The organism is Streptomyces sp. RK62, from assembly GCF_018070255.1.
Classification (GTDB): domain Bacteria; phylum Actinomycetota; class Actinomycetes; order Streptomycetales; family Streptomycetaceae; genus Streptomyces; species Streptomyces nigra.
Window position 1 is genome coordinate 55,166 of the sequence record NZ_JAGPYD010000021.1, and the last position, 47,550, is coordinate 102,715.

Below are 47,550 nucleotides of genomic sequence, written 5' to 3' on the forward strand. Positions count from 1 at the left end.
CGCGGACATGGACGCCTGGATCGAGGACGACGACCTGTGGGTCGTCCGCACCGCCCTCCTGCACCAGCTGCGGTACGGGGAACGCACCGACGCCGGGCGGCTGTTCGGCTACTGCCTGGGTCAGTCCGGGCACCCCGACTTCTTCGTCCGCAAGGCCATCGGCTGGTGTCTGCGCGAGTACGCCAAGACCGACCCCGACGCCGTACGGGACTTCCTGGCGCGCGAGGGCGGGCGGTTCGCCCCGCTGTCCGTGCGTGAGGCGCTGAAGAACATCGGCGCCTGAAGATCCTGGTCGGGCACGGAAAATCATTCGACGCCGGGGGCGGGCTCGGCGATGATCGACGTCATGTTCCGGTACGCCTTCGTTCTCGCCGCATCCGCCGTCGCGGATACGCCGAAGGCTGCCGTCCTCGTCTTCCTGGCCGCCGTCGACGGCGCCCGAAGCTGACCCTCTCCGGAACGTCCGGCGGACCCCGCAGGGGGAGGGTCGGCGGCACCACGGGGTCCCCACTCTCCTCGCCGGGAGTTCCTGAGTTTTCCCACTTCGGAGTACACCCATGTCCAAGACGGCGTACGTGCGCACCAAGCCGCATCTGAACATCGGCACGATGGGCCACGTCGACCACGGCAAGACCACCCTGACCGCCGCGATCACCAAGGTCCTCGCCGCGCGGGGCTCCGGCACCTTCGTGCCGTTCGACCGGATCGACCGGGCGCCGGAGGAGGCCGCCCGCGGCATCACCATCAACATCGCGCACGTCGAGTACGAGACCGACACCCGGCACTACGCGCACGTCGACATGCCAGGCCACGCCGACTACGTGAAGAACATGGTGACCGGCGCGGCGCAGCTCGACGGGGCGATCCTCGTCGTCTCCGCGCTGGACGGCATCATGCCGCAGACCGCCGAACACGTGCTGCTCGCCCGGCAGGTGGGCGTCGACCACATCGTCGTCGCCCTCAACAAGGCCGACGCCGGCGACCCGGAGCTGCTCGACCTCGTCGAGCTGGAGGTCCGGGACCTGCTCAGCGAGCACGGCTACGGCGGCGACGCCGCGCCCGTCGTACGGGTCTCGGGGCTGAAGGCGCTGGAGGGCGACCCCCAGTGGACGGCGGCCGTCGAGGCGCTGCTCGACGCGGTGGACACGTACGTTCCGATGCCGGAGCGGTACGTGGACGCGCCGTTCCTGCTGCCCGTCGAGAACGTCCTGACCATCACCGGCCGGGGGACCGTGGTCACCGGCGCCGTGGAGCGGGGGACCGTCCGCGTCGGCGACCGGGTCGAAGTGCTCGGGGCCGAGGTGGAGACCGTCGTGACCGGCCTGGAGACCTTCGGCAAGCCGATGGACGAGGCGCAGGCCGGTGACAACGTGGCGCTGTTGCTGCGCGGTGTCCCCCGGGACGCCGTCCGGCGCGGGCACGTGGTCGCCGCGCCGGGCAGCGTGGAGCCCCGCAGCCGCTTCACCGCCCAGGTGTACGTGCTGTCGACCCGCGAGGGCGGCCGCTCGACGCCGCTGTCCACCGGCTACCGGCCGCAGTTCTACATCCGCACCGCGGACGTGGTGGGGGACGTCTACCTCGGCGAGGCGGCGGTCGCGCGCCCCGGCGAGACCGTCACCATGACCGTCGAGCTGGGGCGCGAGGTCCCGCTGGAGCCCGGCCTCGGATTCGCCATCCGTGAGGGCGGCCGGACCGTCGGGGCGGGCACGGTGACCGCCGTCGGGTGAACGGACGGGGGCCGTACGACCGGGACGACCGCTCGTACGGCCCCCGTGCCGGTGCCCGGCGGGCGCGGCCCACAATGGGGGAGTGAACGACTCCAGACCCGTCGCCGGTGCCACCGAGCACGGCTTCGCCAAGCTCATGCCCGACGTCGACCGGGACCGGGCCTGGCTGCTCACCGTCGACGGGGCGCCTCAGTCGTACGTCGACCTCGACGAGCCGACGCACCTGGAGTTCGAGTACGCGCGCAGGCTCGGGCACGCCCTGGACACCGTGGCGGAGCCGGGGCGCGCCCTGGACGTGGTGCATCTCGGGGGCGGCGCGCTCACCCTGCCCCGGTATGTGGCGGCGACCCGGCCGGGGTCCCGGCAGCAGGTCGTGGAATTCGACGGCGCGCTGCTGGAACTGGTCCTGGAACATCTGCCGACGCCCGCCGGAGCGGACATCACCGCGCACGCCGCCGACGCGCGCGCATGGCTCGATGCCGCCCCGGCGGAGTCGGCCGACGTCCTCGTCGCCGACGTCTTCGGCGGCTCCCGGGTGCCCGCGCACCTGACGTCCGTCGAGTACGCCCGCGCCGCCGCACGGGTGCTGCGTGGCGACGGCGTCTACCTGGCGAACCTCGCCGACGCCGCGCCGTTCGCCTTCCTGCGCTCCCAACTCGCGAACCTGGCCACCGTCTTCGGGGAGCTCGCCCTGATCGCCGAGCCGGCCGTGCTGCGCGGACGCCGCTTCGGCAACGCGGTCCTGGTCGCCGCGCACCGCCCCGTAGACGTGCCCGCCCTGGCCCGGCTGACCGCGGGCGACGCGTTCCCGGCCCGCGTGGAACACGGGGCGGGGATACGGACGTTCGTCGGCGCGGCCCGCCCGGTGCACGACGAGGAGGCCGTCCCGTCGCCCGAGCCACCGGAGGGGGCGTTCGGGATCGGCTGAAGGACAGCCGGTGCCGTCAGCCGACTTCCTCGGCCGGGGTCTGCGCCGGGGTGGCGGTGCCGCTCGTCGTCACCGGCTTGCTGCGGCGGCGCAGATTGCGGACGTCCGGGACGCACAGGACCGCCGCCGTGACCAGGACGATCATCGCCGCGCAGCCCCACAGCGCCGACGTGCGTCCGAACGCGGTCTCCGCCGGGCCGGCGAGGGCCGTCGCCAGCGGGACCATGGCGACCGAGCCGAACCAGTCGTAGGCGGAGACCCGGGACAGCTTGTCCTCCGGTATCTCCTGGTGGAGCGCGGTCATCCAGGAGACGCCGAACACCTCCAGGGTCACACCGGTCATGAACATCACCGCGCACAGCGTCCCCACCGGCACGGGCACGGCGAGCGCGGCGGAGGGCAGCGCCAGCGGGAAGACGCACAGCGTGCCGGCGAGCAGGAGCCGGCGCGGCTGCCAGCGCGTCATGAGCAGCGCGCCCGCCACCGTGCCCGCGCCGAAGAAGCCCAGGGCCACACCCCAGGGGCCGGCCCCGCCGAGATGGTCCCGGGCGACGAGCGGACCGTAGACGGCGTCGGCCGCCGCGACCACGGCGTTGGCGATCGAGAACTGGACCACCACGGCCCACAGCCACGGCCGTCCCGCGAACTCCCGCCAGCCCTCGCGCAGATCGGCGAGCATGCCGCCGCCGGGCACCCGCCGCGGGACCCGGCTCACATCCAGCAGGGCCCGCATCGCCCCGGCGACCGCGAAGGCCGCCGCGTCCGCCGCCAGCACCCAGCCGGGGCCCATCGCCGCCACCATGGCACCGCCGAGCGCGGCGCCCCCGACGGCGGCGCCCTGCATCGCCATCCGGAACACCGCGAACGCCCGGCCCGCCTGGTCCCCCCGCACGGACGACAGGAGCATGCCCTCGGCCGCCGGGCTGAAGAACGCCTGGCCGGTGCCGCCGAGCGCGGTCAGCAGCATCATCTGCCACAGCTCGGCCTCGCCGGTGAGGACGAGCACGGCGAAGACCGCCTGCGAGACGCAGTTCAGGGCGTTGGCCGCGACCATCACCCGGTGCCGGGGCAGCCGGTCCGCGACGGCGCCGCCGATCAGCAGGAAGAGCACGAGGGGCAGGGTCCGGGAGGCCGCGACCAGGCCCACGTCACCGCCGTCGCCGCCCGCCTCGAGGACGGCGAAGGCGGCGGCGATCAATGCGCCGTTGCTGCCGAGGTTGGTGACGAACGCCGAGGCGGTCAGCAGGCTGTAGTTGCGGCTCGCCCATATCGGGCGGCGGGAGCGGCGGGAGTCAGGGGCGGCGCGGGTCACCGGCCGACTATCGCCGCCCGGCCCCCGGTTTGCCAAGCCGATGCGCAGGTCACGGGCGGATGGCCATCTGTGCGCGGCCCCCGGTGAGGGGTGCGTCACGGCGGCCCGCAGACTCTGTCGCCGCTTGCTACTCGCTAGTAACGTGCCCGCCATGAGCGCAGACCAGATGTCCGTCGGCGAGATGCTCGCCGCCACCGTGCCCATGGCCCGGACCCTGAACCTCGAGTTCGTGGAGACCACTGCCGAGCGGGCCGTGGTGGTCCTGCCGGACCAGAGCGCGTTCCACAACCACGTGGGCGGGCCGCACGCCGGCGCCATGTTCACCCTCGGCGAGTCCGCGAGCGGGGCCATCGTGCTGTCCGCGTTCGGCGACCAGCTGGCGCGCGCCGTACCGCTCGCCGTCAGCGCCGAGATCGCCTACCGCAAGCTCGCCATGGGAGCCGTGACGGCCACCGCGACCCTGGGCCGCCCGGCCTCCGAGGTCGTCGCGCAACTCGACGCCGGTGAGCGGCCCGAGTTCCCGGTGACCATCGAGATCCGGCGCGGGGACGGCGCCGTCACCGGCGAGATGACCGTGGTCTGGACCCTGCGGCCGAACGGCTGAGCCCGACGGCGGTCGCCGGCACGGCACGCGCGCGTGGGACGCCCGATTCGTAGGCAACCCCGGGGGCGCCAGGGACGTCCCACAGAGCGGGTAGGCTTCCCCGACGCGCGCCCACCGCTGAGCGGGCGCCCGGGAACGAGGATCAGGCACACGAGAGGAAGCGGCGTTGCACGTCCAGGAATGGCTCGAAACGGTGCCCCCGCTGGCGATCTATCTGCTGGTCGGCCTGGTCATCGGACTGGAGAGCCTGGGCATCCCGCTGCCCGGCGAGATCATCCTGGTGTCGTCGGCGCTGCTCGCCTCGCAGCACGGCGACATCGACCCGTTCGTGCTCGGCGCCTGCGCGACCGCCGGCGCGATCATCGGTGACTCCATCGGCTACGCCATCGGCCGCAAGGGAGGCAGGCCCCTGCTGGCCTGGCTGGGGGCCAAGTTCCCCAAGCACTTCAGCGAGGGGCACATCGCGACGGCCGAGCGGTCCTTCCAGAGGTGGGGGATGTGGGCGGTCTTCTTCGGCAGGTTCGTCGCCCTCCTGCGCATCTTCGCCGGGCCCCTCGCGGGCGTCCTGCGCATGCCGTACTGGAAGTTCCTGACGGCGAACGTGCTCGGCGGCATCGTCTGGGCCGGCGGCACCACCGCCGTCATCTACTACGTCGGCGTGGTCGCCGAGTCCTGGCTGAAGCGCTTCTCCTGGCTGGGCCTGGTCGCGGCGGTCGTGATCGGCCTCGCGTCGTTCCTGATCGTCAAGCGCAAGGCCGCCAAGGCGCAGACCGCCCACCAGGAAGCGGAACCCGCGCCGGTCCCCGCGGGCGACTGAGCACCCCGAGGCCCGGCGCGGCGCTCTCAGCCGCGCTCTTCGTGCTCCTCGTGGTGCGCCTTCGCCAGCTCGGCGTACATCGTGCCGTTGAGCGTGACCCCCTGGCGTTCCTCCTCGGTGAGCGGCCGCTTCACCTTCGCCGGCACACCCGCCACCAGCGACCCCGGCGGCACGACCATGCCCTGCGGCACGAGCGCCTGCGCGGCGACCAGCGAGCCCGCGCCGATCACCGCGCCGTTCAGCACGGTCGCCCCCATGCCGACGAGACAGTCGTCCTCGACGGTCGCGCCGTGCACCACCGCGTTGTGCCCGACGGACACCCGCGCGCCCACGCGCACGGGGAAACCGGGGTCGGCGTGCAGCGTGCAGTTGTCCTGGATGTTGGCCTGCTCCCCGACGGAGATCGCCTCGACGTCGCCGCGCACCACCGCGCCGTACCAGACGCTGGCGCCCGCCTCCAGGGTCACGTCCCCGATCACGGACGCGGTCGGCGCGATGAACGCGGACCCGTCGATGCGGGGCTCCCGTCCCGCGATCCCCATGACCAGTGCCTTGTGCGTCATCGCCCTCTCCTCAACCGCGAACGTCGTCGACACAGCGCACCGTACGCCACCCGGTAGGGCGAAGATCACAGCCCCTCGGCCTCATCCCGACCGCGAACGCTCAGTACCGTGAGGCCGTGCCCAAGCGCAAGAACACGTTCTCATCCTGGCGACGCCGACTGGCGCAGCGCGCCGTCCACGCGGGCTGGGCGTGGGCGCAGCGCACGGGTTCGGTGACGGCGGAGCACCCCGGCCGCTTCCGGTTCGGCTCCCTCGGCGAGGCCACCCGGCTGGCCTTCCCGCTCGGCACGGTCTTCGGCGAACCGTGGATCCATCTGGGCTCGCACTGCATCGTCGGCGAGCAGGTCACCCTCACGGCCGGTCTGATGCCCGACCTCGACCTCGGCCCGGAGCCGATCCTGCGCATCGGCGACGGCGTCGTCCTCGGCCGCGGCAGCCATGTCATCGCCGACACGACGGTGACCATCGGCAGCGACTGCTACTTCGGCCCGTACGTCTACGTCACCTCCACCAACCACTCCTACGACGACCCGCACGAGCCCATCGGCCGGCAGTGGCCGCGGATGGAGCCGGTCGCGATAGGCCCCGGCTGCTGGATCGGCACCGGCGCGGTGATCCTGCCGGGCGCGACCATCGGGCGGAACGTCGTGGTCGCCGCCGGCGCGGTCGTCCGCGGCACGGTCCCCGACCACGCCGTGGTGGCGGGCGCGCCCGCCCGTGTCGTACGGCGCTGGACGCCCGAGGAGGGCTGGCAGCCGCCGTTGCGCACCCCGGCACCGGTGCCGATCCCGGACGGCGTCACCCCCGGTCAGCTCCAGGCGCTGGCCGACCTGGACGAGGAGACCGTGGCGCGGCTGGCGGAGCTGGACGAGCGCGCGACGGCCGAGCTGGCGGAACCGGCCACCGAGTCCTGACGCGGTCCCTCCCATTCGGCGCGGCCGCTCCCTCCCGGGCGCCGAGTCCTGACGTGACCCCTTCCACCCTGGCGCCGATCGGCTAACCCGCGGCCAGCAGCACCGTGCCCACCAGGGCGAGCCCGGCGCCCGCCGCCTGCACGACCGCCAGTCGCTCCCGCAGCACGCCCCGCGCCGCCAGAGCCGTCACCACCGGGTACAGCGAGGCCAGTACGGCGGCCACGGTCACCGGGCCATGGTGTGCGGCGACCACATAGGTGCCGTTCGCGGCGACGTCGGCGAGACCGACGAACGCGAGCGCGGGCAGCGACCGCCAGGGGAAACCGTCGTCCGGGAGGGCGGGCGCCCCGCGCCGCACCGAGACATACAGCGCCAGCCCGCCCGCCCCCACATTGACGACGCGCTGCACGAACAGCGCCAGGAACAGACCGGTGATGGTGGTCGACGCCTCCGCGACCAGTACGAAGACCGTGCCGAAGCCGAAGGCCGCGATCAGCGTCAGCAGGATGGCCTGCCGCTGGACGGGAGCGCCTCGCAGCTGCGGTCCGCCCGCCAGCACCACGCCGAGCACCGCCACCGCGATCCCCGCGATCTGCATCAGTCCGGGCCGCTCGCCCAGGAAGAGACCCGCCCCGACCGGGACGGCCACGCCCACCGTGCCGAGCGGGGAGACCACGCCCATGGGGCCGAGCGCGAGCGCCTTGTAGAAGCACAGCAGGGCGACCGGCCCCACCAGACCGGCCGCGACGGCCCACCACAGCCGTGGCCCCGCCTCGCTCCAGGCGCCCGTGGCCAGGACGATCACACCGAGGACGGCCGCCGCGATCGTCTGCGAGACGACGACCACCGTCAGAGCGGGGGTGCGCCGGGTCAGCACGCCTCCGCCGAAGTCCGCCAGGCCCCAGAGCAGGCTGGTGGCCAGAGCGAAGAGTGCTGTCACAGGGGCCTCGCAGTACAGTTCGGTGCACGATCGGGTGCACCACACGATAGTGCTTTCTGGTGAACTCTGTCATCCAGAATATTGGACTCCGCAAGGACGGAATGTGTCGGACCTCGACCTGCTGACCCAGTCCCTGGCGCGCAACGTCAAGCATTGGCGGACCATGCGCGGCTTCACGCTGGACGTGCTCGCGACACGGGCGGGCGTCAGCCGCGGCATGCTCATCCAGATCGAGCAGGCCCGCACCAACCCCAGCCTCGGCACCGTCGTCAAGATCGGTGACGCGCTGGGCGTCAGCATCACCACGCTCCTCGACTACGAGCAGGGGCCCAGGGTGCGGGTCGTCCCGCCGGACCAGGTCGTACGGCTGTGGCACACCGAGGCCGGCAGCCACAGCCGGCTCCTCGCCGGGGCCGAGGCGCCCGGCCCGCTGGAGATGTGGCAGTGGCGGATGATGCCCGGCGAGAGCACCAGCTCGGACCCGCACCCGGCCGGCACCGTCGAGATCCTGCACGTCACCTCCGGTGAACTGACCCTCACCGTCGACGGCGTGGAGCACCGCGTACCGGCCGGCGCGAGCGCCACCTTCGAGGCCGACGCCCCGCACGTGTACGGCAACAAGGGCGACGTCCCCGCCGAGTGGATGCTGGCGGTCTCCGTGCCGCCCGCACGCTGAGACGTCCCTCCCGGCGTCCGCCGAGCGCCTGTTAGCGTGCCGTCATGGACGCACCCATCGGTCACTTCGACACCGTCACACCCGCTCCCGAGTGCCTCGACGAGCTGATCAGCCCCGTCGCCGACGCCGTCCGGAACTGGCAGGGCAGCGTCCCCGCCGAGCAGATCCTCCACGTCGACACCGACCCGCGGTGGGCCGACACCGCCGTCTTCGTCGAGCACTACGGGCAGGACCTGCTCGAGGCGTCCGCGAACTGCGTGGTCGTCGCCGGCAAGCGCGGCGGGGAGACGACCCTGGCGGCCTGCCTCGTCCTGTCCACCACCCGCGCCGACGTGAACGGCGTCGTGCGCCGCCGGCTCGGCGCCCGCAAGGCGTCCTTCGCCTCCATGGACACCGCCACCGGCGAGACCGGCATGGAGTACGGCGGCATCACCCCGATCGGCCTGCCCGAGTCCTGGCCCCTGCTGGTCGACCCGGCCGTCGTCGACCTGCCGTATGTGCTGGTCGGCAGCGGACGCCGGCGCGGCAAGCTGCTGGTCCCGGGCAAGGCGTTCGCCGAACTGCCCGGAGCGGTCGTGCTGGAGGGGCTCGGCGTCGCCGCCGGCTGAGGCGCCGCTCTCACGCGGTCATGTGGTGCGCGAGCGCGTGGTGCGGGTCCGCCTCGCCCGCCACCGGCGCCGGATCGGCGTGCACCAGGGCCGCGGTGAGCCGGGGGACGGCGTGCAGCAGCGCGTGCTCGGCGTCGACCGCGATCGCGTGCGCCTGACGCACCGTCGCCTCGCCGTCCACGACCACCGCCACCTCGGCGCGCAGCCGGTGCCCGATCCAGCGCAGCCGCAGTTCGCCGACCTCCCGGACGCCCGGGACACCGCGGAGGGCCCGCTCGGCCCGGTCCACCAGGGCCGGGTCCACGGCGTCCAGCACACGCCGGAACACCTCGCGCGCCGCGTCGCGCAGCACCAGCACGATCGCAGCCGTGATCGCGAGCCCGACGACCGGGTCGGCCAGTTGCCACCCCAGGGCCGCGCCGGCCGCGCTCGCCAGCACCGCGAGTGAGGTGAACCCGTCGGTGCGGGCGTGCAGTCCGTCGGCGACCAACGCCGCCGAGCCGATGGCACGGCCGACCCGGATCCGGTACCGGGCCACCCACTCGTTCCCGGCGAAGCCGATCAGCGCCGCCACCGCCACCACCGGGATGTGCTCCATGGGGCGCGGGTCCAGCAGCCGGGCCACGGCCGTCCAGCCCGCGAAGGCCGCGGACGCGGCGATGGTGAGGACGATGACGAGGCCCGCCAGGTCCTCGGCGCGGCCGTACCCGTAGGTGAAGCGGCGGGTCGCCGCGCGCCGTCCCAGGACGAAGGCGATCCCGAGCGGCACGGCCGTCAGCGCGTCGGCGGCGTTGTGCACCGTGTCGCCCAGCAGCGCCACCGAACCGGAGACGGCCACGACGACTGCCTGGGCCAGCGCCGTCACGCCGAGGACCACGAGGGAGACCCACAGCGCCCGCATCCCACGGGCCGACGACTCCAGCGCGGCGTCGAGCTTGTCGGCCGTCTCGTGGGAGTGGGGGCGCAGGAGGTGGGCCAGGCCGTGGGGGCGGGAGGCCCGGGCGTGTGGGCTTTCGTGGGTGTGCGGATGCCCGTGGGTGTGAGGGCGCCCGTGGCCGTGGGGGGTGCCCGCCATGCCGTGCCGGCCCTCGTCGTGCTCGTGTCCGTGTCCGTCCTGTCCATGCGCGTGACCGTCGCTCACGGCGATCCCCTTCCGATGCGCGGAGGTGGACGGCCGGCCGCCCACGGGGCCATTATGTGCGTATGAGCGCACGCATGCACCTATCACCTGCGCACGGTGCGCATCCGCGCAGCCCCGGCGAGGAGCAGTTCGCGCTCGCCGCCGAGGTCCTGGCCCTGCTCGGCGACCGCACCCGGCTCACCCTGCTGCACGCCCTCACCGCAGGGGAGGCCGACGTCACGACGCTCACCGAGGCGTGCGGGGCCGCCCGGCCCGCCGTCAGCCAGCACCTGGCCCGGCTGCGGCTCGCCGGGCTGGTGGACACGCGCAAGGAGGGCCGGCGGGTGATCTACTCCCTGCGCGACGGGCATCTGCGCCGCCTCGTCGACGAGGCCCTGAACGTCGCGGACCACCGGCTCAGCGACCGGCCGCCGCACGACTGAGGCGCGCCGGGGCGACCGTCAGCGGGTGGCGGGCTGTCCGAGGTACTGCTCGGCGAACGCCCGCGCCGCAACCGGCGAGGCGAACACCCGGCGCAGCCGCGCCAGCGTGGTGCCCGCGCGGTACGGGTCGCCCGACGAGACGCCGTGGTACACCTCGGACAGCCAGTGCGAGAACTCCTGGTAGTCCCAGACCCGCTCGAGGCAGGCGGCGGAGTATCCGTCCAGGCCGGTGCTGTCGCCCTTCGTGAGGTGGGCGGCGAGTGCGTCGCCGAGCAGGAAGGCGTCGTGCAGCGCGAGGTTCATGCCCTTGGCGGCGATGGGCGCGGTCAGATGCGCCGCGTCGCCCGCCAGCAGAAGCCGCCCGGACACCATCGGCTCCACCACGTAGTTGTGCATCTCCAGCACGCGCTTCTCGATGAGCCGCCCCTCGGTCAGCGGCGGTGCGCCGTCCGCCCCGAGCCGCTCCCTGAGCTCCGCCCACACCCGGTCCTCCGGCCAGTTCTCCGGGTCGTCGTCCGGCGGGCACTGCAGGTAGTAGCGGGTCACGTCGGCACTGCGCGGCATATGGCCGGCGAACCCGCGCGGATGCATGCCGAACACCACGCTGTCCGCCGACGGCGGCGCCTCGGCGAGCAGGGCCAGCCATCCGATGCCGTAGTCGCCGCGGGACGTGCGGGTGCGGCCCTCCGGTATCGCGTCCCGCGTCACGCCGCGCGCGCCGTCGCACCCGGCGACGAAGTCGCACCGCACCACCTCGCGCCGCCCCGTCTCCGGGCAGACGTACGACACCGAGGGGTGGTCGCCGTCCACGTCGTGCAGTTCGACGTCCCGGACGCCGAAGCGGATCTCGCCGCCGCGTACGTCCGCGTACTCCCGCACCAGGTCCGTCACCAGGAACTGCTGCGGATACACCCAGTGATGAACGCCCGTCAGCTCCGTGTACGCGAACCGGTGGCGCCGCCCGTCGAACCGGAACTCGCACTCCGTGTGCCGCTGCGCCCGCCGCAGCAGGGTGTCCGCCAGCCCCCGCCGCTCCAGCCCGCGGACGGCCCCCTCCTCCAACACCCCCGCGCGTGGCCGCTGTTCGATGAAGGCGCGGCTCTCGGTCTCCAGGACCAGGCAGTCGACGGACGCGGCCCGCAGGATGTTGCCGACGGTCAGACCGGCCGGGCCGGCGCCCACGATCACCACCGGAAAGCGGCGCGGGGCAGGGGAGTTGGTGTGGGGGGAGGTCGAAGTCACCCGAGCATTATGGAGGGGCCGTCCGGGGGAGGGGAGACGGGTGGCGACCGGGCGTCCGGTCAGCCGAGGCGGGGTATCTCGATCGCCGGGCAGCGGTCCATGACCATCTCCAGGCCCGCCGCGCGCGTACGGTCGTAGGCCGCCTCGTCGATGACGCCGAGCTGGAACCAGACGGCCTTGGCGCCCTTGGCGACGGCCTCGTCGGCGACCGCGCCCGCGAGGTCGCTGTTCACGAAGACGTCGACCACGTCGACGTCGAAGGGGATGTCCGCGAGCGACGCGTAGCCCTGCTCGCCGTGGACCGTCTCGGCCTTCGGGTGGACCGGCACGATGCGCTTGCCGTAGCGCTGGAGCACCTCCGCGACGCCGTACGCCGCCCGTCCCCGGTTGGACGACAGGCCCACGACGGCCCACGTGTCGCCGAGTTCGCCGAGGATCCTGCGGACCGCCGCGTCGTCTCCGTACACCGCCGGCCTCCTTCTGTGTCGTCGTTCAGCCGGGGAAGGCGAGGCACTCGCCTTGTCCCACTGCCTTCGCCTTCCCCAACGGATGACGGGCCGTGACGATTCCCGCTGCCGGCGTGTCGATCAGCCGGCGTGTCGATCAGCCGACGCGTCGATCAGCGGGCGTGTCGATCCGGAAGCCCGCCCGCACGCCTGTGCGGGTGGGCCGGTGCGCAGTACCGTGCGGGCAGTCCGCACGGCAGGGGGTGGCGATGCCCGGGTACGACAGCACCCACAGCGCCTGCGCGCGCGTGGGCGGGCCGTGGCCCTATGGGTGACCGGCCCACGGACGACCGGCCCGCCGACGCGGCCCCGGGAGGCGACAGCTCGGAGGACCCCGGAGCGCGGCACGCCGCGCGGGAAGCGGGCCCGACGGCTGCGGACGGCCGCTCGGGCGCCTACGCTCGCTCCGTGTTGCGCATCATCGACGCCCGAACCGGCCAGCCCGTCGACGCCGCGCCCGCCCGGCGGGGCCTGACCCGTATCGAGGCGCATACCGAGGGCTTCGACGTCACCGCCCTGCGGGTCCTGCTCGTCGCGGACCTCCTCGTGCGCGCCCTGGAACTCGGGGGCACACCGGTGTGGGCGCTGCTGGACGAGGAGCGGCAGCAGGCGGAGCTGCGGGCCGGGGCCGCCGCGCTCGGCATCCGGCCCTTCGAGGACGGCCGGGACGCCGCCTCCGGGCTCGGCGAGACGCAGGTCCTGCACGTCGTGCGCGAGGGCGGCGCGGAACCGGACGGCGTCCGCGTGGCCGTCGCCGCCGTGCACGCGCCCGCGCCGCCCGAGGACGCCGACCCGGCCGTCCTGCGCCTCGCGCTGCTCGGCCGGCGCCGGGGCGTCCCTCTGTCGCTCGACGCGGAGACGCTGGAGGAGGCCCACGCCACCCTCGCGCGCTGGCGGCACGCCGTCGCCGACTGGGCGCGGCGGCCGTCGCGTCCCGTGCCCGACGAGGTGCGGACCGAGCTGCGCACCGCCTGGGAGGACGACCTGGACATCCCCGGGGTGCTCGGCGTCCTGCGCCGGGTGGAGAGCGCGCCGGACCTGCCGGACGGCGCCCGCTTCGAGACGTTCGCCCACGCCGACCGGCTCCTCGGCGTCGAGCTCACCCGGGACCTGGGGAGTCCGCGGTGAGCGCCCACATCGGGGCGGGCCCGCTGCGCCGGCTGGTCGTGCTGCGGCACGCGAAGTCGGCCTGGCCGGACGAGCTGCCCGACCACGAGCGGCCGCTCGCCGCGCGCGGCCGGCGTGACGCCCCGGTCGCCGGCCGGCTGCTCGCCGAGGCCGACTGCCTGCCGGACCTCGCCCTGTGCTCCACCGCCGTACGCGCGCGGCAGACCTGGGACCTGGCGTGCGCCCAATGGGGGACACCGCCGCCGGTCCGTCATGACCGGCGGCTGTACGCGGCGGGCGTCCCTGATCTGCTGGCCGTCGTGCACCAGGCGCCCCCAGAGGTCGGGACGCTGCTCCTGGTCGGCCACAACCCCGGTCTGGAGGAACTGGTCCTCGACCTCGCCGGGGACGGCCTCGACGACCTGCTGGACGAGGTCGGCACGAAGTTCCCGACGGCCGCCGCGGCCGTCCTGGCCTGGCACGGCCCCGCCTGGCGCGACCTCACGCCGGGCACGGCGCTGCTGACGGACGTCATGGTGGCGCGGGGACGGAAGGGCTGACCGGGCGGGCACGCACGCGCGTGCCTGGCCGGACGAGGGGCGGCTTAGGCTGGCCGGATGCAGGACGAGTACCGCACCGTCGCCCGCGCGGGTGTGCACGAGACCGAGATCAACCGCTCGCGCTTCATCTGCGCGCTCGCGCCGGCCGCCACCGAGCAGGAGGCGCAGGACTTCGTCGCGCGCGTGCGCAAGGAGCACGCGGACGCCACCCACAACTGCTGGGCCTACGTCATCGGCGCCGACGCCTCCGTGCAGAAGGCCAGCGACGACGGCGAGCCCGGCGGCACGGCCGGGCTCCCCATGCTCCAGATGCTGCTGCGCCGCGACATGCGGTACGTCGTCGCCGTCGTCACCCGCTACTACGGCGGCGTGAAGCTCGGCGCGGGCGGCCTGATCCGGGCATACGGCGGAGCGGTCGGCGAGGCGCTGGACGCCGTGGGCACCCTCACCCGGCGCCGCTTCCGGCTCGCCACCGTCACCGTCGACCACCAGCGCGCGGGCAAGGTGCAGAACGACCTGAGGTCCACCGGCCGCGACGTACGGGACGTCCGGTACGCGGAGGCCGTCACCCTCGAGATCGGGCTGCCCGACGCCGACGTGGAGGCGTTCCGGGCCTGGCTCGCGGACGCCACCGCGGGTACGGCCGTCCTCGAACTCGGCGGAGAGGCGTACGGCGACGCCTGACCCGGAGTGGCCCCACGCGCGCGTGAGGCCCGCCACACGCCGCGTCGATCGGGTCGTGGGCCGCATTCATCGCGCCGTATGTGGCACCTGCAGGGCATGGGGATGAGTGAGACGGCGGTACGCGCCCGGCGCGGTGCCCGCAGCCTGGGAGAGTCGGTCCGGCGGGCGTGGACCCGGCCGGGCCCCGAACGGGACGTGGCGATCCAGGCCGGCAAGGCTGCCCTGGCGGCCTGCGTGGCGTGGCTGGTGGCCGGCTGGTGGCTCAAGGCGCCGAACGCGTTCGTCGCGCCCTGGGTGGCCATCGTGCTGGTGGAGTCGACGGTGTTCCGGTCGATCGCGCGCGGGCTGCAGCAACTCGCGGCCATCGCCACGGGCACCGTCGTGGCCACCGGCGTGGCCATGCTGCTGAACTCCCCGACGCTGGCGATGGCCTTCGTACTGCCGGTCGTGGTGCTGCTCGGCAACTGGGGGCGGCTCGGCAGCCAGGGCATCTACGCCGCCACCGGCGCGCTGTTCGTGCTGACCAGCGGCCCCGTCACGCTGATGGCGTCGGCCACCCGGATCGCCGAGGCGTGCTTCGGCGCGTTCGTGGGCATCGCCGTGAACGCGCTGATCCGGCCGCCGGTGTATCTGCGCGGCACGCGCGTGGCGCTGGAGGAGGCCGCCGACGAGGCCCGGCGGATCCTGGAGGCGGTCGCGGACCGGCTGGCCGCCGGCGAGTGGGACGGCGAGCCCGCGCGGGAACTGCACGAACGCGCGCTGCGCCTGTTCCGGCTCGTCGAGCAGGCCCGCTCGGCGGTCGGCTGGAGCCGGGAGAGCCTGCGCGTCAACCCGCGCCGCCGCAAGCTCGCGGAGGCACCGCCCGGCCAGGAGTACGACGACGCGGTGACCGTCCTCGACTACGTCGCCGTCCACACCTCCGGCGTCACCCGGGCCGTGCTGGAGTCCAGCGGCGGCGGGCGGCCACAGCCCCGGCCGGGTCCGGCGGTCAGCGAGTCGTACGCCGACTTCCTGCGCGGCAGCGCCCGCGCGATCTGCCTGTACCCGCAGAGCCGGTTCGCCCCGGGCGGCTACGACGCGAAGGTGGACGAGGAGCTGCGCCAGGTCGTCGACGCCATGCGCCGCACCCTGGACGATCTGCACCGGCGGCTGCCCGACGGCGTGCTGGAGGACCCCGAGGCCCTGGCCACCTACGGCACCCTGCTGACCCAGGCCCGCCGGCTCGCGGACCAACTGGTCACCGAGGAGCGCGTTTCCTGACATGTCTGAAATGCCGTGCCTGGTATGGCGGATGAGCGGCCGACACGGGCGTGCCGGCGGGAACGGGCGAGACCGGGCGATACGGGAGTAACCGCCTGCGTTGTCAGACCCGGCCGATAGGGTCGGGGGATCATGAGACTGCTGCACACCTCCGACTGGCACCTCGGCCGCGCGTTCCACCGGGTCAACATGCTCGGCGCCCAGGCCGAGTTCATCGGGCACCTCGTCTCCACCGTGCGCGAGCACGACGTGGACGCGGTGCTCGTGTCGGGGGACGTGTACGACCGGGCGGTGCCGCCGCTCGCCGCCGTGGAGCTGTTCGACGACGCGCTGCACCGGCTGGCCGACCTGGGTGTGCCGACCGTGATGATCTCCGGCAACCACGACTCCGCGCGCCGGCTCGGCGTCGGCGCCGGCCTCATGGGCCGCGCCGGCATCCATCTGCGGACCGACCCGAAGACCTGCGGCACCCCCGTGGTCCTGGCCGACGACCACGGCGACGTCGCCTTCTACGGGCTGCCCTATCTGGAGCCGGCCCTCGTCAAGGACGGCCTCGGCGTCGACAAGGCCGGGCACGAGGCCGTGCTCGCCGCCGCCATGCAGCAGGTCCGCGCCGACCTCGCAAAGCGCGCCCCCGGCACCCGGTCGGTCGTCCTCGCCCACGCCTTCGTCACCGGCGGCGAGCCCAGCGACAGCGAGCGGGACATCACCGTCGGCGGGGTGGCCGCGGTGCCCGCCGGCGTCTTCGACGGCGTCGACTACGTCGCACTGGGGCATCTGCACGGCTGCCAGACCATCGCCGAACGCGTCCGCTACTCGGGCTCCCCGCTGCCGTACTCGTTCTCGGAGGCCGGGCACCGCAAGAGCATGTGGCTCGTCGACCTGGACGCGGGCGGCGCGGTCACGGCGGAGCGGATCGACTGCCCGGTGCCCCGGCCCCTGGCGCGGATCCGGGGGACCCTGGAGGGCCTGCTCGCCGATCCGGCCCTGCGCCCGCACGAGGAGTCCTGGATCGAGGCCACGCTCACCGACGCGGTGCGCCCCGCCGACCCCATGGCCCGGCTCGCCGAGCGCTTCCCGCACACCCTCAGCCTCGTCTTCGACCCCGAGCGCGTGCCCGGAGAGCCCGCCGTGTCCTATGCGCGCCGGCTGGCCGGACGCAGCGACCAGGAGATCGCGGAGGACTTCGTGACCCATGTGCGCGGCGCCGGACCCGACGCCCATGAACAGGCCGTGCTGCGGGACGCGTTCGACGCCGTGCGCGCCGACGAGGCCGTGCGGGAGGTGGCCCGGTGAGGCTCCACCGGCTGGACCTGACGGCCTTCGGGCCCTTCGGCGGCACCCAGTCCGTCGACTTCGACGCGCTGTCCCAGGCAGGCCTGTTCCTGCTGCACGGACCGACCGGCGCCGGCAAGACCTCCGTCCTGGACGCCGTCTGCTACGCGCTCTACGGCTCCGTGCCCGGCGCCCGGCAGAGCGGCCAGGGCCTCACCCTGCGCAGCGACCACGCGGCGGCCGGCACCCGCACCGAGGTCCGCCTCGAACTCACCGTCGCCGGACGCCGTCTGGAGATCACCCGCCAGCCCCCGTGGGAGCGCCCGAAGAAGCGCGGCACGGGCACCACGCTCGACAAGGCCCAGACCTGGCTGCGTGAATACGACCCGCGCGCCGGCGCATGGAAGGACCTCAGCCGCTCCCACCAGGAGATCGGCGAGGAGGTCACCCAGCTCCTCGGCATGAGCCGCGAGCAGTTCTGCCAGGTCGTCCTGCTGCCCCAGGGAGACTTCGCGCGCTTCCTGCGCGCCGACGCCGAGGCCCGGGGCAAGCTGCTGGGCCGTCTCTTCGACACCCACCGCTTCGCCGAGGTCGAGAAGCGCCTCGCCGAACGCCGCCGCACCACCGAGGCCCGCGTCCGCGACGGCGACGCCGCGCTGCTGGCTGACGCCCACCGTATGCAGCAGGCGGCCGGGCACGCCATGGAGCTGCCCGCACTCACCCCCGGGGAACCCGGCCTCGCCGAGGCCGTCCTCACCGCCGCCGCCGTCGCCCGCAGCACCGCCCGCGAGGAACTCACCGTCGCCCAGAGCCGCCTCGCGGCAGCCGAGGACGCCCAGGCCGACGCCGACCGCGCCCTGGCCGACGCACGCGAAGTGGCGCGGCTGCAAAGGCGGTTCGCCGAGGCGCAGGAGCGCGCCCGCGCGCTGGAGACCCGGGCCGACGCCCACCGTGCCGCACAGGCCCGTATGGAGCGGGGCCGCAAGGCCGAGGCGGTGGCACCGGCCCTGCAGCTGCGCGACGCCGCCGAGGCCGAGCACCGCAGGGCCGCCGCCGCCCAGGCACGCGCGCGTGACCTGCTACGGCACGCCCTCGGCGACGACACCCGCCTCAAGGCCGTCTTCGACGACGGCGGCGCGGCCGGTTTCGCGGGTGCCGCGCGCCGGGCCGCCGAGGAACTGGGCGGCCTGGAATCGGCGCGCCGAGGCGAGCTGCGCCTGAGCGAACTCGTCGGCGAACGCGCCGAACTGGACCGCCAGGAGCGGGCCGACGACGACGTCCGGGCCGAGGCGGAGACCTGGCTCGCCGGCTGGGAGGACACCCGGACCCGTCTGCAGACGGCGATCGAGTCCGCCCAGGAGGCCGCGCACCGCGCCGACCAGCTCGCCGCCCAGAGGGAACCGGCCCGGCAGCGGCTCGCCGCCGCCCGGCTGCGCGACCAGCTCGCCGGCGACACGGAGACCGCCGCCGCCCGCGTCGCACAGGCCCAGGAGCGGGCGCTCGCCGCCAAGGCGCACTGGCTCGACGTCAGGGAACGCCGCCTCAGCGGCATCGCCGCCGAACTGGCCGCACAGCTCCAGGACGGCGAGGCATGCGCCGTCTGCGGCGCCACCGAGCACCCCGCGCCCGCCCGCAAGGACGCCGGCCATGTCGACCGCGAGGCCGAGGAACGCGCGCTCGCCGCCACCCGGCAGGCGGAGGAGCGGCTCGCCGAGGCCGAGCAGCACCTCGGCGTCGTCCGTGAGGCGCTGGCCGCCGCCACCGCCGAGGCCGGCGACCTGCCGACCGACCGCCTCGCCGAAGCCGCCGAGGACGTGGAGCGGCAGTACGCGGTGGCCCGCCGGGACGCCTCCGCGCTGCACGCCGCCCACGAGGAGCTGCGCCGCGCCGAGGCGGAACACGAGCGGCGCACCGCCGCCCGGCAGCAGGCGGACGTACGGGCCGCGGCACGGGTCGGTCACCGCGAGCGGCTGGACCGCGAGCAGGCCGGCCTGGAGGCCGAGCTGACGCAGGCGCGCGGCACCGCCGCCAGCGTGACCGCGCGCGCCACCCAGCTGGAGCGGCAGGTGGCCCTGCTCACCGACGCCGCCGACACCGCGCGCGCCGCCGAGGACACCGCCCGACGCCTCAAGGACGCCGACGCCCGGCTGGCCGACGCCGCCTTCCGCGCCGGCTTCGACACCCCGCGGGACGCGGCCGACGCCCTCCTCGACGACGCCACCCACCGCGAGCTCCAACGCCGCCTGGACGCCTGGCAGTCCGAGGAGTCCGCCGTCCGCGCGGTCCTCGCCGAGGCCGACACCGCGTCCGCCGCCCGGCGTCCCCCCGCGGACCTCGCGGCGGCGGAGCGCGCCGCCGAGGCCGCGGCCCGACGGACCCGCGACGCCGCCTCCGCCCGGGACGCGGCCGCCCGCCGCTGCACCGAACTCGACCGCCTCTCCACACGCGCGGCGCGCGCGGTACGCGACCTCGCCCCGCTGCGCACGGAGTACGAGCGGGTGGCCCGCCTCGCCGCCCTCGCCGCCGGCACCTCGGCGGACAACGAACGCAGGATGCGGCTGGAGTCGTACGTGCTCGCCGCCCGGCTGGAGCAGGTCGCGGCCGCCGCGACCGTCCGGCTGCAGCGCATGTCGTCCGGCCGCTACACCCTCGTCCACTCCGACGACCGCACCGGCCGCGGCCGCAGCGGCCTCGGCCTGCACGTCGTCGACGCCTGGACCGGACGCGAGCGCGACACGGCGACCCTGTCGGGCGGCGAGACCTTCTTCGCCTCCCTCGCCCTCGCCCTGGGCCTCGCCGACGTCGTCACCGACGAGGCGGGCGGGGTGCGCCTCGACACCCTCTTCATCGACGAGGGCTTCGGCAGCCTCGACGACCAGACCCTCGACGAGGTCCTCGACGTCCTCGACTCACTCCGCGAACGCGACCGGAGCGTCGGCATCGTCAGCCACGTCCCCGACCTGCGCCGCCGCATCCACGCCCAACTGGAGGTCGTCAAGGACCGGACGGGATCGGTGCTCCGCCGGCGCGGTCACTGACCCACCGCCCGCCGGGGCAGCGGTGAGGAGTACACCACGCTCGTCGTCACCGAACCCAGGGCGCCGATGCGGCCGGAGACCTCCTCCAGGTGCCGCATCGAGCGGGCCATGACCTTGATGACGAAGCAGTCGTCGCCCGTGACGTGATGGGCCTCCAGGACCTCCGGGGTGGCGGCGACCAGGTCGTGGAAGGGCTTGTAGTTGCCGTGGGGGTAGCGCAGGCGGACGAAGGCCAGGATGGGCAGGCCCAGCCGCTCGGGGTCGACGACCGCGGCGTACCCCTGGATGACGCCCGCCTCCTCCAGGCGGCGCACCCGCTCGGTGACCGCGCTCGCGGACATGGAGACGGCGCGGGCGAGTTCGGCGTAGCTGGCGCGGCCGTCCCGCTGGAGGACGTCGAGGATGCGCCAGTCGGTGGCGTCCGGGGAATACGCGGTCATGAGTGAGAGATAGCAGGGGATTCACCGGCGGATCAAGGTCAGCGCCGGGGAACGCTCCTTCAGGGCGGCGGCCGGCGACCGTAGATTTTGGATCATCAGACGGGCGGGATTCCGGCCCGCCGATCGATCCGAAGGGCACGACCATGACCGCCGCCGTCCCCGCCGTGAACCCCGTCCTGCGGGTCGCCCCCGCCGCGCCCGCCGAAGCCGCCGCCCACTTCCGGGCGAGCCTCGCCTTCCACGCGGACGTGTCCGACGTCGCCGCCGGGCTCGCGGCCGGCACCGACCCCGGATTCGTCGTCCTCGACTCCCGGTCCACCGCGGCCTGGGACCAGGGGCACATCCCCGGCGCCGTGCATCTGCCCACCGCGCTCATCCCGGAGCAGGCCGGGGACCTCCTCGACCGGTCCGTGCCCGTGGTGACGTACTGCTGGGGCCCCGGCTGCAACGGGGCGACCCGCGCCGCACTCGCCCTCGCCGAACTCGGTTACCAGGTCAAGGAGATGCTCGGCGGCTTCGAGTACTGGGTGCGCGAGGGCTTCGCGTACGAGACCTGGGAGGGCCGTGAGAACCGGCCCGCCGACCCGCTCACCGCCCCCGCGACCGACGCGGACTGCGGCTGCTGAGACGCCTGTTGGACACCCTGACCCGGGCCGGGGCCCTGCGTGTAGGTTCTGCTGCCATGGTGACTTACGCGGAACCAGGGACGCTGGAGTGGATCGAGTCGGGGGGCGGCCCGCTGATAGCCGTGCCGGAGACGGTCCTTCCGTTCTGGGCCGGCGCCGACGGCGACGAGACCGCCTCGGACTACGACCGGGCCTGCGAGGTCGACGCCGCCGTCGGTCTCCTCCCGGTCGGGGACGGCGCCGCCCTGGTCCTCGGCGACGAACCCGCGTCCACCGCCTACCTCCCGGCCCACGGCGTCTTCGTGCGGTGGTGCGCCGCCGACTCCGAGGCGGACCTGCTCGCCGGGGTGCCGTCCGCCCTCGCCACGGCGGACTGGGGGCACGAGGTCCACTGGAAGGTGCCCGGCCCGGTGGTGCTGTTCGACTCGGCGTGGCCGGGCGGCGAGACCGAACGCACCGAGCATCTGCGGGTGCCCCTCACCCCGGGGACGTACGCCGTCCGCGCCGCGCACGCCCGGCCGGGCCCCGAGACCTGGCTGATCCTGGTCCAGCTGCGGAGACTCGCGCACTGAACCGAAGCGCGCCCCGATAACCAGGTGCGCGGCCGGGGAGCGGCCCGCATGATGATCTGTCATGCCGCGACTCCCACACCCCAGCACCGACGAACTACGCCGCGACCCGCTGCCGTTGCGCGGCCGTACCGCCCTGGTGACCGGCGCCAGCCGGCGCGGCGGCATCGGACACGCCGTCGCCCGCCGGCTCGCCGCCTACGGCGCCGGCGTCTATCTGCACCACCACGTCCCGCACGACGCCGCCACGCCCTGGGGTGCCGACCGTCCCGAGGACGTCGTGGCCTCCGTGCGTGAGGCGCTCGGCGACCCCGGCGCACGCGTCGTGGCCGGCCCCGGCGACCTCTCCGACCCGGCCGCACCCGCCGAACTCATCGCCACGGCCGCCTCGGCGCTCGGCGGCCGCCTCGACATCCTCGTCGCCAACCACGCCCTGAGCGGCGGCGACGGCACACTCGACGAGATCGACGCGGCGATGCTCGACGCCCACTGGGCGGTCGACACCCGCTCCGTGCTCCTGCTCGTCCAGGCCCACGCACGGCTCCGGCCGGCCGGTCCCGGCGGACGCGTCGTCATGATGACGTCCGGGCAGGACATCGCGGGCGGCATGCCCGGCGAGATCGCCTACGCCCTCCAGAAGGGCGCCCTCGCCTCGATCACCCGCTCCCTGGCCACCACGCTCGCCGAGCGCGGCATCACCGTGAACACCGTCAACCCCGGCCCCGTCGACACCGACTACCTGACCGGTGACGCCTACGACGCCGTCGCGGAGCGCTTCCCCGGCGGGCGCTGGGGAATGCCCGACGACCCGGCCCGCCTCATCGCGTGGCTGGCCACGGACGAGGCGGGCTGGATCACCGGCGAGGTCGTCAACTCCGAGGGCGGGTTCCGGCGTTGACTCTCTCTGTCAGAGCGCGGCCAGTTCGTCGACCAGGTCGTCCAGGCCCAGCGACCCCTGGGACAGGGCCGCCATGTGCCACGCCTTGAGGTCGAAGGCGTCGCCGCGCCGCTGCCGCGCCTTCTCCCGGCCCAGCAGCCAGGCCCGTTCGCCCAGCTTGTAGCCGATGGCCTGACCCGGGATGGTCAGATAGCGGGTCAGCTCGCTCTCCACGAAGTCCGCCGGGCGGCTGCTGTGCGCGCCGAAGAACTCCTGCGCCAGCTCCGGCGTCCAGCGCTCGCCCGGGTGGAACGGCGAGTCCGCCGGGATCTCCAGCTCCAGGTGCATACCGATGTCGACGATGACGCGCGCGGCCCGCATCATCTGCGCGTCCAGATAGCCGAGCCGGTGCTCCGGGTCCGTGAGGAAGCCCAGCTCGTCCATCAGCCGCTCCGCGTACAGCGCCCAGCCCTCGGCGTTGGCGCTGACCATGCCGATGGAGGCCTGGTAGCGGGAGAGGTTCCCGGCCACGTACACCCACTGCGCGAGCTGGAGGTGGTGCCCCGGCACACCCTCGTGGTACCAGGTGGAGACGAGGTCGTAGACCGGGAAGCGGGTCTGGCCCATCGTCGGCAGCCAGGTACGGCCCGGCCGCGAGAAGTCCTCCGACGGAGGCGTGTAGTAGGGGGCCGCCGCGCCGCCGGGCGGGGCGATACGGGACTCCACCTTCCGTACCGGCTCGGCGAGTTCGAAGTGCGTGCCGTCCAGCTTCTCGATGGCCTCGTCCATCAGGCCCTGCAGCCAGTCGCGGACCTCGTCCACGCCCTCGATGTGCTTGCCGTGCTCGTCGAGGTGCGCCAGCGCCACCCACGGGGTCGCCGCGCCCGGCAGGACGCGCTCGGCCTCCTTCCTCATCTCGCCGAGCAGCCGGTGGTACTCGGACCACCCGTAGGCGTACGCCTCGTCCAGATCCAGGTCGATGCCGTTGAAGTAGCGCACCCAGCGGGCGTACCGCTCGCGGCCCACCGTGTTCGGCGCGCCCTCGATCGCCGGCGTGTACACGTCCCGCATCCAGTCGCGCAGCCCGGCCACGGCCGCCGTCGCCGCCCTGGCCGCCTCGTCCAGCTCCGCGCGCAGCGCCTCGGGGCCGCCGGCGGCGAAGTCCTCGAACCAGCCGCGCCCGCCGTCCGGGCCCGCCCACTCGGTGAGCTGCTCGACGAACGTGGCCGTCGGCCGCGGCGCCGCGTACAGCTTCCTCTCCAGGCCGAGCTCAAGGGACTCCCGGTAGCCCGCGTAGGCCGCAGGCACGGCGCGCAGCCGCTCGGCGATCGCCGCCCAGTCCTCGTCGGTCTCGCTCGGCGTCACCGTGAAGATCTCGCGGACCGTGTGGGCGGGCGTCGCCATGTTGCCGACCGCGCGCAGCCCCTCGTCGGCGTCGTGCACGGCGAGCTCGGCGGTGAGCCGCTCGCGCAGCAGCCGCGCGCACCGGCGCTCGCTGTCGCTGTCCGCGCCGGGCCTGCGCTCCGCCTCGTCGAGACGCGCGAGCGTGGCGCGCTGCAGTTCGGCGAGCGCCTCCTGGCCGGCCGGGGACAGGTCGGGCAGCCTGCTGCTGCTCTCCTTCACTCCCAGGTAGGTACCGGTGAACGGGTCGAGGGCGACGAGCTCGTCGACATACGCGTCGGCGACCTCACGGGGCAGTGGAGTGTTGGTGTCGGACATGCCGCCATCCTCGTACGGCCGCCGCCCCCGCGTCAGCCCGGACGGCGTCCGCGGCACCCCTCACCGGCTCGATTTCGCTCAGGGCGTGCCCTTCGGCGCGCCGGGTGGCAACAGCGGCCCGCAGTCCCACTGCTGGAAGATCAGCCGCGTCTCCACCCGCGCCACCTCACGGTGCGCGGTGAACTCGTCCAGCACCAGACGCTGCAGATCCGTCATGTCCGCGACGGCGACATGGACGAGGTAGTCGTCCGGTCCGGTCAGATGGAAGACGCTCCGGGACTCCGGCAGCGCCCGGATCCGCTCCACGAACGGACCCACCAGCTCCCGGCGGTGCGGCCGGACCTGCACCGACAGCAGGGCCTCCAGACCGCGGCCCAGCTTGGCGGGGTCGAGCCGGAGCTGATGGCCGAGGATCACCCCCGAGCGACGCAGCCGCGTCACCCGGTCCAGACACGTCGACGGAGCCACGCCCACCTGCGCCGCGAGATCCCGGTAGGTGGCCCGGGCGTCGTTCTGCAGAAGCCGCAGCAGATGCAGATCGACCGGATCGAGTACGACAGATTCCGCCATTGGCCGAACGTAACACGGGATTCAGCCGCATGGATCCGGTCACTGTTCACTCTTCCGCTCATGGACCCAGCGAGCAGGGAGGCGAACGAGCGTATGTCCGGGTACGACGACGCACGCACCGCAGCAAGAGCACTCGCCACCGAGGCCGTGCACGCCGGCCGCGACGATCTCGCCCGGCAGGGCCTGCACGCCCCGCCGATCGACCTGTCGACCACCTACCCCTCGTACGACAGCCGCGGTGAGGCCGCCCGCATCGACGCCTTCGCCGCCACCGGCGCCGAGCCGGACGGCCCGCCCGTCTACGGCCGCCTCGGCAACCCGACCGTCGCCCGCTTCGAGACCGCCCTCGCCCGGCTGGAGGGCACGGACGCCGCGGTCGCCTTCGCCAGCGGCATGGCGGCCCTGAGCGCGGTGCTCCTCGTACGGTCCTCCATGGGCCTGCGCCACGTCGTCGCCGTACGCCCCCTGTACGGCTGCAGCGACCATCTGCTCACCGCGGGGCTGCTCGGCTCGGAGGTGACCTGGACCGACCCCGCGGGCATCGCGGACGCGCTGCGCCCGGACACCGGCCTGGTCATGGTGGAGACCCCGGCCAACCCGACCCTCGCCGAGGTGGATCTGCGGGCCGTCGCCCACGCCTGCGGCTCGGTGCCGCTGCTCGCCGACAACACCTTCGCCACCCCCGTCCTGCAGCGCCCCGCCGAGCACGGCGCACGGCTGGTCCTGCACAGCGCCACCAAGTACCTCGGCGGCCACGGCGACGTGATGGCGGGCGTCGTGGCCTGCGACGAGGAGCTCGCCGGACGGCTGCGGCAGATCCGATTCGCCACCGGCGGCGTCCTGCACCCGCTCGCCGGATATCTGCTGCTGCGCGGCCTCGCCACCCTCCCCGTACGGGTGCGCGCCGCCTCGGAGAGCGCCGCCGAGCTGGCCCGCCGGCTCGCCGCCGACCCGCGCGTCGCACGGGTCCACTACCCGCGCATCGGCGGCGCCATGGTCGCCTTCGAGGTGAAGGGCGACCCGCACGAGGTCATCGCCGGTGTCCGGCTGATCACCCCCGCCGTGAGCCTCGGCAGCGTCGACACGCTCATCCAGCACCCGGCGTCCATCAGCCACCGCATCGTCGACGCCGACGACCGCCGGGGCGCCGGCGTGAGCGACCGGCTGCTGCGGATGTCCGTGGGCCTGGAGGACGTCGACGACCTGTGGGCCGACCTGGACCAGGCGCTGGGCGGTACGGCATCCGAGGCCGACGCCACCTCCGCCGACACCGGCACCCGGGCACCCGCCGGCGCCCACTGACCCCGGCCCGGACCCCGCTCTCGTCGTGCTGACGGGGGGAGAGCGGGGCTCCGGCCGGTTTCCTCGCGGACGGCGCTACGTCGCCGGCGTGGTGCCGAACTCGCCGGTGCCCGACAGATGCGGGGCGGCCGGCCGGGGAGCGTCAAGGCGGGCGGTGATCACCAGGGTGCCCTCCTCGATCTGGTAGTCGAGCGGGAGACCCAGGGAGCGCATCGCCGCCACCATGCCGGTGTTGGACGCCTGCGTCACGGCGTAGACGCTCTCGCAGCCCGCCTCGACCGCCATCGCCACCAGCCGGGACAGCAGCTCACCGCCGATTCCGCGCTGCTGCCAGGCGTCCTCGACCAGCAGCGCGACCTCCGTCTCGTCGCCGTCCCACAGCAGATGCCCGAGTCCGACGACCCGGCCGGAGGCCGTCTGCACGGCGAGGGTGCGGCCGTAGCGGGGGCTCAGCAGATGGTTCAGATAGCGGTCGGCGTCCCCGACCGGGCCGTGGTACCGCATCGAGAGCGTCCGTGCCGAGCAGCGGTCGTGCATCTCCCGGGCGGCCCGCAGGTCGCCGGTGTCCGCCCGGCGCACGGTGATCGCGTCGCCCTCGGAGAGCGTCAGGACGTCCTGGCCGGCCGGGACACGCGGACCGAGCCGGGCGTCCAGCTCCACCAGCGCCCGAGCCCGCGCGAACTCGGTCGGGGTGAACGGCAGATACGGCCGCTCCACCGTGATCACCCCGCCCTCCGGCGCACGCAGCCGCATCACGGTCTCCTCCAGCACACCCTCCACCGGCACCGGCGACGGCCCCCGGCCACCCGTGGCGGGCACGCCGGGCAGCTGGCGGATGGTGCACCGCCCCAGCAACTGCCGCAGCGCGAGCGGGAGTTCCGCCGCGTCCAGGGCCGTCCGGGTGGCGAGGCCCAGCACGCGGGTCGGCGCGTCCACCAGATCGTGGGTGTCGGCCCGCTCGATCCAGGTCCGGGTGCCCCCGGCCGCCGCGACCGCGCCGACCAGACCGTCCGCGTCCACGTCACCCGGGGCCCGCAGCAGGAACTCGTCCACCGTGCCCTCGGCGAGCGGATGCGTCTGGAGGCTGAGGATGTCCACGCCGAGGCCCGCCAGTGCCGTGCACAGCGCGGCCAGGGAGCCCGGCTCGTCCTTCACCGTCGTCCGCATCCGCCACAGGACGCTCGCCGCGCGGCGCCGCGCCACACCCTCGTCCGGCCCCGACCGCCCGGCCCGCTCCACGCTGGGCGGCCGGGCACCGGTATCGCTCGAAGGCGGTGCGTGACCGTGGCGGCGTGCCCACCGTGCACGGACACCGGCCGCCACGAGCAGCCCCACCGCGACCAGCAGCGCCGTGGACAGCGGCAAGGGCCAGGAGGCGCCGGGGCCGCGGTCGAGCAGGTGGGCCACGACGCCGGTCACGGCAGCCGTCGTCAACAGGGCCGCCAGGCGCAGGGCGGTGCTCCGCCCCGGGTGGACCGGCCGGCCGTTCTTCGCTCGTGTCACATCACATATGTCTCGGCTCATGCAGCCACTGTGAAGGAACGGTGTTGCGTGATCACGAACGTTTTGTGACCGGGCGGTAAAGACCCGCTTTGTCTCTATTTCTACTATTGTGTTGTCAAGTACCTATCCCCTCGGTGGGACTTCAGGCGGCCGCCCCCGGCGTCAGGGCCGTGCGCAGCCGCCGCGCCTGGCCGGTCAGCCGGGACGATCCACGACGGTCCGCCAGATCCGCCAGATGCGGCACCTCGCCCCGTGCCCCCGTTCGCTCGGCGCACTCGGCGGCCACGGCCAGCAGATCCGCGAGCCCCCGCGCCGGAGCAGCCGCCGCGCCGGTCGCCACGTCCGCCAGCACCACCGGCAGCGTGTGCCGCAACGTCTCCCAGACGGTGCCGTACGCCCCCGTGGACACCGCCGTACGCAGCGATTCGACGAGCCGTGACGGCTTGACCGCCCCGCGCCGGGCCAGCTCACCCAGGTCCGTGCCCAGCCCGGCCGTGTCCAGCTGCCCGCGTGACGCCAGCACCAGCATCGCGTCGACGGCGGCGAGACGGTCCTCCGGGTGCCGTGCGCCGAGCCCATGGGCCACACCGAGTCGCACGGCCTCACCGGCCTCCCCGCCCGACTCGGCGATCAGTGGCAGGATCGCCGCCTCCCCCCGGCTGTCGTGGACCGCCGTGGAGGCGATGTCGCCCAGCATCCGGGCCGCCACCAGCTCGCGTGCCTCGGGGAGCAGGGCGAGCCAGTGCGGGCGTATGCCCTCGTGCCAGTGGGGGCAGGCCCAGCGCGCCGGCGCACCGCTCACCGGTTCGCCCAGGGAGCCGAACGCGTCCGGGAGGCCGTCCCCCAACTCGGGTATCCCGTCCGCCTCGACGAGGACACGGTCCTCCTCCGTCCGGCGCCGGCAGGTCGGTGTCGGCGGGGCGGAGGCCAGCCAATCCGCCAGCCGCTTCCCCTCCGCCGTGCCCAGCGCGGCCGCCCGCTCCGCCGCAGCGGCGGCCCGTGCCCGGTCGCCGCGCCGGACCCGCAGCAGCGCCAGGGCGAAGTCGGTCTCCGACACCCGTGCCCCGAGGCCCCGGTAGGCGTCGAGACGTGTCACCAGGTCGTCCGGCTCCAGCAGCCCCGTGCTCCAGGTCGGCGTCGACAGCAGGAACGGGAGGGGTTCGGTGCGGACGCGGTGGGCCAGCTCCCAGACGCGGGTCTCGAAAGCCCGGGCGAGCGGGGCGTGGACGCACCCCGCGCTCACCGTCCCGTGCACGAGGGCGTGGTGGAGGGACGCGGTGGGGACCGCTCCCGCCAGGGTGGCCAGGAGCAGCTCCAGGGCCTGTGACGGCACGGCCAGTCCATGGGGGTGGGTGAAGGACGTCTCCACCGGATGGGACCGCGCATCGGCCCCGTACCACCAGCGGCGCGCCAGCACGGGTGCCAGCGCCTCCAACAGCCCTTCGCGGTCCCGGTGCGTCTCGCGCACCAGCCCGTCGAGGGCCCGCTCGAACGTCGCCACGTCAGCGTCGGCCGCGAGCAGAGCCCCGATCTCCTCGGCGAGTTCCGTGACCGACGCGGGCGCCGGGGCCAGCCGAACCGGCTGCGGCGCCGGCGGCAGGACCTCCTCGTAGGCGTGCGCATCCGGCGCGTCGAGGTCGCCCCCGAGGGCGTCCGCCGCCCGCTTGCGCAGCGCCGGGATCAACTGCTCCGCCGCCGAGCGCAGTTCGTCGCGGACCGCGTCCGTGCCGAGGGCGCGATGGTGCCGCTCGACCAGCTTCAGGGCGCGCTCCTGCGCCTCCGAGTCCTCGTGCCCGAACGCCTGGGCGACGGCGGGCAGCAGCTCGTCGGCGGTGGAAGCGTCCCGGGCCAGTACCTTGCCGAGCAGGATCAGTTGAGCACGGACGATCTTCTTCTCGGTGCGGAACAGGACGGCACCCGACATCTCCGCCAGCCGGCGTGCGGGCAGCTCGCCGTCCAGGGCCAGCGCCGCCAGCACCGACTGCGCGTGCGCGGCCACCGGGGACGGCCCGTCCGACGCCAGCGCCAGCCAGTCGGCGACGCGCTCGCGCTCCTCGTCACGGGTCAGCTCGAACGCCTGGAGCACCCGCAGGAACATCCGGTGGTCGGAGGCCGGACCGCCGCGCAGCAACCGGGCCACGCACGCGTCGACCGTCGCCCTCCGGGCCAGCGCGCCCTCGACGGTGAGCCGGGCCAGCGCTCCGCTCCAGCCGTCCTCCCCCTCGCTCGACGCCCAGGCCAGCCGGCCCCCGACGTCGGCCGTCTCGAACAGCGCGGCCACCAGCGCCGTCAGATGGGGGTCCGTCCGCAGCCGCTCCAGGATCGTGTCCCCGCGCTGCCAGACGTGGCCGATGTGCTCCACCCAGCCGTGCACATACGCCTCGGTCGTCGGCACCGGGCACCCGGACAGCCGCACCAGACCCGCCATCAGCTCGTACGGCACCCGGGAGGAGGCCGGACGCGCGGCCAGGCGGTGCGCCACATCGGCGAGCCACGCCGGGGAACGGTCGCCGAGCAGATCGATCAGCACCCCCGGGGAGGCGGACCACCAGCGCATGTCGGACGCCGCGATCCAGGCGGCCACCCCGGCCGCCCCGGTCTGGCAGGCGGTGCCCGCCGCGTGCAGCGCCGGATAGACCCGGCGTGCCTCGGCGGTCCAGGGGTCGGCCCGCAGCTCCTTGCGCAGCGCCCGCAATTGAGGGAACTCCGCCCGTCGTTCGGCGTCCGTCATCCCGTCGAGGAGGCTGACCACCTCCGCCGAGCGACCCGCCCGTACCGCTTCGACCAGCGCACTCATCGCGCACCCCCGCCGGCCACGACCCCGTCACGCTCGACGGCGGCGGCGCCCCGCCGCACCATCCGGACCGCGAGCGCGTGCTTGCACGGTCCCCGTCCACCCCGGTACTTGGCCCACCAGAGGCAACTGCAGCTCAGCACCCCCGACTCGTCCCGCACCCGGTGCACATGCCCGTCCTCGGCCGTCACCGTGCCGATGCCGCCCTGGAGGGTGACCGCGCCGGCCGCCACCAGGGCCCTTGCCGCCCGCAGCCTCGGATTGTGACGCTCGGCGCGCTCCGCGTCGTACGGCAGCTCCCGGTGGAAGTAGGCCGCCTCCGCAGTGTCGTAGCCGACCCGCCCGGAGGTGCCGAGACGGACCAGGGCCGCCCGGACCCGCTCGGGTGTCAGTCCCGAGGATGCCGCCAGGTCGGCGACGTCGATCCGGGGCTCCCAGGCCAGCAGCACCGCGACCAGCTCCGCGTCCTCGGCGGCCTCGTCGGTGGCGAGCGCGTCGAGGACGCCTCCCTCGCCTGAGAAGCCGCGCGCGGCGTCCGGCGACAGGGTCAACGTCAGCCGCATCCCCGGCAGCACGGCCTCCCACGCGCTCGCCGTGCCGGCCGAACCGCCCGTGAGCGCGGGGCCGTACACCCGCAGGGCGGTGGCGTGCCGCAGGACCCGCTGGAGCGCGGCCAGCCGCTCCGGGCCGGGCAGGCACACCGCGCCCGGCACCGCACGAGTGGTCGGCCGCAGGCCCCTCCCGGAGGGCACCACCCAGCGCGCCCCGACCGAGGCGCCCCGCGCACCGTCACGCGGCAGCGAGCGCAGGAACCGCACCGCCTCGGACGCCGACAGCTCCGCCCGCAGGTCGAAGCCGGCCGCGATGACCTGGGCCTCCGCGAAGCCGCGCAGCCAGCGGTCCGGCAGGGGCACCTTCTTCTCCACGACCGGGCCGTCCACGGTCGTCACCGCCAGCTCGTCCGGGCCCACGCGCAGATGCAGCGGATCGTCCGCGCCGATCCGGGACAGCGCCTCCCGGAGCGGGTTGTTGACGTCGACGTTCGTCGTGCCGTGCCCCACCTCGCCGCGGTCGAGGCCCGGCTCCAGGACGTCCAGACGCGCGTACACCCCGCAGCAGCCGGAGAAGGACTCGAAGCGCAGCCGGTCGCCGTTGCCCGTCACCACCGGGTCCAGGGAGGTGGGCGCCTGCCGCTGGTAGTACCGGGTCGCCGCCACATCCGCCACCGCGAGCAGACCGGCCGACGTCACCTGGGGAGACGTCAGAAATCCCGTGAAGAACCGCGGATGGTCCTCGACGCCCGAGGGCGTCGCGCCCCGGGACGTCTCGAGTCCCAAGTGCTGTCCGTCCGCCGCGGACCGCAGCGCGGAGGATCGCCGATAGGCCACGGCCTGGAGTGATCGCGTCATGGGAAAAACCGTAGAGGCCACCACTGACAACGGGCCCCGATCTGCGAAAACACCGCTGGATCACCGGTGTTGCGGCATCCGGCGGTGCGCGGCACGCCTCCCAGGGTAGAGGAGTCACTGACCGACGCGGCCCGGCTGCAGGACCTTGGTGAACAGCACGGTGCCGTCCGCCTCACGCAGGCGCACCGTCAGCTCGCCGCTGCCGCCGTCGATCTCGACCTCGCCGAAGAACTGGTAGCCGTCGGCGGGGGAGACGTTGGACACCGTCGGGGCCTTGAGGAAGACCCGCTCCGGGCCGAAGGTGCCGTCGAGCCGGGTCGCCGGGAACGCACCCGCGTTGAGCGGTCCCGAGACGAACTCCCAGAACGGCTCGAAGTCGTTGAAAGCCGCCCGCTCCGGCCGGTAGTGCTGCGCGGAGGTGTGGTGCACGTCGGCGGTCAGCCACACCGTGCCCGTGATCCGCCGGTGCTTGACGAACCGCAGCAGCTCGGCGATCTGCAGTTCCCGTCCCAGCGGGGCGCCCGGATCGCCCTGCGCCACCGCCTCGACGTCCGGCCTGCCGTCCCCGGTGTCCGGCACCACCAGGCCCAGCGGCATGTCCGAGGCGATCACCTTCCACACCGCCCGCGAACGCGACAGCTCCCGCTTGAGCCAGGCCAGTTGCTCGGCGCCGAGGATGCCCTGCGGATCGGTGGGCTGGGTGCCGGGGGAGTTGGCGTTGCGGTAGGAGCGCATGTCGAGCACGAACACGTCGAGCAGCGGGCCGTGGTGGACGACCCGGTGGACGCGGCCCGACGGGCGGCGCAGCGTCGACACGGGGAAGTACTCCGAGAACGCCCGCCAGGCCCGTGCGGCCAGGACGTCGACGTTCTTCTCCGTGTAGCGGGCGTCGGTGAGGATCTCCCCCGGGTACCAGTTGTTCAGCACCTCGTGGTCGTCCCACTGGACGATGGACGGCACCTGGGCGTTGAACCGCCTGAGGTTCGCGTCGAGCAGGTTGTACCGGAAGGCGCCGCGGAACTCGGCCAGGGTCTCCGCGACCTTGGACTTCTCCTCGGTGGTGACGTTCCGCCAGACGCTGCCGTCAGGCAGGGTGACCGAGGATTCGATCGGGCCGTCGGCGTAGATGTTGTCGCCGCTGCACAGGAAGAAGTCGGGGTCCAGCCGGGCCATCGCGTCGTAGATGCGGTAGCCGCCGAAGTCCGGGTTGATGCCCCAGCCCTGCCCGGCCAGATCGCCGGACCACAGGAAACGCACCCCGTCCCGGCGCCGGGCGGACGCCGTGCGGAACGTGCCGGCGACCGGCTCCCCGGTGCGGCGCGGATCGTCCGGGTCGGCGAGCAGCACCCGGTAGTGGATCTGCTCCCCGGCGGGCAGGCCGTGCAGCCGCGTCGTCCCGGTGAAGTCGGTGCCGGGCCCCAGCAGCGGGCCGTGCCATCTGTGTGTCCTGCGGAACGACTCGGTCGCCGACGTCTCGACGATCATCCGGGCCGGGCGGTCCGAGCGCACCCACACCAGTCCCGAGTCCGTCGTCACGTCGCCCGTCTGCACACCCCAGCCCGCCTTCGGCCGCCCCGACCGGGCGAAGGCCGGAGCGGAGCCGAGGGCCATGGGCAGGGTGAGGGCCGCCGACGCGGCCAGCGAGCCGCGCAGAACGCCGCGGCGGTCCGGGAGCGGAAGGGACATGGCAAGCCTCCAGGGACGTGATCCGGCCGGTGTGCAGAGCCACAACTACTGGTGCGCCTGGGCATTCACGGAAACCACAAGTGAACAACCGGTCCCGCCGGGAGGGAACCGGGCGTCGGCCGAACGGCCCAGGCGCCGCACGGTTCCGGCCGCACCCGAGGAGGATCACCGGCCGAGCCCGCCCGCTCCCGCCGCCCCCGTCATCAGCTCAACCCCCGCCCGTATCCGCCCGGGCGGCAGATGCGCGTACCCCAGCACCAGCCGCACCCCCGGCTCCTCCCCGTCGTCCCCGGCACGCGCGTGCGTGTAGTGGGTCAGAGGGCGTACGGCCACCCCGGCCGCCGCCGCGCGCGCGAGGAACCGTTCCTCGGGGCCGTACCGCGCCGGCAGGGCGGCGATGACGTGCAGGCCGGCGGCGATCCCGGTGACCCGGGAGCCCGGGAAGTGCGTGCCGAGTGCCGTGACGAGCGTGTCGCGGCGCTCCCGGTACGCGCGCTGGCAGCGGCGCAGTTGCCGGTCGTAGTCGCCGCGCTCCACGAACCGCGCGAACACCGCCTGGTCGAGCGTGGGATGACCGAGATCCATGGTCCGCTTGCGCTCGACGACCTCCTCGGCCAGCGCCTCCGGCACCAGCAGCCAGCCGAGCCGCAGTCCGGGCGCGAGGGACTTGCTGACCGAGCCGCTGTAGGCGACCCGTTCCGGGTCGAGCCCCTGGAGCGCGCCCACCGGCGCCCGGTCGTACCGGAAGTCGCCGTCGTAGTCGTCCTCCAGCACGAACCCGTCCACCTCCCGCGCCCAGTCGAGCAATTCGGCGCGGCGCCGGGCCGAACAGGCGATGCCCGTCGGGAACTGGTGCGCGGGTGTCGTGACCAGGCACCGCACCCCCGACTCCCGCAACGGCCCCAGGGCCGGCCCCTCGTCGTCCAGCGGCAGCGGCACGGCCCGCACCCCGGCGGCGGCGTACAGGCCGGCGTGCTGCGGGCTCCCCGGGTCCTCGACGCCGACCTCGCGGATCCCGCGCGCGTGCAGCACGGAGCCGAGCACCGCCATGGCCTGTGACACCCCGGACAGCACCACGATCCGCTCGGGGTCGGCGACCACGCCCCGGCGCCGCGCCAGGAGCGCGGCCAGCGCTGTGCGCAGCCGGGGCAGCCCGCGCGGATCCGGGTAGCCCAGTTCCTGGTGGGGGAGTTCGGCCAGTACGGAGCGCTGCGCCGCCGCCCAGGAGGCCCGTGGGAACAGCGAGACGTCCGGGGTGCCGGGCACGAAGTCGGCCAGCTCGCCGGCGGGGCGCGGCGCGTGGTCACGCGCGCGGGGCGGCGCGGCCCGCGCGGCACCGCCCACCCAGGTCCCGGCGCCCCGGCCGCTGCGCAGATACCCCTCCGCCGTCAACTGCTCGTACGCCTCGGTGATCAGCCCGCGCGACACCCCGAGGTCGGCGGCGAGATCGCGGCTCGACGGCAGCCGGGTGCCCGGCGCCAGCCGCCCCGACCGCACCGCCTCGCGCAGCGCCTCCCGCAGCGACCGTCCACGCGCGCGTGCGGGCGCCTCGACGGCGGGCAGCAGCACCTCCCAGGCGGGCGAGTGCCCCTGACCCGGCGAGCCGTCCGCGCCGGACGCAGAGGAGGGCCGTGCGGAATTGGTCCCCGATGACGTCATGGAAGTGGACCTTAAACCGGGCCGCCGCCGTTCCTAGCGTCACTGCCATGAACGCCACCACCACGCGCGGCGCCCTGCTCGCCGCGCTCGCCTGTGTCCTCGTCGGAGGATCCTTCACCGCCAACAGCCTGCTCGGCGACTACCCGTACGCCGGCGGCCAGTTCCTGCGCTACGCGCTCGCCTGCCTGCTGCTGGTCCCGCTCACCGGCCGCGGCGCCACTGCCCGGCTGCGGGCCCTCACGGCCCGTCAGTGGACGCGCCTCGCAGTGCTCGCCGCCGTCGGCATGGTCGGTTTCAACCTGGCCGTCCTGGCCGCCGAACGCACCGCGGAGCCCGCCGTGCCCGGCGTGTTCGTCGGCTGCGCCCCGGTGGTCGTGGCCGTCCTCGTTCCCCTTCTGGCCGGCCGCCGCCCGCAACGAGCCGTCCTGTTTGGCGCGGCGCTCGTCGCGGTCGGCGCGTTCACGGTGCAGGGCTGGGGCCGTACGGACGCCGCCGGTCTCGCCTTCTCGGTGTGCGCGCTGGTCGGCGAGGTGGGCTTCGCGGTCCTCGCCGTGCCCGTCCTGCGGCCGCTCGGCCCACGGCTGCTGTCCGCGACGGTCTGCGGGGTCGCGGCGGTCCAGGCCGCGGTGGCCGGGCTGCTCGTGGACGGCACCGCGTGGCTGCCCCGGCCCGACGCGACCGAGACCGCCGCGCTGCTGTGGCAGGCGGCGATCGTCACCGTCGTCGGCTTCGTGTGCTGGTACATGGGCATGCAGCGGATCGGCGCCGAGCGGGCCACGCTCTTCTCGGGGCTCATCCCGGTGGCCGCCGCCTGCACCGCCCCACTGGCCGGGACGGGCTCGTACGGTGCCGTCCAGGCCGTCGGCAGCGCCCTGGTCGGCGCCGGGGTCGCCCTGGGCTCCGGTGCGCTGCGGCCGCGGCGCCGGTCAGCGGCTGCCGTCGAGGATGACGCGCGCGACCAGGGCCGGGTCGTCGTTCATCGGGCAGTGACCGCAGCCGGGCAGCCGGACGAGCCGCGCCTTGGGGATGACCCGCTTGGCGCGCACGCCCTGACGGGGGATGAGCAGCCGGTCCCGGCTGCCCCAGGCCACGGTCACCGGGACGTCGGGGATGTCGTCCAGGAACTGGACGGCCCGGCCGGACCGCAGCGTCTGGTCGAAGCCCGTGGCCCCGGCCAGCGCGAGCGTCTCGGCGACCACGGCCTCGGGTGAACGGCGGCCCGGACGGGCATAGATCGTGCTGGTCAGGGCCGTACGGCCGGCCGCCGACCGGGACAGCCGCTCGACCACCGGCAGCGGCATCCGCCGGGAGATGTGCCGCATGGCGAGGAGCACGCCGAACGCGTAGCGCCGCTCGGCCGGGGACCAGAAACCTGCGGGGGACAGGGCCGTGACGGACCGGGCGAGCTTCCCGCGGCCGAGCTCCAGCGCGATCAGGCCGCCCAGCGAGTTGCCCACCACATGCGGCCGGTCCAGCTCCAGTGCCTCGCAGAACGCGCCGAACACGGCCGTCGTCGTGGCCAGGTCGTAGGCGAGCCCGTCCGGCAGGCCGGGGGAGGTCCCGAAGCCGGGCAGGTCCACCGTGATGACGTCCCGTTCGGTCGCCAGGATGTCGAGCACCGGGTCCCAGACCTGCCGGTGGTGACCGATGCCGTGCAGCAGGAGCAGCGGTTCGCCGCGGCCCATGCGCGCGTAGTCGACGGTCACGTCGCGCGGCCCGGCGGGCGACGCGACCTGGAAGGAGACGGTGGCGGACATGACGGTGCTCCTACTCTGAACCCGGCTGGACACGCCGACGGACGGCCGTAGACAGCTTGTCAGCAATTGCTACCGACGGGTAGACCCCAGCGTGGACCACCCCGTCCGGACGTCATCCGTCCGCATGCTCCGCCCCCTTCAGGCCCCCGCGATCGGGACGGACATCACGTGCCCGCCCGCCCATATCGCCTGGACACGTCCCACCCCGTCGGCTGGGATGGAGCCGTGACCACCGACGCCGGAACCGATGTCTTCGAAGAACACCGCCCCGTCCTCCTCGGGGTCGCCTACCGCATGCTCGGCCGGGTCGCCGACGCCGAGGACGTGGTCCAGGAGGCCTGGCTGCGCTGGTCCCGGGCCGACCGGTCCGAGGTGCGCGAGCCGCGCGCCTACCTGGTGCGCGTCACCACCCGGCTGGCCATCGACCGGCTGCGCCAGGTCAAGGCGCGCGGTGAGACCTATGTCGGCCCCTGGCTGCCCGAGCCGTACGTCACCGACTTCGGCGACCGGGTCCCGGACACCGCGGAGCGGGCCGTCCTCGCCGACTCCGTCTCCGTCGCCGTCCTGATCGTCCTGGAGTCCCTGTCGCCACTGGAGCGGGCGGTGTTCGTCCTGCGCGAGGCCTTCGGCTACCCCTACGCCGAGATCGCCGCCCTGCTCGACCGGGGCGAGGCGGCGGTACGCCAGCTCGCCGGGCGCGCCCGCCGGCACGTCGACGAACGGCGGCCCCGCTACGAGGTCGACCCCGTCCAGCGCCGCGACCTGACCGAACGGTTCCTCGCCGCGGCGGCCGGCGGCGACCTGGAGCAACTGATGTCGCTGCTCGCACCGGACGTCCGGCTCATCGGCGACAGCGGAGGCAAGGCCAAGGCCCCGCTGCGGGTCCTGGAGAGCGCCGACCACGTCGGCCGTTTCCTCGCCGGCGTCGCACAGAAGGGCCTCGCCGACGCCACGTTCCACTTCCTGGAGGTCAACGGCGGCCCCGCCCTGCTCATCCGGACCGCCGGCGCGCCCGACAGCGTCTTCCAGGTGGACGTCCGGGACGGGCGGATCCAGGCGGTCTACGTCATCCGCAATCCCGACAAACTCAAGGTGCTCGCCGACGTCTGACAGGCCGTGGGCAGCCGTGTGAAGGCGCGCTCACAGCCCGTGAGCGGCCCGGGTGATTGGTATTGACCAAGGGTGAGGGCCGTCCTATGGTCGCTGACAAGTGCAACAACCTTTAATAAACAAGGCGCTGAAACGCCGCCGGGCCACGGTGATTGCGGAGGACAGGGTGGGGACCACGCAACTGGAAACGGTGCCGGAACCGAAGTACTGGCATCTGAGGACCGTGCTCAGCGAGGCACTGGAATCGGAGTTCTCGGTGGGCGAGATCCTGCCCAACGAACGCGACCTGGCCGCACGTTTCGGCGTCGCCCGGGCCACGCTCCGCCAGGCACTGGAACAGCTCGAACTCGAAGGCAGGCTGCAGCGCCGCCGCGGTGTCGGCACGACCGTCGCCCCGCCGCGCGTGGGCGTGGCCGTGGGCACCGAGCAGCACGCCTGGCCGGGGGCCGGCGAGGACGGCTGGCAGGCCACGGACAGCGCCCTCGCGGTGCCGCCCGCCACGGTCGCCGACGCGCTGGTCACCGGCGCCGAGGACCCCGTGCACATCGTCCGCCGCTCCCGGGTGACCCACGGCCAGCCGGTCGCCGCCGAACTGCTCTACGTGCCGCAGTCGTCGGTGCCGGACCTCTCCGCCATCGACGCCCCGTCGGGTGCGGCACGCGCGCGTGCGGTGCTGCGCGAGCTGCAGCGCCTGGAGCTGGAGGGCCAGGAGAGCGCCGTCGAGCTCGGCTCGGCCCGTGCCGACGAGGCCAGGGAACTGGACCGGCTCACCGGCGCGCCCGTGCTCGTCGTCACGACCCGCTACCTCGCGCACGGCCGGACCGCCGCGCTCTCCGTCGCCACCTACCGGGCCGACACCTGCCGGCTGACCTTCGGCGACACCGGGGGCGTGGAGATCCACCAGGACCCGGAACGCCGGGCCTCCTGAGCACCGGACGAGAGCGCGCCGTCGCCCGCTGAGCCGCCCAGCCGTCGCCTCCCGGCGGCCGCGCGCTCAGCGGCGGCCCGTGACCGTCCCCTCCACCGCGAACAACTGCTCCTCCACATGGTCGAGGGCGAGCCGCAGCGCGCCCGTCGCCACGGCGGCCTCACCGAGGAGGGACAGCGCGACGTTCGGGGGGCGCAGACAGTAGCGGGACAATTCCCGCCGCAGCGGCTCCAGGACACCGTCAAGCCCCGCCGCCCAGCCACCCACCACGACCAGCTCCGGATCCAGGGCGAGGACCAGGGCGGCCACATCGTGGACGAGACGCTGGATGAACCGCTCCACGGCCTCCAGAGCGCGCTCGTCACCCTCACGCGCCTGGGCGAAGACCGCCGCCACCGCCCGCTCGTCGAGCGGGCGCAACGGCTCGTCCGTGGTCGACAGCAGCGTCTCCGGCGTCGCCTCCCGCCCCAGCATGTGCAGCGCGCCGATCTCCCCGGCCGCGCCGCCGAACCCGCGGTGCAGCTTCCCGCCGATCAGCGAACCGGCGCCCGGACTCAGCCCCGCCAGCACGAACACCACGTCGTCTGACTCGGTCGCCGACCCCTTCCAGTGCTCGGCGACCGCCGCCGCGTTGGCGTCGTTCTCCACCAGCACCGGGCACTTGAACGACCGGCTCAGCCGCTCGCCCAGCCGCAGCCCGGTCCAGCCGGGCAGCGCGGCGCCCAGCCGTACGGTGCCGTCGGCCTCCACGATGCCGGGCGTCGCCACGCCCACGGCCCGCAGCGACCCGCGCGCGACCCCCGCCCGGCGCAGCAGCTCCACGACCGCCGTCCGCACCTTGTCCAGCCGCTCGTCGGCCCCGGCCGCCTCGTCGACGTCCTTGGTGGTGGCGCCCATGACGCGGCCGTCCAGGTCGGCGAGGAGGGCGGCGACCCGGTGCGCGCCGATGTCCAGGCCGAGCAGATGACCCGCCTCGGCACGGAACCGGAACCGCCGCGCGGGCCGCCCCTGCCGGCGGGCGACACTGTCGTCGGCCGCCTTCTCGACGACGAGCCCCGCCTCGATGAGCCCCTCGACGACCCCCTCGACGGTGGGCCGGGACAGCCCCGTCACCCGGGTGATCTCCGTCAGCGTGGCGGCATCCGTGGCACGCAACGCGTGCAGCACCACCGCGGAGTTGATCCTTCGCAGCAGCGAGGGATCCCCACCGGTCAGCTGCCCCAAAGGTCCGTCCTCCCAGCTCGTGCGCGTGTTGGGCGGATGCTACTCGTCGGCCGCCCACCCCTGCGAGTGCCGTACGCCACAGGGAACGCGGGACGCCCCTCGCCCCGGCCCCCTCACCCCGGCGCGACGAACCCCGACTCGTACGCCGTGATCACCGCCTGCGTCCGGTCGCGCGCCCCCAGCTTCGCCAGTACGGCGCTCACATGCGACTTCACCGTCTCCGTGCCCACGACGAGCCGTGCGGCGATCTCGGCGTTCGACAGGCCCCGTGTCATCAGCCGCAGGACCTCCGCCTCCCGCTCGGTCAGCCGGGCCCGCTCCAGCGCCGCCCGCGCCGCGCGATTGCCGCCGCCGTCCCCGTAGCGCGCGGCCAGCTGCCGCACCGAGGCCGGGAACAGCAGCGACTCGCCCGCGGCGACCAGCCGTACGGCGTGCACGATCTCGGCCGGCCGGGCCCGCTTCAGCAGGAAGCCGTCGGCTCCGGCACGCAGCGCCTCGTAGACGTACTCGTCGTTCTCGAACGTGGTGATCACGACGATCTTCGGCGGCTCGGCGACCGTGCGCAGCACCGCGCGCGTTGCCTCGATGCCGTCCAGCAGCGGCATCCTCACGTCCATCGCGACGACGTCCGGTCGCAGCTCGCGCACCAGCGGGATGACCGCCGCCCCGTCGGCGGCCTCGCCGACCACCTCGATGTCGTCCTGCGCCTCGAGCACGGCCCGCAGCCCCGCGCGTACGAGGGGTTCGTCGTCGACGAGGAGCACGGTGACCGGCATCCGGTCAGACTAGATCACCTCACCGGCAGCTCGACGTGCACCTGCCAGTCGTCCCCGACGGGTCCGGCGCTCGCGCTGCCACCCAGCAGGGCGGCGCGCTCGCGTATGCCCCGCAGGCCGCTGCCTCTTGCCGGATCCGGCGGGTCCGCGGGCAGCGGGTTGCGCACGTCGAGACGGAGGGTGGCTCCCTCGACGCTGACCCGGACCCGGGCCGGGACGGGCCCCGCGTGCCGCAGCACATTGGTCAGCGACTCCTGGAGGATGCGGTAGCCCTCCCGCGAGACCGGCCCCGGAACGCCCTCCAGAGGGCCCGTCAGATCGGCGTCCACCTCGGCGCCGGACGCCCGCGCCGACTCAAGGAGACGGTCCGCGTCCGTCAAGGTCGGCCGGGAACCTGCGGGCTTCGCGGAGTCCCGCAGGACACCGAGGACGCGCTCCAGGTCCTCCAGCGCGGCCCGGCCCGTCTCCTCGATGGCGTCCAACGCCCGCCGGGTGAACGCCGGATCGTCCGCCGCGCGGGCCGCCCCGGCCTGGAGGACGGCCACCGTCAGCGCGTGCCCGATCGAGTCGTGCAGCTCCCGGGCGATACGGGTCCGCTCCAGAAGCTGCTCGGTACGCTCCTCCAGAGCCGCGAGACGCTCGGCAGGCGAGGGCCCGAGCAGCCGTACGGCCAGGGCCGTGATCAGCGTGCCCGAGCTCCAGACAGCCGCCGCCAGCGCCGCGAGCAGCACGGGCACGAGCGCGATGTGCCAGGCCTGGGGCGGACCGAGCAGGCCTACGGCCCCGCCACCGGGCCGGTCACCCGCCGCGGAGGCCACCAGATCCACCGCGGCGTAGAGCAGTTGGGCGACCAGGAGGCCGGTGACACAGCCAAGCAGCAGCCGGGCCTCCAGCCACAGCACGAGCCGCCCACGGTCCTCCCAGGTCGACGAAGGCGTGACGACGATGCCGTCCCCACCCCCATCCCCATCCCCGCCCCGGTCGTGAGGGTGTCCCGTCAGCAACAGCCGGGCCTGCAGTCCCTCCACCGTGCGCATCGCCGGCACCAGCCCGGCGGGCACCAGCGCGGCGGCGGCCACCGCCCAGATCCACCACGCGTCGGTCACGAACTGCAGCACGGCGGGCCACACGACCGCCACGAACAGATGCAGCAGCCGTGTGTACGTCACCGCCCGGCCGAACGGGCACAGCAGACCGACCATGGCGCCATCGTGCCAGCCGCCACCGACAACGGACCTCCCCCGCACGGGGGAGGCGATCTCCACCCGCGGGGGAGGACCCGGCGCACCCGCGGAGGCCAGGCTGAGGCCATGACCAGCATCGAAGTCCAGGCGCTCACCAAGGAGTACGGGCGCAGACGAGCCGTGGACGACCTCACGTTCACCGTCCGCCCCGGCCGCGTCACCGGCTTCCTCGGCCCCAACGGCGCCGGGAAGTCCACCACCCTGCGTCTCGTGCTCGGCCTCGACCGGCCCACCTCCGGCACCGCCACCGTCGGCGGCCGCGCGTACGCCACCCTCGAGGACCCCCTGCGCACGGTCGGCGCCCTGCTCGACGCCGGGGCGGCGCACGGCTCCCGCACCGGCCGCGACCACCTGCGCGTCCTTGCCGCGAGCAACCGCATCCCGGCCACCCGGGTCGACGAGGTGCTGGCGCGGACAGGGCTCACCTCGGTCGCGCGGCACCGGGTGCGGACGTACTCCCTGGGCATGCGCCAGCGGCTCGGCATCGCGGCGGCGCTCCTCGGCGACCCCGAGGTCGTGCTGCTCGACGAGCCGTCCAACGGCCTCGACCCGGAGGGCATCATCTGGATCCGTGAACTGCTGCGCCGTCTCGCGGGTGAGGGCCGCACGGTCCTCGTCTCCAGCCATCTGATGGGCGAGACGGCGACGTTCGCCGACCACCTGGTGGTCCTGGGCCGTGGCCGGCTGCTGGCCGACACCCCGATGCGGGACTTCATCAGCGCGCGCGTGGAGCCACGCGTCCGCGTCCGCACCAGCGACGCCGAGGCGCTGGAGGCGCTGCTCGCCCGGCACGGCCTCGACGCCGTCCGGCACGAGGACGGGCACTGGACGGTGCGGCACGCGCGCGTGGACGCCGTCGGGCGCCTCGCCTCGCAGGCCGGCGTCCCGATCCTCGAACTCGTCGCCGAGGAGGGGACGCTGGAGCAGGCGTACCTCGATCTGACCTCGCAGGCGACCGAGTTCACCGCACAGCCGCAGGAGGTCTCACGATGACGCATGCGCCCGTACTCCACTCGGAGTGGCTCAAGATCCGCACCCTGCGGTCCCTTCCGGCAGCGCTCCTCGCGCTGTTCGCCGTGACCACGGCGTTCTCCGCGCTCGCGGGCGCCGACGGGGCCGACGACCCGCAGTCCGACCCGCTCTTCACGGCGCTGTCCGGGGTCCTGCCCGGACAGATCGCCGCCGTCTCCTTCGGCGCCCTCGCCATGGCGGCGGAGTACGACGGGGGTGCCCTGCGGCTGTCGCTGGCCGCGGTACCGCGCCGCGGACTCTGGTTCGCCGCGAAGGCCACCGCCGTCGCCGTACCGGTGCTGCTCACCGGGCTCGTCACGGCCGTGGCGGCGCTCGGCGCGGCCCGCGCGCGAGGCGGCGCGGCGGACGGCCTCACCGGCTCCGAACAGGCGCGCGCGATCCTCGGATGCGCCGTCTACCTCATGCTCATGGCCCTGTTCGCGGCGGGCCTGACCGCCGTGCTGCGCAGCGGGGTTGCCGCACTGTCCGTCCTGGTGCCGTTCATCCTGGTGGTGTCGTTCGTCGTCGGCGACTCGGTGGGCACCGTCGCCGACTTCCTCCCCGACAAGGCGGGGCAGACCGTTCTCCACCGGACGTACGACGGCTCCCTCGGACCGTGGTCCGGGCTCGCGGTGACCGCGCTGTGGACGGTCGCCGCGCTCGCCGCCGGAGCGTGGTGCGTGCGGCGCAGGGACACCTGACGCCACGCCAATTGTCAGTGGCGGCGGCGATACTGCACCCCATGGACGTCGTGAAGGACCTGGCCCTGACCGACTCGTTGTGCGCCCGGGAGTTCCCGGCCCGGCACGACGGGACGGCCCCCACCCTGGGCGGTCCCGGCTACTTCCTGGTGGTGCTGGGGGCCGCCACCGGCGGCACGGCCGCCGACCTGTACGCCCACGAGGCCGCGCTCACAGAGCGGTTCGAGGAGCGCTGGGGGGAGGGGTCGCGCTGGGGGAGCGTCACGCTGCTGGAGCGCGGGGCCCGGGGCGAGGAGATACCCGAGCCCTGGGCCGAGCTCGGCACGCGCGCCGACGACCTGCGGGCCTGGCGGGCACCGGGCAGCGGACGCTGGATCAGCCTCGCCGTCGCCGACCGGGACCCGGAGGCGGCCCCCGAGCTGCTGCTGATGGTGACCGACACGGACCCGCCCTGACGGGTCAGTCCGCCGCGGCCACCCGCAGCCGCGCGAACTCCTCCGCCATCGTCGCCGCCGTCCAGTGCGCGTTCAGCCCGCTCGGGTTGGGCAGCACCCACAGCCGCGTCCGCCCGATCACCCGGTCCTGCGGACCCACCTGGGCCTTGCGGTCGTCGAACGCCGCCCGGTAGGCGGTCACCCCGACGACGGCCAGCCAGCGCGGCCGCAGCCGCTCCACCTTGGCGGCCAGCAGCCGCCCGCCCTCGCGGTACTCCTCGGCGCTCAGCTCGTCCGCCCGGGCGGACGCCCGCGCGACGACGTTCGTGATGCCGAGCCCGTACGACGGCAACTCGTCCTGCTCCGACGGCTTCAGCAGCCGCGGGGTGAAGCCGGACAGATGCAGCACCGGCCAGAAGCGGTTGCCCGGGCGGGCGAAGTGATGGCCCGTCGCGGCCGTCATCAGACCGGGGTTGATACCGCAGAACAGCACGCGCAGACCGTCCGCGACCACGTCCGGGACGAGGCGGTCGCGGGCGGCCTCCAGCTGCGCGGGGGTGAAGCGGGGCGGCATGCCGTGCGGCGGGGTCAGAGGATCGCGCCGGGCGTGTAGCCGGCGGCCTCCGGGCGCTGCTTGACGATCTCCTCGATGCGGCTGACGACCACACCGACCTGCGCGGCGGCGGCGCCCGTGAAGGACAGCTTGTCGGCCATCAGCGCGTCCAGCGCCGCCCGGTCCAGCGGGATGCGCTCGTCGGCGGCCAGCTTGTCGAGCAGTTCGTTGCGCTCGGCGCCCCGCTCCCGCATGGCGAGCGCGGAGGCGACGGCGTTCTCCTTGATCGCCTCGTGCGCGACCTCACGGCCCACACCGGCGCGCACCGCGCCCATCAGCACCTTGGTGGTGGCCAGGAACGGCAGGTAGCGGTCCAGTTCGCGGGCGACGACGGCCGGGAAGGCGCCGAACTCGTCGAGGACCGTCAGGAACGTCTCCAGCAGGCCGTCCAGCGCGAAGAACGCGTCCGGCAGTGCGACCCGGCGCACCACGGAGCAGGACACGTCGCCCTCGTTCCACTGGTCGCCCGCCAGCTCGCCGGTCATCGAGGCGTAGCCGCGCAGGATCACCATGAGGCCGTTGACGCGCTCGCAGGAGCGGGTGTTCATCTTGTGCGGCATCGCGGAGGAGCCGACCTGACCCGGCTTGAAGCCCTCGGTCACCAGCTCGTGCCCGGCCATCAGACGGATCGTCTTGGCCAGCGAGGACGGCGCCCCGGCGAGCTGCACCAGCGCGGTGACGACCTCGTAGTCCAGCGAGCGCGGGTAGACCTGCCCGACCGACGTGAACGCCTGGGAGAAGCCCAGGTGCGCGGCGATCCGGTCCTCGAGCTCGGCGAGCTTCACCGGGTCCCCGCCGAGCAGGTCGAGCATGTCCTGCGCCGTGCCCACCGGGCCCTTGATGCCGCGCAGCGGGTAGCGGCCCAGCAGCTCCTCGACGCGGCCGTACGCCACGAGCAGCTCGTCCGCGGCGGTCGCGAAGCGCTTGCCGAGGGTGGTGGCCTGGGCGGCGACGTTGTGCGAGCGGCCGGCCATGACCAGCTCGGCGTACTCGCCGGCCAGCTTGCCGAGACGGGCCAGCACGGCCACCGTACGGTCGCGCATCAGCTCCAGCGACAGACGGATCTGGAGCTGCTCCACGTTCTCCGTGAGATCGCGGGAGGTCATGCCCTTGTGCACGTGCTCGTGCCCGGCGAGGGCGTTGAACTCCTCGATCCGCGCCTTCACGTCGTGCCGGGTGACCTTCTCGCGCTCGGCGATCGACGCGAGGACAACGGTGTCGAGGACACGCTCGTAGTCGGCGAGCGCCTCGTCCGGCACCTCGATGCCGAGGTCCTTCTGGGCCCGCAGCACGGCGAGCCAGAGCTGACGCTCGAGCTTCACCTTCTGCTCGGGGGACCAGAGCGTGGCGAGCTCGGTGGAGGCGTAGCGTCCGGCGAGGACGTTCGGGATGCGGGGCTTGGCGAGCGCAGAAGTCACGTGCACGGAGTTTACCCGCCGCCCCTCCGGTCCCGGGCGCCGCTCCGCCCGAGCGCCCCAGGTCAGGGGCCCGGCCCTCGGAAGCCGGCGGTGGCGGGTCGAACGGGTGAATTCCCCGGCCGCGCCCGCGTCCCGGTTTCCGGGGGCCTTCACAACTCGTTCATAGTCTGCCGGTCGTGGCGAGTTCGCGGCTGCGCGTCACTTCTCCCGCCACGACCTCTCGAATTCCGGCGAGCGACGAATTCGTGTCGATGACCGACGTCGGCCTCCCTTTCCGTCCGATTCCGTGCGAAAGAAAGACAACGAGAATGCGACAGGCTCTGACCAGGGGATTGATCGTGGCCGCCGCCGCGACGAGCGCCCTGTCCCTGTACGGCACCGGCGCGTCCGCGGCCCCGCTTGCACAGGGCACCGTGGTGAAATCCGCCGTCGTGCTGCCGGGCCACGCGAAAGCGTCGGACCCGGACGGGCTGAACCAGCTGGACGACAAACTCGGCGCCATGGACGAGCAGCTCGACGGTGTGGACAAGAGGATCGACGAGCTGGAACTCCCGGGTGCTGCCCCGGAGCCCGCCGCCTCCGGTCAGGGCACCGCCTCCTACGGGACCGACGAGCCGTCCGGCGGAAGCTACGGCGCCGATGAGCCGGCCGGTGAGGCGGGCTACGGCAAGGAGGAGCCGGGCGGATACGGCTACGGCTCGGACGAGCCGTCGGACGAGGGCCACGGCTACGGCGACAAGCCCACCGAGCCCGCCGGACCCGGCTACGGCTACGGATACGGCGACGAGCCCGCCGAGACCCCGGAGCCCACCGGGCACGGCTACGGGTACGGCTACGGCGAGGAGCCGAAGTCCCC

44 protein-coding genes and 2 pseudogenes (1 of these 46 running past the window's edge) are annotated in these 47,550 nt (G+C 74.2%); 26 read left to right on the forward strand and 20 right to left on the reverse strand.

The window, feature by feature from the left end; translation table 11 throughout:
- The 3 genes from KBY32_RS31870 to KBY32_RS31880 all read left to right on the forward strand — a co-directional run.
- A protein-coding gene (locus tag KBY32_RS31870) for a DNA alkylation repair protein (protein WP_210982521.1) crosses the window boundary here: on the forward strand, nucleotides 1-283 show its end. Its footprint begins 440 nt before the window's first position; 283 of the gene's 723 nt are visible here — the last part of the coding sequence; its start codon lies off the left edge, out of view; it ends in the stop codon at nucleotides 281-283.
- Nucleotides 284-557: 274 nt separating this feature from the next.
- Nucleotides 558-1,727 carry an elongation factor Tu gene (tuf, locus tag KBY32_RS31875; protein WP_210982522.1) on the forward strand — a complete coding sequence of 390 codons (1,170 nt, stop codon included), beginning with the start codon at nucleotides 558-560 and terminating at the stop codon, nucleotides 1,725-1,727.
- Between the two features lie 136 nt (nucleotides 1,728-1,863).
- Nucleotides 1,864-2,655 (forward strand): fused MFS/spermidine synthase, encoded by a 792-nt coding sequence (locus KBY32_RS31880; protein WP_247690292.1) that lies wholly within the window; start codon nucleotides 1,864-1,866, stop codon nucleotides 2,653-2,655.
- 16 nt (nucleotides 2,656-2,671) lie between these two features.
- Here KBY32_RS31880 and KBY32_RS31885 read toward each other — a convergent pair whose 3' ends face one another.
- Nucleotides 2,672-3,967: an MFS transporter gene (locus KBY32_RS31885; protein WP_210982524.1), complete on the reverse strand. Its 1,296-nt coding sequence runs from the start codon at nucleotides 3,965-3,967 to the stop codon at nucleotides 2,672-2,674.
- A 166-nt stretch (nucleotides 3,968-4,133) separates the two neighbouring features.
- On the opposite strand from KBY32_RS31885, the gene KBY32_RS31890 reads away from it, so the two are divergent.
- Both KBY32_RS31890 and KBY32_RS31895 read left to right on the forward strand, forming a co-directional pair.
- Complete coding sequence (locus KBY32_RS31890) at nucleotides 4,134-4,571, forward strand: DUF4442 domain-containing protein (RefSeq protein WP_210982555.1); 438 nt, start codon at nucleotides 4,134-4,136, stop codon at nucleotides 4,569-4,571.
- 166 nt (nucleotides 4,572-4,737) lie between these two features.
- On the forward strand, nucleotides 4,738-5,388 hold the full coding sequence (locus KBY32_RS31895) for a DedA family protein (protein WP_210982525.1): 651 nt from the start codon (nucleotides 4,738-4,740) through the stop codon (nucleotides 5,386-5,388).
- A gap of 26 nt (nucleotides 5,389-5,414) precedes the next feature.
- On the opposite strand, the gene KBY32_RS31900 is transcribed toward KBY32_RS31895, so the two are convergent.
- A complete protein-coding gene (locus KBY32_RS31900) occupies nucleotides 5,415-5,951 on the reverse strand; it encodes a gamma carbonic anhydrase family protein (RefSeq protein WP_210982526.1) in 537 nt (178 codons plus the stop codon).
- A gap of 116 nt (nucleotides 5,952-6,067) precedes the next feature.
- Between KBY32_RS31900 and KBY32_RS31905 the strand changes: the two genes are divergently transcribed.
- A complete protein-coding gene (locus tag KBY32_RS31905; RefSeq protein ID WP_115509053.1) occupies nucleotides 6,068-6,865 on the forward strand; it encodes an acyltransferase in 798 nt (265 codons plus the stop codon).
- A gap of 82 nt (nucleotides 6,866-6,947) precedes the next feature.
- Here the strand turns inward: KBY32_RS31905 and KBY32_RS31910 are convergent, their stop codons facing one another.
- Entirely contained in the window at nucleotides 6,948-7,805 is an 858-nt protein-coding gene (locus tag KBY32_RS31910) for a DMT family transporter (protein WP_210982527.1), read from the reverse strand.
- Nucleotides 7,806-7,908: 103 nt separating this feature from the next.
- Between KBY32_RS31910 and KBY32_RS31915 the strand changes: the two genes are divergently transcribed.
- Together KBY32_RS31915 and KBY32_RS31920 are read left to right on the forward strand one after the other, a co-directional pair.
- On the forward strand, nucleotides 7,909-8,481 hold the full coding sequence (locus KBY32_RS31915; protein WP_055622406.1) for an XRE family transcriptional regulator: 573 nt from the start codon (nucleotides 7,909-7,911) through the stop codon (nucleotides 8,479-8,481).
- A gap of 44 nt (nucleotides 8,482-8,525) precedes the next feature.
- Complete coding sequence (locus KBY32_RS31920; protein WP_108705844.1) at nucleotides 8,526-9,089, forward strand: YbaK/EbsC family protein; 564 nt, start codon at nucleotides 8,526-8,528, stop codon at nucleotides 9,087-9,089.
- Between the two features lie 10 nt (nucleotides 9,090-9,099).
- Here KBY32_RS31920 and KBY32_RS31925 read toward each other — a convergent pair whose 3' ends face one another.
- Nucleotides 9,100-10,164, reverse strand: coding sequence for a cation diffusion facilitator family transporter (locus KBY32_RS31925; protein WP_210982556.1), 1,065 nt, complete (start codon nucleotides 10,162-10,164; stop codon nucleotides 9,100-9,102).
- Between the two features lie 128 nt (nucleotides 10,165-10,292).
- On the opposite strand from KBY32_RS31925, the gene KBY32_RS31930 reads away from it, so the two are divergent.
- Nucleotides 10,293-10,652: a metalloregulator ArsR/SmtB family transcription factor gene (locus KBY32_RS31930; protein ID WP_055622404.1), complete on the forward strand. Its 360-nt coding sequence runs from the start codon at nucleotides 10,293-10,295 to the stop codon at nucleotides 10,650-10,652.
- An 18-nt stretch (nucleotides 10,653-10,670) separates the two neighbouring features.
- Here KBY32_RS31930 and KBY32_RS31935 read toward each other — a convergent pair whose 3' ends face one another.
- Together KBY32_RS31935 and KBY32_RS31940 are read right to left on the reverse strand one after the other, a co-directional pair.
- Nucleotides 10,671-11,894 (reverse strand): 4-hydroxybenzoate 3-monooxygenase, encoded by a 1,224-nt coding sequence (locus KBY32_RS31935; protein ID WP_210982528.1) that lies wholly within the window; start codon nucleotides 11,892-11,894, stop codon nucleotides 10,671-10,673.
- A 59-nt stretch (nucleotides 11,895-11,953) separates the two neighbouring features.
- Entirely contained in the window at nucleotides 11,954-12,361 is a 408-nt protein-coding gene (locus KBY32_RS31940; protein ID WP_210982529.1) for a CoA-binding protein, read from the reverse strand.
- A gap of 447 nt (nucleotides 12,362-12,808) precedes the next feature.
- Here KBY32_RS31940 and KBY32_RS31945 point away from each other — a divergent pair, with 447 nt between their 5' ends.
- The 6 genes from KBY32_RS31945 to KBY32_RS31970 all read left to right on the forward strand — a co-directional run bounded on the left by KBY32_RS31945 (nucleotide 12,809) and on the right by KBY32_RS31970 (nucleotide 20,324).
- Nucleotides 12,809-13,528 carry a hypothetical protein gene (locus KBY32_RS31945; protein WP_210982530.1) on the forward strand — a complete coding sequence of 240 codons (720 nt, stop codon included), beginning with the start codon at nucleotides 12,809-12,811 and terminating at the stop codon, nucleotides 13,526-13,528.
- Nucleotides 13,525-14,067, forward strand: coding sequence for a histidine phosphatase family protein (locus KBY32_RS31950; RefSeq protein WP_210982531.1), 543 nt, complete (start codon nucleotides 13,525-13,527; stop codon nucleotides 14,065-14,067). Before KBY32_RS31945 ends, KBY32_RS31950 begins: the two co-directional genes overlap by 4 nt.
- Nucleotides 14,068-14,124: 57 nt before the next feature.
- Nucleotides 14,125-14,751, forward strand: a complete 627-nt coding sequence (locus KBY32_RS31955) for a YigZ family protein (RefSeq protein WP_055622400.1) — start codon at nucleotides 14,125-14,127, stop codon at nucleotides 14,749-14,751.
- Nucleotides 14,752-14,847: 96 nt separating this feature from the next.
- A complete protein-coding gene (locus tag KBY32_RS31960) occupies nucleotides 14,848-16,011 on the forward strand; it encodes an aromatic acid exporter family protein (protein WP_210982532.1) in 1,164 nt (387 codons plus the stop codon).
- A gap of 132 nt (nucleotides 16,012-16,143) precedes the next feature.
- On the forward strand, nucleotides 16,144-17,307 hold the full coding sequence (locus KBY32_RS31965) for an exonuclease SbcCD subunit D (RefSeq protein ID WP_210982533.1): 1,164 nt from the start codon (nucleotides 16,144-16,146) through the stop codon (nucleotides 17,305-17,307).
- Complete coding sequence (locus KBY32_RS31970) at nucleotides 17,304-20,324, forward strand: AAA family ATPase (RefSeq protein ID WP_210982534.1); 3,021 nt, start codon at nucleotides 17,304-17,306, stop codon at nucleotides 20,322-20,324. The genes KBY32_RS31965 and KBY32_RS31970 overlap by 4 nt, the downstream gene beginning before the upstream one ends.
- On the opposite strand, the gene KBY32_RS31975 is transcribed toward KBY32_RS31970, so the two are convergent.
- Entirely contained in the window at nucleotides 20,318-20,764 is a 447-nt protein-coding gene (locus tag KBY32_RS31975; RefSeq protein ID WP_210982535.1) for an Lrp/AsnC family transcriptional regulator, read from the reverse strand. The genes KBY32_RS31970 and KBY32_RS31975 overlap by 7 nt on opposite strands.
- A gap of 143 nt (nucleotides 20,765-20,907) precedes the next feature.
- Here KBY32_RS31975 and KBY32_RS31980 point away from each other — a divergent pair, with 143 nt between their 5' ends.
- The 3 genes from KBY32_RS31980 to KBY32_RS31990 all read left to right on the forward strand — a co-directional run bounded on the left by KBY32_RS31980 (nucleotide 20,908) and on the right by KBY32_RS31990 (nucleotide 22,857).
- On the forward strand, nucleotides 20,908-21,390 hold the full coding sequence (locus KBY32_RS31980; protein ID WP_115509061.1) for a rhodanese-like domain-containing protein: 483 nt from the start codon (nucleotides 20,908-20,910) through the stop codon (nucleotides 21,388-21,390).
- 56 nt (nucleotides 21,391-21,446) lie between these two features.
- The gene (locus tag KBY32_RS31985; RefSeq protein ID WP_210982536.1) at nucleotides 21,447-21,962 is read left to right on the forward strand and encodes an immunity 21 family protein; all 516 of its coding nucleotides are present in this window, start codon (nucleotides 21,447-21,449) and stop codon (nucleotides 21,960-21,962) included.
- Nucleotides 21,963-22,023: 61 nt separating this feature from the next.
- A complete protein-coding gene (locus KBY32_RS31990) occupies nucleotides 22,024-22,857 on the forward strand; it encodes an SDR family oxidoreductase (protein ID WP_210982537.1) in 834 nt (277 codons plus the stop codon).
- Nucleotides 22,858-22,866: 9 nt separating this feature from the next.
- Here KBY32_RS31990 and KBY32_RS31995 read toward each other — a convergent pair whose 3' ends face one another.
- Together KBY32_RS31995 and KBY32_RS32000 are read right to left on the reverse strand one after the other, a co-directional pair.
- Entirely contained in the window at nucleotides 22,867-24,555 is a 1,689-nt protein-coding gene (locus KBY32_RS31995; RefSeq protein ID WP_210982538.1) for a DUF885 domain-containing protein, read from the reverse strand.
- A 78-nt stretch (nucleotides 24,556-24,633) separates the two neighbouring features.
- Nucleotides 24,634-25,125 (reverse strand): Lrp/AsnC family transcriptional regulator, encoded by a 492-nt coding sequence (locus KBY32_RS32000; RefSeq protein WP_055622392.1) that lies wholly within the window; start codon nucleotides 25,123-25,125, stop codon nucleotides 24,634-24,636.
- A 93-nt stretch (nucleotides 25,126-25,218) separates the two neighbouring features.
- On the opposite strand from KBY32_RS32000, the gene KBY32_RS32005 reads away from it, so the two are divergent.
- Complete coding sequence (locus KBY32_RS32005; RefSeq protein ID WP_247690301.1) at nucleotides 25,219-26,427, forward strand: PLP-dependent aspartate aminotransferase family protein; 1,209 nt, start codon at nucleotides 25,219-25,221, stop codon at nucleotides 26,425-26,427.
- Nucleotides 26,428-26,502: 75 nt separating this feature from the next.
- Here the strand turns inward: KBY32_RS32005 and KBY32_RS32010 are convergent, their stop codons facing one another.
- The 5 genes from KBY32_RS32010 to KBY32_RS32030 form a co-directional block, all read right to left on the reverse strand.
- Nucleotides 26,503-27,951: a GNAT family N-acetyltransferase gene (locus KBY32_RS32010; protein WP_210982540.1), complete on the reverse strand. Its 1,449-nt coding sequence runs from the start codon at nucleotides 27,949-27,951 to the stop codon at nucleotides 26,503-26,505.
- A gap of 121 nt (nucleotides 27,952-28,072) precedes the next feature.
- On the reverse strand, nucleotides 28,073-30,727 hold the full coding sequence (locus KBY32_RS32015) for a DUF6493 family protein (protein ID WP_210982541.1): 2,655 nt from the start codon (nucleotides 30,725-30,727) through the stop codon (nucleotides 28,073-28,075).
- Nucleotides 30,724-32,133 carry an SWIM zinc finger family protein gene (locus KBY32_RS32020; protein WP_210982542.1) on the reverse strand — a complete coding sequence of 470 codons (1,410 nt, stop codon included), beginning with the start codon at nucleotides 32,131-32,133 and terminating at the stop codon, nucleotides 30,724-30,726. Before KBY32_RS32020 ends, KBY32_RS32015 begins: the two co-directional genes overlap by 4 nt.
- 114 nt (nucleotides 32,134-32,247) lie before the next feature.
- Nucleotides 32,248-33,819, reverse strand: coding sequence for an alkaline phosphatase (locus tag KBY32_RS32025; RefSeq protein ID WP_210982543.1), 1,572 nt, complete (start codon nucleotides 33,817-33,819; stop codon nucleotides 32,248-32,250).
- Between the two features lie 165 nt (nucleotides 33,820-33,984).
- Nucleotides 33,985-35,478 (reverse strand): PLP-dependent aminotransferase family protein, encoded by a 1,494-nt coding sequence (locus KBY32_RS32030; RefSeq protein ID WP_210982544.1) that lies wholly within the window; start codon nucleotides 35,476-35,478, stop codon nucleotides 33,985-33,987.
- A gap of 47 nt (nucleotides 35,479-35,525) precedes the next feature.
- Here KBY32_RS32030 and KBY32_RS32035 point away from each other — a divergent pair.
- Nucleotides 35,526-36,314 (forward strand): annotated as a pseudogene (locus KBY32_RS32035) (DMT family transporter); the annotation flags it as partial.
- 90 nt (nucleotides 36,315-36,404) lie between these two features.
- Here the strand turns inward: KBY32_RS32035 and KBY32_RS32040 are convergent.
- Nucleotides 36,405-37,235 (reverse strand): alpha/beta fold hydrolase, encoded by an 831-nt coding sequence (locus tag KBY32_RS32040; protein ID WP_210982545.1) that lies wholly within the window; start codon nucleotides 37,233-37,235, stop codon nucleotides 36,405-36,407.
- A 225-nt stretch (nucleotides 37,236-37,460) separates the two neighbouring features.
- Between KBY32_RS32040 and KBY32_RS32045 the strand changes: the two genes are divergently transcribed.
- Both KBY32_RS32045 and KBY32_RS32050 read left to right on the forward strand, forming a co-directional pair.
- On the forward strand, nucleotides 37,461-38,345 hold the full coding sequence (locus tag KBY32_RS32045) for an RNA polymerase sigma-70 factor (protein WP_210982546.1): 885 nt from the start codon (nucleotides 37,461-37,463) through the stop codon (nucleotides 38,343-38,345).
- Nucleotides 38,346-38,511: 166 nt separating this feature from the next.
- Nucleotides 38,512-39,273 (forward strand): GntR family transcriptional regulator, encoded by a 762-nt coding sequence (locus tag KBY32_RS32050; protein ID WP_055622383.1) that lies wholly within the window; start codon nucleotides 38,512-38,514, stop codon nucleotides 39,271-39,273.
- 66 nt (nucleotides 39,274-39,339) lie between these two features.
- On the opposite strand, the gene KBY32_RS32055 is transcribed toward KBY32_RS32050, so the two are convergent.
- From KBY32_RS32055 to KBY32_RS32065, 3 genes are all read right to left on the reverse strand, one after another.
- Nucleotides 39,340-40,497 (reverse strand): ROK family transcriptional regulator, encoded by a 1,158-nt coding sequence (locus KBY32_RS32055; RefSeq protein ID WP_055622382.1) that lies wholly within the window; start codon nucleotides 40,495-40,497, stop codon nucleotides 39,340-39,342.
- A gap of 113 nt (nucleotides 40,498-40,610) precedes the next feature.
- Nucleotides 40,611-41,273 carry a response regulator transcription factor gene (locus KBY32_RS32060; protein WP_210982547.1) on the reverse strand — a complete coding sequence of 221 codons (663 nt, stop codon included), beginning with the start codon at nucleotides 41,271-41,273 and terminating at the stop codon, nucleotides 40,611-40,613.
- A 14-nt stretch (nucleotides 41,274-41,287) separates the two neighbouring features.
- Nucleotides 41,288-42,475, reverse strand: coding sequence for a sensor histidine kinase (locus tag KBY32_RS32065; RefSeq protein ID WP_210982548.1), 1,188 nt, complete (start codon nucleotides 42,473-42,475; stop codon nucleotides 41,288-41,290).
- Between the two features lie 108 nt (nucleotides 42,476-42,583).
- Here KBY32_RS32065 and KBY32_RS32070 point away from each other — a divergent pair, with 108 nt between their 5' ends.
- Genes KBY32_RS32070 through KBY32_RS32080 form a run of 3 tightly spaced genes read left to right on the forward strand, consistent with a single transcriptional unit; the run spans nucleotide 42,584 to nucleotide 44,684 of the window.
- The gene (locus KBY32_RS32070) at nucleotides 42,584-43,510 is read left to right on the forward strand and encodes an ATP-binding cassette domain-containing protein (RefSeq protein WP_210982549.1); all 927 of its coding nucleotides are present in this window, start codon (nucleotides 42,584-42,586) and stop codon (nucleotides 43,508-43,510) included.
- Nucleotides 43,507-44,229: an ABC transporter permease gene (locus KBY32_RS32075; RefSeq protein WP_210982550.1), complete on the forward strand. Its 723-nt coding sequence runs from the start codon at nucleotides 43,507-43,509 to the stop codon at nucleotides 44,227-44,229. The genes KBY32_RS32070 and KBY32_RS32075 overlap by 4 nt, the downstream gene beginning before the upstream one ends.
- Nucleotides 44,230-44,270: 41 nt before the next feature.
- Entirely contained in the window at nucleotides 44,271-44,684 is a 414-nt protein-coding gene (locus KBY32_RS32080) for a hypothetical protein (protein ID WP_210982551.1), read from the forward strand.
- A 4-nt stretch (nucleotides 44,685-44,688) separates the two neighbouring features.
- Here the strand turns inward: KBY32_RS32080 and mug are convergent, their stop codons facing one another.
- Nucleotides 44,689-45,237, reverse strand: a complete 549-nt coding sequence (mug, locus tag KBY32_RS32085; RefSeq protein WP_210982552.1) for a G/U mismatch-specific DNA glycosylase — start codon at nucleotides 45,235-45,237, stop codon at nucleotides 44,689-44,691.
- A 14-nt stretch (nucleotides 45,238-45,251) separates the two neighbouring features.
- Nucleotides 45,252-46,694 carry an adenylosuccinate lyase gene (gene purB, locus KBY32_RS32090; protein WP_210982553.1) on the reverse strand — a complete coding sequence of 481 codons (1,443 nt, stop codon included), beginning with the start codon at nucleotides 46,692-46,694 and terminating at the stop codon, nucleotides 45,252-45,254.
- 308 nt (nucleotides 46,695-47,002) lie between these two features.
- On the opposite strand from purB, the pseudogene KBY32_RS32095 reads away from it, so the two are divergent.
- Nucleotides 47,003-47,550, forward strand: a pseudogene (locus KBY32_RS32095) (hypothetical protein); the annotation flags it as partial.

What these genes read in the sequence shown, in the direction of transcription:
- tuf (WP_210982522.1), top strand. Translation starts at nt 558, where the DNA reads ATGTCCAAGACGGCGTACGTGCGCACCAAGCCGCATCTGAACATCGGC.
- KBY32_RS31880 (WP_247690292.1), top strand. Translation starts at nt 1,864, where the DNA reads ATGCCCGACGTCGACCGGGACCGGGCCTGGCTGCTCACCGTCGACGGG.
- KBY32_RS31890 (WP_210982555.1), top strand. Translation starts at nt 4,134, where the DNA reads ATGTCCGTCGGCGAGATGCTCGCCGCCACCGTGCCCATGGCCCGGACC.
- KBY32_RS31900 (WP_210982526.1), bottom strand. Translation starts at nt 5,951, where the DNA reads ATGACGCACAAGGCACTGGTCATGGGGATCGCGGGACGGGAGCCCCGC.
- KBY32_RS31920 (WP_108705844.1), top strand. Translation starts at nt 8,526, where the DNA reads ATGGACGCACCCATCGGTCACTTCGACACCGTCACACCCGCTCCCGAG.
- KBY32_RS31925 (WP_210982556.1), bottom strand. Translation starts at nt 10,164, where the DNA reads ATGGCGGGCACCCCCCACGGCCACGGGCGCCCTCACACCCACGGGCAT.
- KBY32_RS31930 (WP_055622404.1), top strand. Translation starts at nt 10,293, where the DNA reads ATGAGCGCACGCATGCACCTATCACCTGCGCACGGTGCGCATCCGCGC.
- KBY32_RS31955 (WP_055622400.1), top strand. Translation starts at nt 14,125, where the DNA reads ATGCAGGACGAGTACCGCACCGTCGCCCGCGCGGGTGTGCACGAGACC.
- KBY32_RS31960 (WP_210982532.1), top strand. Translation starts at nt 14,848, where the DNA reads ATGGGGATGAGTGAGACGGCGGTACGCGCCCGGCGCGGTGCCCGCAGC.
- KBY32_RS31965 (WP_210982533.1), top strand. Translation starts at nt 16,144, where the DNA reads ATGAGACTGCTGCACACCTCCGACTGGCACCTCGGCCGCGCGTTCCAC.
- KBY32_RS31975 (WP_210982535.1), bottom strand. Translation starts at nt 20,764, where the DNA reads ATGACCGCGTATTCCCCGGACGCCACCGACTGGCGCATCCTCGACGTC.
- KBY32_RS31980 (WP_115509061.1), top strand. Translation starts at nt 20,908, where the DNA reads ATGACCGCCGCCGTCCCCGCCGTGAACCCCGTCCTGCGGGTCGCCCCC.
- KBY32_RS31985 (WP_210982536.1), top strand. Translation starts at nt 21,447, where the DNA reads ATGGTGACTTACGCGGAACCAGGGACGCTGGAGTGGATCGAGTCGGGG.
- KBY32_RS31990 (WP_210982537.1), top strand. Translation starts at nt 22,024, where the DNA reads ATGCCGCGACTCCCACACCCCAGCACCGACGAACTACGCCGCGACCCG.
- KBY32_RS31995 (WP_210982538.1), bottom strand. Translation starts at nt 24,555, where the DNA reads ATGTCCGACACCAACACTCCACTGCCCCGTGAGGTCGCCGACGCGTAT.
- KBY32_RS32000 (WP_055622392.1), bottom strand. Translation starts at nt 25,125, where the DNA reads ATGGCGGAATCTGTCGTACTCGATCCGGTCGATCTGCATCTGCTGCGG.
- KBY32_RS32005 (WP_247690301.1), top strand. Translation starts at nt 25,219, where the DNA reads ATGTCCGGGTACGACGACGCACGCACCGCAGCAAGAGCACTCGCCACC.
- KBY32_RS32010 (WP_210982540.1), bottom strand. Translation starts at nt 27,951, where the DNA reads ATGAGCCGAGACATATGTGATGTGACACGAGCGAAGAACGGCCGGCCG.
- KBY32_RS32015 (WP_210982541.1), bottom strand. Translation starts at nt 30,727, where the DNA reads ATGAGTGCGCTGGTCGAAGCGGTACGGGCGGGTCGCTCGGCGGAGGTG.
- KBY32_RS32020 (WP_210982542.1), bottom strand. Translation starts at nt 32,133, where the DNA reads ATGACGCGATCACTCCAGGCCGTGGCCTATCGGCGATCCTCCGCGCTG.
- KBY32_RS32025 (WP_210982543.1), bottom strand. Translation starts at nt 33,819, where the DNA reads ATGTCCCTTCCGCTCCCGGACCGCCGCGGCGTTCTGCGCGGCTCGCTG.
- KBY32_RS32030 (WP_210982544.1), bottom strand. Translation starts at nt 35,478, where the DNA reads ATGACGTCATCGGGGACCAATTCCGCACGGCCCTCCTCTGCGTCCGGC.
- KBY32_RS32040 (WP_210982545.1), bottom strand. Translation starts at nt 37,235, where the DNA reads ATGTCCGCCACCGTCTCCTTCCAGGTCGCGTCGCCCGCCGGGCCGCGC.
- KBY32_RS32060 (WP_210982547.1), bottom strand. Translation starts at nt 41,273, where the DNA reads ATGCCGGTCACCGTGCTCCTCGTCGACGACGAACCCCTCGTACGCGCG.
- KBY32_RS32065 (WP_210982548.1), bottom strand. Translation starts at nt 42,475, where the DNA reads ATGGTCGGTCTGCTGTGCCCGTTCGGCCGGGCGGTGACGTACACACGG.
- KBY32_RS32070 (WP_210982549.1), top strand. Translation starts at nt 42,584, where the DNA reads ATGACCAGCATCGAAGTCCAGGCGCTCACCAAGGAGTACGGGCGCAGA.
- KBY32_RS32075 (WP_210982550.1), top strand. Translation starts at nt 43,507, where the DNA reads ATGACGCATGCGCCCGTACTCCACTCGGAGTGGCTCAAGATCCGCACC.
- KBY32_RS32080 (WP_210982551.1), top strand. Translation starts at nt 44,271, where the DNA reads ATGGACGTCGTGAAGGACCTGGCCCTGACCGACTCGTTGTGCGCCCGG.
- mug (WP_210982552.1), bottom strand. Translation starts at nt 45,237, where the DNA reads ATGCCGCCCCGCTTCACCCCCGCGCAGCTGGAGGCCGCCCGCGACCGC.